This window comes from Pseudonocardia alni (genome assembly GCF_002813375.1).
Classification (GTDB): Bacteria; Actinomycetota; Actinomycetes; order Mycobacteriales; family Pseudonocardiaceae; genus Pseudonocardia; species Pseudonocardia alni.
The window spans coordinates 801,831-858,823 of the sequence record NZ_PHUJ01000003.1 but is presented as its reverse complement, the minus strand read 5'-3'; the positions used below and the strand labels follow the sequence as shown (position 1 = coordinate 858,823).

The window sequence follows — 56,993 nt, the reverse complement described above, 5'->3', positions numbered from 1 at the left end:
CCTGGCCGCCGCCCACGCCGCACACGGCGGGGACCTCGTACGGGTGCAGGTCGCCCGCGCCGTCCCCGTCGGCGGCTTCCACGGATGGCGCCCCGCCATGCCCGTGACCCTGTGGAGCTGGAGGAACGTTCTGTGAGGACCGAGCTGTGACGGTGCACTTCATCGGGGCCGGACCCGGTGCGGTCGACCTGCTGACGCTGCGGGCCCGCGACCTCATCGCGGCCGCGCCGGTCTGCCTCTACGCGGGCAGCCTGGTGCCGCCGGAGATGCTGGAGATCTGCCCGCCCGGCGCTCGCACCGTCGACACCGCGCTGATGACCCTCGACGAGATTCTCGACGAGATGGTGCGCGCGCACCGGCACGGGCTCGACGTCGCCCGCCTCGCCTCGGGGGACCCGTCGGTGTTCTCGGCGATGGCCGAGCAGATGCGCCGCCTGGAGACCGAGGGCGTGCCCTACGACGTGTGCCCCGGAGTCCCCGCCTACGCGGCGGCGGCCGCGGCGCTGGGCCGCGAGCTCACCGTCCCCACGGTCGCCCAGACCGTCACCCTCACCCGGATCGCCGCGCGCGCGACCCCGATGCCGGAGAACGAGGGACTCGACAAGCTGGGCGCCGCCGGCGGCACCGTGGTGCTGCACCTGGCCGTGCACCGGATCGCCGAGGTCGTCGACGCCCTGGCCCCCTCCTACGGCGGCGACTGCCCGGCCGCGGTGGTGGCACACGCGTCGCGTGCACACGAGATCGTGCTGCGCGGGACCCTGGAGCAGATGCCCAAGGCCGTCGACGAGGCCGGGATCCAGCGCACCGCCGTGATCATCGTCGGGGAGGCGCTGGCGGCCCGGCACTTCCCGGACTCGCACCTCTACAGCTCGGACCGCTGCCGGAGCTGAGGCCCGACCGTTCGCCCTCCGCTCGCCGCGCGAAGCCGGGATCTCGGCGCGCAAAGATCATCCGATGCGTCTGCGCATGGCCCACTTGATACGCCCGATCGGTGGATCGGATCCGTGTAGGAAGGGGAAAGCCGTGCACATCGGGAGTGTCGTCACCGTGATCGCGGCCGTGGCCGGCATCGCGCTGGCGGGCGTCGTCGCCGCCCCCACGGCGGGCGCCGCACCCGCCCCGCCGAGCGGGTGCCCACAGATCGAGACGATCGCCGTACGCGGCAGCACCGAGGCCCAGGGCGGCGGCAGCATCGCCGGTCCGCTGGCGTCGTCGATCCGGTCACGGTCGACGCAGACCGTCCGGACCCATGACCTGGTCTACCCGGCGACGCTGAGCAACTACGCGAGCAGCGTGCGCCAGGGGGTGTCCGCGCTGCGCAGCCGCCTGTCGTCGACGTCGTCGCAGTGCCCGTCCACCCGGTTCGTGCTGATCGGGTACCCGCAGGGCGCCCAGGTCGTCGGGGACACCCTGGCCGGCGGTGGCGTCCCCGGAGCCGACCGCATCCCGGCGGTGGTGCTGTTCGGCGACCCGACGTTCAACGGCCGTGAGAGCTACAACACCGGCAGCTACTCCGCGGCCCGCAACGGCGTGTTCCCGCGCTCCCGCGGCGCGCTGTCGGCCTACGCCTCGTCGATCCGCTCCTACTGCAACGCCACCGACAACTTCTGCCAGCGCGGGGCGAGCGGCGGCGGCCACTACCGCTACGCGAGCGACCGGACCGCCGCCACCACGTTCGCCCTGGGGCGGATCGGGGGCTGAACCCGGCTCAGTAGTCCTCGTGCCAGGCCCGGCCGTCGCGCTCGATCAGCGCGGTGGCCGAGGCCGGGCCGTGACTGCCCGCGGAGTAGGGGCGGGGCCGCTGGTCGGTGGCCTCCCAGGTCCGCAGGATCGGCTCGGCCCAGCGCCACGCGGCCTCGATCTCGTCGCGGCGCATGAACAGCGTCGGGTTGCCGCGCAGCACGTCCATGAGCAGCCGCTCGTAGGCGTCGGGCAGCCGGTCGCCGAAGGTGCGGGCGAAGCTCAGGTCCAGCGGCGCCGGGATCGGGCGGATGCCGCCGGGGCCGGGCTGCTTGGCCGTCATGTGCAGGCGGACGCCCTCGTCGGGCTGCAGCCGCAGGACGAGCCGGTTGGCCGGGATCTCCTCGCCGAACGCCGGGAAGATCGAGTGCGGGACCGGCTTGAACTGCACCACGATCTCCGACGCGTGCGTCGCCAGTCGCTTGCCGGTGCGCAGGTAGAACGGCACCCCGGCCCAGCGCCAGTTGGCGACCTCGGCGCGCAGCGCCACGAAGGTCTCGGTGGAGGACCGCTCCCGCTCCCGCGGGGTCCCGGCGCGGGACTCGGCCAGCTCGGTGGCGTAGCCGGGCACGGCGGTGCCGTCGACGAGGCCCTCGGCGTACTGCCCGCGCACGGTGTCGCGTACGACGTCCGGGCCGTCGAGCGGCCGCAGCGACTGCAGGACCTTGAGCTTCTCGTCGCGCACGCCCTCGCCGTCGATCTTGGCCGGCGGCTCCATCGCGACCAGGCACAGCAGCTGCAGCAGGTGGTTCTGCACCATGTCGCGCAGCGCGCCGGAGCCGTCGTAGTAGTCGGCGCGGTTCCCGACGCCGATCGACTCGGCGACGGTGATCTGCACGTGGTCGATCTGCGAGGCGTTCCACAGCGGCTCGAACAGGGAGTTGCCGAAGCGCAGGACCAGCAGGTTCTGCACCGTCTCCTTCCCGAGGTAGTGGTCGATCCGGTAGATCTGCTCCTCGGCGAAGACCGAGCCGACCTCGTCGTTGATCGCCTGCGCCGAGGCCAGGTCGGTGCCCAGCGGCTTCTCCAGCACGACGCGGGTGCGGTCGTCGACGATGCCGGCGGCCGCGCTGCCGACGCAGATCCGCCCGAACAGCTGCGGGGCGGAGGCGAGGTAGAGCACCCGGGTGCGCCTCGGGGAGGGTGCCCCGATCAGCTCCGACAGCAGCGACCAGTCGTCGTCGGCGACGTCGAGGGTCACGTGGTGCAGCCGGTCCAGGAAGCGGTGGTGCTGCGCGTCGTCGGCGCAGGCGTCGGGGCCGGCCCAGCGCGGCGCGGTGCGCCGCAGCTCGGAGTCGACCTTGTCGCGGTAGCCGGGGTCGTCGAGCCCGGATCGGGACACGGCGACGATGCGGGTGTCGTCGGCGAGCTGGCCGTCGCGGTCGCGGAGGTAGAGCGCGGGCAGCAGCTTGCGCATCGCGAGATCGCCGGTGCCGCCGAACACGACGACGTCGGCGGGGTCCATGACGGGAAGGGGGTGCGGCACGAGCCGTCTCCTCGGTAAGCGAACGGGTGCGGGTCGAGCGGTGCCAGGGCCCGCGTGACGGGCACTTCCGTACTGTACCGATTCCGTTCCGCTCGCGAAAGGCGGAAGGGCCTCGGTCAGGCCAGCCGGCCCGCCCCGTCCGACGGCGTGCCCGGGAACACGACCGGCTCGGCCCAGCCGCGCTGCGCGAAGGCCTCCCGCACCGAGGCGGTGACCGCGGCCGTCCCGTCGGCCTCGACCAGCGCGATCACGCAGCCGCCGAAGCCGCCGCCGGTCATCCGCGCCCCGGTCGCGCCGCCGTCGCGGGCCGCCTCGACGGCCACGTCGACGTGCGGGACGGTGATCTCGAAGTCGTCGCGCATCGAGGTGTGCGAGGCGTCGAGCAGCGGCCCGATCGCCCGCGGGTCCGCGCCGCCCGACAGCAGCCGCACGGTCTCGACGACCCGGGCGTTCTCGGTCACGATGTGCCGGGCCCGGCGCCGGATCCGCTCGTCGGCGATCCGGGGCAGGTCGTCCGGGCCCGCGTCCCGCAGGGCCGGGACGCCGAGGGCGGCGGCCGCGGCCTCGCAGTCGGCGCGCCGGGCGCCGTACTCGCCCGAGGCGTGCGCGTGCGGCGCCCGGGTGTCGACGACCAGCAGCTCCAGGTCGTGCGCCGGCAGGTCGAAGGGGACCAGCTCGACGGTGTCGCCGCGGGTGTCGAGGAACACCAGCCGGCCGGCGCGCCCGTGCATCGAGGCCATCTGGTCCATGCCGCCCGTGGGGGCGCCGACGAACTCGTTCTCCGCGCGCCGCGCGATCCGGGCCAGCGTGGTCGGGTCGACGTCGGCCCCGGCGAGCCCGGCGAGCGCGACGCCGACCGCGCACTCCACCGCCGCCGACGACGACAGCCCGGCCCCGACCGGCACGTCGGAGTCCAGCTCCAGCTCCACCTCGCCCACCGGGTAGCCGGCCTCGCGGAACGCCCAGCAGGTCCCGGCCACGTAGGCCGCCCAGCCGGGCACCTCGCCGGGCACCACGGAGGCCGCGGAGAACTCCACCGGGGCGCCCGGCTCCTGCACCGACCGGACCCGGCTGCGGCCCCCGGCCGCGGGCGCCGCGGCGACGACGGCCCGGTGCGGCAGCGCGAAGGGCAGCACGAAGCCGTCGTTGTAGTCGGTGTGCTCGCCGATCAGGTTGACCCGCCCGGGGGCGAACCAGACCCCGGTCGGGGCCGCCCCGTGACGGGTGGCGAAGGCGTCGGCGACGGTGGACATGGCAGCTCCGGACGTACTGGTGCGTGGTCGGTGGCATGGTCGGGACGGATCCCGCGGCAGGTGGCGGCCGGGGGCGCGGGCACGGTAGCCGACCCCTGCGCCGGGTGGCCGGGGCGCCGGGGCACGATGACGGCCGTGCCCGACGCCCCCGACCGCCTCGACACCGCCCTGACCGACCCGGTGGCCTCCGCCCTGCGCGGGCGGCTGGCCGGCTTCGGCGCGACCCGCGGTGCCGCGGCGCGCTTCGACCCGGAGGTGTCGCCCTTCGCGGCGCTCCCGCTCGACGCCGACGGGCACGGCAGCGCCGGGGACTGGGCCGACCTCGCGGCGCTCTGCGCGCCGGGCAGCGAGGTCGTGGTGGTGCGCGCCGCCGCCGGGCCGCCGCGGATCCCGGCGGGCTGGGAGCTGCTGCGCGCGTTCCCCGGGGTGCAGATGGACGGCGGCGCGGTGCCGGGTGCGGCCGCGGACGACCTCGTCGAGCTGGGACCGTCGGACCGGGCGGAGATGGCGGAGCTGACCGGCCGTACCCGGCCCGGGCCCTGGCTGGCGCGCACCGCCGAGCTGGGCCGCTACCTCGGCGTCCGCCACGACGGCCGGCTGGTCGCGATGGCGGGGGAGCGCATGCGCATCGGCGGCGACGGCGCCGCCGGGGCGACCGAGATCAGCGCTGTCTGCACCGCCCCGGAGTTCCGGGGCCGGGGGCTGGCCCGTCGCCTGGTCGACGCCGTCGCCGCCGGGATCGTCGCCCGCGGCGAGCGCCCGGTGCTGCACGCGGCCGCGGACAACCGCGGCGCGATCCGGCTCTACGAGGCGATGGGGTTCACGCTGTCGCGCACGATGCGGTTCGACCTGCTCCGCGCGCCGCACCGCTGAGCGGCTCAGGCCGACAGGGCGGTGTCGACGGAGCCGGGGGAGAGCACCTCGTCGAGCACCAGGATCGCGCAGCCCATCACGCCCGACCGCCCGCTGAGCAGTCCCGGCTCGATGCGCAGGTTCTGGGTGGCCGCGGCCATCGAGCGCCGGTAGATCGCCTCCCGCACGCCCGCGACGAGTGGGTCGAACGCCCCGACCAGGTCCCCGCCGATCGCGACCAGCGCGGGGTTGACCAGGTTCACCGCGGCGGCGAGGACCTCGCCGAGCCGGCGCCCGGCGATGCGCACCAGCCGCACCGCGTCCGGGTCGCCCTGTTTGACCAGGGCGACGACGTCGGCGATCGCGGTGACCGGTTGCCCGCACTCGGCGAGGTCGCGCACCAGGGCGCGGCCCGAGGCCAGCACCTCCAGGCAGTCGATGTTTCCGCAGCCGCAGCCGATGCCCGGCCCGTCGTGGACCGGGGTGTGCCCGATCTCGCCGGCCGCGCCCCAGGCGCCGCGCTGCAGCACCCCGCCGCAGACGAGCCCGGCGCCGACCCCGGAGCCGATCTTGACCATCAGCAGGTCGTCGACGTCGGGGTGGGCGTCGTGCTCGGCCAGGGCCATGACGTTCACGTCGTTGTCGACCAGCACCGGGGCGGGGAAGCGGGCGGTGAGCAGCGGCGGCAGCGCGATCCGCTCCCAGCCGGGCAGCGCGGGGACACCCACCGACCAGCCGCGCGCGCCGTCGACGGTGCCGGGGATCGACAACCCGATGCCGCGGATCGTGGCGTCGTCGACCCCGGCGGTGAGCAGCAGCTTCTCCAGCCGGATGACCGCCTCGGAGAGCAGGTGCTCCGGCCCGGCGGAGGCGGGGATGTCCACGACCTCCTCGGCGAGCACGGCGCCGGACAGGTCGCACACGGCGGCCTTGGACCGGCTGACGCCGACCGACAGCGCCAGCACGGTGCCGCCCGCGGCGTTGAACTCCAGGCGCGCGGCGGGCCGTCCGCCGGTCGCGGCGGCGCCGACCACCTCGGTGACCAGGCCGTCGGCGAGCAGCCGGTCGACGCGCGCGGCGACCGCGGTCCGGGACAGGCCGGTCTCGCGACCGATCTCGGTCCGGGTCCCGGCCACGCCGTCCCGGACCAGCCGGAAGATCTCGCCCGCCGTGGCGGGCGCGCTGGTCGGGGTGCGTCCTCGCATTCGTCCAGTGAACCACAGGGCTTCGACCTGGTGAAACGCTGATCGGGTCTCACTAACGTCTTGTGAGTACATAAGTCAGTCGGTAGAGTGCTTATCGAACGGTTCGCCACGCACCCCACCACCTGGAGATCGACGTACCGTGACCGCTTCCGTGCCGCTGCACCCCGTCGTCGACGCCGTCACCCGACGGGTGACCGCCCGCTCGGCCACCACCCGCGCCGCCTACCTCGAGCGCATCCGCGCGGCCGCCGCCGCGGGGCCCGCCGCCGGCCCCGGCCGCGCCGACCTCGGCTGCGCCAACCTCGCCCACGCGGTCGCCGCGTGCGGGCCGGACAAGCTGACCCTCACCGCGTCGCCCGCCCGCAACATCGGCATCGTCACCGCCTACAACGACATGCTCTCGGCCCACCAGCCGTTCGAGACCTACCCCGGGCGGATCAAGGCCGCGGCCCGTGCCGCGGGCGGGATCGCCCAGGTCGCCGGCGGGGTCCCGGCCATGTGCGACGGCATCACCCAGGGCCGCGCCGGCATGGAGCTGTCGCTGTTCTCCCGCGATGTCATCGCTTTGTCCACCGCCGTCGCGCTGAGCCACGACATGTTCGACGCCGCGGTGCTGCTCGGGGTCTGCGACAAGATCGTCCCCGGGCTGGTGATGGGCGCGCTGTCGTTCGGGCACCTGCCGGTGCTGCTCGCACCCGCCGGTCCGATGACCTCGGGCCTGCCGAACAAGGAGAAGGCCCGCGTCCGGCAGGCGTTCGCCGCGGGCGAGGCCGACCGCGCCGAGCTGCTCGAGGCGGAGTCGGCCAGCTACCACGGCCCGGGGACATGCACCTTCTTCGGCACCGCGAACTCCAACCAGCTGCTGATGGAGGTCATGGGCCTGCAGCTGCCGGGGTCGTCGTTCGTCAACCCCGGCACCGCGCTGCGCGACGCCCTGACCGACGAGGTCGCCCGCCGCGCGCTCGACGCCGCGGGTGACCCGGACAAGGCGATGGGTGCGGTCGTCGACGAGAAGGCCGTGGTCAACGGGATCGTCGCGCTGCTGGCCACCGGCGGATCCACCAACCACACGATGCACCTGGTCGCGATGGCCGCCGCCGCGGGCGTGCAGATCACCTGGGACGACTTCTCGGACCTGTCCACCGTCGTGCCGCTGCTGGCCCGGATCTACCCCAACGGCACGGCGGACGTGAACCACTTCCACGCCGCCGGCGGGATGCAGTTACTCATCCGCGAGCTGCTCGACCACGGCCTGGCCCACGACGACGTCCGCACGGTCGACGGTCCCGGCCTGTCCCGCTACACCCGCGAGCCCTTCCTCGACGGGGACACCCTCGTGTGGCGTGAGGGCACCACGGAGAGCCTGGACAAGTCGGTGCTGCGTTCGGTCGCCGACCCGTTCTCCCCGGACGGCGGGCTGCGCGTGCTGCACGGCAACCTGGGCCGCTCGGTGGTCAAGACCTCCGCCGTCGAGCCCGACCACCGCGTCGTCGAGGCACCGGCCGTGGTCTTCGACGACCAGGACGACCTGCTGGCCGCGTTCGCCGCGGGCGAGCTCGACGGGCGTGACCTGGTCGCCGTCGTCCGGTACCAGGGACCGCGCGCCAACGGTATGCCCGAGCTGCACAAGCTGACACCCGCGCTGGGGCTGCTGCAGGACCGCGGGCACCAGGTCGCGATCGTCACCGACGGCCGCATGTCCGGCGCCTCGGGCAAGGTTCCCGCCGCGCTGCACGTCACCCCGGAGGCCGCGCAGGGCGGACCGCTGCAGAACGTGCGCGACGGCGACCTGGTACGCCTGGACACCCTGAACGGCACCCTGTCCCTGCTGGTCGACGCCGACGAGGTCGACGCCCGCGAGCCCGCCCGGCCCGCCGGCCCGTCCGGCCCGACGACGGGCACCGGACGTGAGCTGTTCGCGGCGTTCCGCGCCGCGGTCGGACCCGCCGACACCGGTGCGACCGTCGTCCTGCCCCACTGAGGGACCGGTTGAGAGACCGTCCCGTCCGAGAGGAACCATGAGCGAGAAGCTGCTGGAGCTGGCCCCCGTCGTCCCCGTCGTCGTGCTGCACGACGCCGCGACGGCCGTCCCGCTCGCCCGTGCCCTGGTGGACGGCGGGCTGCCGGTCATCGAGGTGACCCTGCGGACCCCGGCCGCGCTCGAGGCCGTCCGCCGGATCGCGGCCGAGGTGCCCGACGCCGTCGTCGGCACCGGGACCGTCCGCACCCCCGACGACGTCCGCGCCTCGGTCGACGCGGGCGCCCGCTTCCTGGTCAGCCCCGGTGCGACGCCGCGGCTGCTCGACGCGATGGAGGACTCCGGGCTGGACTTCCTCCCCGGTACCGCGACGATCTCGGAGATGATGGCCGTCGCCGAGCGCGGCCACACCGCCTGCAAGTTCTTCCCCGCCGAGGCCGCGGGCGGGCGCCCGTTCCTGGCATCGGTCGCCGGGCCGCTGCCGGACCTGCGGTTCTGCCCGACCGGTGGGATCACCGTCGACTCGGCACCGGGCTACCTGGCGCTGCCCAACGTCTCCTGTGTCGGGGGCTCCTGGCTCACCCCGGCCGACGCCGTCGCCGCGGGGGAGTTCGACCGGATCCGCGGTCTCGCCGCGGCCGCCGCCGCGCTGGGCTGACGGCGCGGGCCCACGAGCACGGCCCTGGCCGCCGCCACGGCCAGCAGGAGGTAGACCAGGATCAGCACCCACCCGGCGATGTCGCTCATCGCGTCATCGTGCGCCCGCGGCGACACCGACGGGCCGGGTCCTGACGCGATCCTGATGCCCGGGGACGGCACGAGGGGGCCGCCCCCGGGCATCCGGTGCGGGGGTGGCGAGCGCCTCGAACGGGCTGACGCGGGGGCCCGGGACCGTTAAGGTCTCGTGCGGTGTGCCGGGAAGTCTGGTCGGCGAGCGCTGTCCCCTGCCCTCCCGACCTTCCCGGAGCCCCGTGAACACCACCCCCGCCTCCCGTCGCCTGTTCTCCCGCGGCTCGTGGGCGCAGGCCCGTCGCGTCGCCGACGTGCTGCGCACCGAGACCGTCGGGGGCGTCCTGCTCGTCATCGCGGCCGCGGTCGCGCTGCTGTTCGCCAACTCGCCCTGGCGCGACGCCTACACCGCGCTCGCCGGGTTCACCGTCGGGCCCGCCGCGCTGCATCTGGACCTGTCGCTCGCGACCTGGGCCGCCGACGGTCTGCTCGCGATCTTCTTCTTCGTCGTCGGGCTGGAGCTCAAACGCGAGTTCCTGGCCGGGGACCTGCGCGACCCGCGCACGGCGTTGCTGCCGGTGGCGGCGGCCGTCGGCGGCATGGCGGTGCCCGCGCTGATCTATGTCGCGATCAACCTCGCGAACCCCGACGCGCTGGTCGGCTGGGCGATCCCGACAGCCACCGACATCGCGTTCGCGCTCGCGGTGCTCGCCGTCATCGGGACGCACCTGCCGACCGCGCTGCGGACCTTCCTGCTGACCCTCGCCGTCGTCGACGACCTGCTGGCCATCACGATCATCGCGGTCTTCTACACCGACCAGCTGTCGGTGCCCGCGCTGCTCGGTGCCCTCGTACCGCTCGCGCTGTTCACCCTCGCGGTGCAGCGCGGGATCCGTTCCTGGTGGGTGCTGCTGCCGCTCGCCGCGGTCACCTGGGTACTGGTCCACGAGTCGGGGGTGCACGCCACCGTCGCCGGGGTCCTGCTCGGGTTCGCGGTGCCGGTCCTGGGGCGTCGCCGGGTGCACGGGGTGTCGCTGTCGGAGCACTTCGAGCACCGCTGGCGCCCGTTGTCGGCCGGGTTCGCGGTACCGGTGTTCGCGTTCTTCGCCGCCGGGGTCACCGTCGTCGGTGGCGAGGGCGGGGGGATCGGCGGCGCCCTGCTCGACACCGTCACCCTCGGCATCGTCGCCGGCCTGGTGCTCGGCAAGACCGTCGGTGTGCTCGGCGCGACCTGGCTCGTGCAGCGGTTCACCCGGGCCCGGCTGTCCGACGACCTGTCCTGGTGGGACCTGCTCGGCCTCGCCCAGCTCGCCGGGATCGGGTTCACCGTGTCCCTGCTGGTCGGCGAGCTGGCCTTCGGGACCGGAACCCCGCAGGACGACCACGTCAAGATCGGTGTGCTGGCCGGTTCACTGCTCGCGGCCCTGCTCGCCACCGTGGTGTTGCGCGCCCGCAACGCCCACTACCGGCGGATCGAGCAGATCGAGACGCGTGACGCCGACGGTGACGGGGTGCCGGACGTCTACCAGGAGGGCGACCCCCACCGGGACGGGTGAGCGCCGGGTCAGCGGTGGTCGGCGCGGGCCGCGGCGTGCCGCACCGCGGCCGGTGACAGGCCACGACGCCCGCGGTCCCAGTCACCGGTGTCCGGGCGCACGCACGGCAGGGCGTGCACGAAGCTGCGGGCCGGTCCGCCGTCGGCCGCGGTGCCGCCGTGGGTGCACATCCGCAGCGGCTCGCGGGTCGGGTCGATCGGGTTGAGGCAGCGCTCGCACAGCGCGTCCCGGATCACGCGGCCCACCGCCCGGCCGGGACGACGGTGCCCGCGGGGACGCACGCCGCGACATGCACGACGGCCTCGCGCCAGGTCACCTCGCCGGCCGCGTCGGCCGACTCGATGTGGGACAACCGGTAGACGCGTTCGGTCGCGGCGTCGACGGGGGCGTAGCAGCGCTCGCAGAGCTGGATCATCGGGCTCGACCTCGCGGCTCTCTCTCGGGATCGGACGCCCAGGATCCACCCACGGGCCATCGTCCGGACACCGGAACGTGACCGGCACCGCTGTGTGGTCCGCCCCACGTGACCTGCGGTGTCGTCATCGGTGAGCGGGCGGGCGGTGTCGCGGCGGGGAACGGTGGGGGCCCCGTCCTAGACTCGGCGGTTCCCCGTACCCGACCGCTCCGGGAGTTCCTCCGTGCGCTTCGTGCACGCCGCCGACCTGCACCTCGACAGCCCGCTGCGCGGCCTGTCGCGGCTCGGCGACTCCGGGCTCGCCACGACGCTGCGCGCGGCGACCCGGCGGGCCTGCGAGAACCTCGTCGATGCGGTCGTCGACTCCCGGGCCGAGGCGCTCGTGCTGCCCGGTGACGTCTACGACGGCGACTGGAAGGACTACGCGACCGGCGCGTTCTTCGTCCGGCAGCTCTCGCGGCTGCACGACGAGGGCATCCCGGTGTTCCTCATCAGCGGCAACCACGACGCCGAGTCCGAGATCACCCGGTCGCTGCGGCTGCCGCCCAATACCCACCGGCTCTCGGTGGACGCGCCCGAGACCGTCGTCGACGACGACCTCGGCCTGGCCGTGCACGGCCAGGGCTTCGCCCGCCGCGCGGTGCTGGAGAACCTCGTCCCCGCCTACCCCGACCGGATCCCCGGCCTGGTCAACGTCGGCATGCTGCACACCTCGGTGCAGGGCGACGACCGACACGACACCTACGCCCCCTGCCGCCCCGAGGACCTGTCCGGCTGCGGCTACGAGTACTTCGCCCTCGGCCACGTGCACGAGCAGCGCGCCGTCTGCGACGGCCCGCACCCGGCCTGGTTCTCCGGGAACCTGCAGGGCCGCCACCCGCAGGAGCGCGGCGCGAAGGGCGCCCTGCTCGTCGACGCGGCCCCCGAGCGGTGGGCGACGGTCACCCCGCTGGTCCTCGACGTCGCCCGCTGGGAGCTCGTCGAGGTCGACATCGCCGGACTCGGCGGCGCGGACGAGGTCTACGAGGCCGTCGAGTCCGCGCTGCGCGAGCGGTGCGCCGCCGCCGCGCCGCGCACCGTCGTCGCCCAGGTGACGCTGCACGGGGCCGGGCCGGCCGCCGCGGACCTCACCTCCGCCGAGGGGGTCCGCACCGAGCTGGAGCTGCTCGCCGAGCGCTGCGGCGCGGTGCTGGAGAAGGTCCGCAACCGCACCCGCCCGCCCGCCGGGGCGCTCGCCGTCGACCCGGAGCTGACCGCCGCGGTGTCCGCCGCCGCGGCCGGTCTGGCCGCCGAGCCGGACCGCATCCGCGAGCTCGCCGCCCCGCTGGAACGCGAGGTCGGCCGCCGGCTGCGCGAGGCGGGACTGCTGGACCTGCGCGACGACGAGCGCCTCGCCGCGCTGGCCCGCCAGGCCGAGCAGCAGCTGCTGGCCCGGATGGCCGGGTCGTGAGCACGACCGCGCGGCTGCGGACCCTGGTCCTGGAGCGCTACGGCGCCTACGAGGGCCGCGAGCTGACCCTCGGCGACGGTCTGACGATCGTGTCCGGCCCCAACGAGGCCGGCAAGACCACCCTGCTCGACGCCCTGTCCGACCTGCTGTGGGGGATGCCCCGCCCGGTGCGCCACGCCTACGCCGTCGGCCCGTCGCGGCTGGCCGTCTCGGCCCGGGTCGCCGCTGCGGGGGCTGAGACCGTGCTCCGCCGCACCACCCGCGGCCTGCACGACGACACCGGCGCCGTCGCCGACCCGCCCTGGGGTGAGTCCGGTGCCGACGCCCGGCGCCGCTGGCGGGAGGGGTTCGGGCTCGGCCACGAGGAGCTGCGCGAGGGCGGCCGGGCACTGTGCGCGGGGGAGGGGGACCTCGCCGAGCTGGTGTTCACCGCCCGCAGCGGCCGCGACGCCCGCGCCCTGATCGCCGCGCTGGACACCGAGGCCGACGCCCTGTTCAAGGACCACCGGGGTAACCGGTCGGTCGAGGTGCGCGCGGCGTTCGCCCGGTTCACCGAGACCGAGAAGGCCGTGGGGGAGCGGGTGTCGCGGGCCGGTGAGGTGACGGCGCTGGCCGAGGAGATCGCCCGTCTGGAACGCCGCGCCGCGGAGCTGACCCGCACCCGTCGCGCGGCGGCGGGGGCGGCGGACCGGGCCCGGCAGGCCGTCCGCGGCCAGGACCCGGCCCGGGAGCTGGCCGCGCTGCGCGCCGAACGCGCCGCCCTGTGCGCGACCGGCGCCGCCCTCGACGCGGCCTCGCTGGAGGAGTACACCCGCGCCACCGCCGCGCTGGCCGACGCCGAGACCGCCCGCGACGAGCACCGTGCCACCGCCGACGCACTGCGGGCCCGCCGCGCCGAGCTCGACCTCGACGAGGACCTGCTCGCCGACGCCACCCGGGTCCGCGAGCTGGAGTCCGCCGCGCAGGCCCGCCGCGGCGACGCCGAGCGGGCGGCCCGGCTGCGCGCCGACGCCGCCGAGGCCCACCGCCGCGCGGAGACCGCGTTGGCCGGGCTGGTCGCCGAGGACGGGCGCAGTCCCGCCGACCGGCTCGCCGCCGTCCACCTGCCGGCCGACCGGGCCCGCGACCTCGACGAGCACGCCCGCCGCCTCACCGAGGCGATCGCGGAGCAGACCCGTGCGGAGCGGTTGCACACCGACTCGCTCGCCGAGGTCCGCGAGGTGGCCGACGTCCCGGGCGGTCTCGACGCCGACCGGGTCGGCCGGGTCGCCGAGGTCCGCCGCGCGATCGAGGCCGAGGGCTCCGCCGCCGCGCTGTGCCGCTCCGCCGTCGCCGACCGCGACGGCGCCCGCACCCGGCGCGCCGAGGCGCTCGCCGCGGCCGGGTACCGCGGCACCCCCGACGGCCCCGCCGTCGACGGTCGCGGTGTGCTGGCCCCGCCGCGCCGCGAGGTCCGGGAGCTGCGGGCCGCGCTGCGCACCGCCGAGCAGGACCAGCGCGGCGCCGAGCGGGCCGCCGCGGACGCCGCGGACCGCGCGCACCGCGCCCGGGCCGCCCGCGACGGGGTGGCCGCCGACGGCCGCCCGGTCGGCGCGGACGCGCTCGCCGCGGCCCGCGCCGCCCGTGACACCGCGCTGGAGCAGCTGCTCGCCGCGGGGCCGGGCGGCGCCGCCGCGGCCGCGGGCAGGCTGTCCGCCGCGCTCGCCGGGGCCGACCGGGTCGCCGACGACATGATCGCCTCCGCGGACCGGGTCGCCGAACTGGCCCACCGCGACGCCGAGCTCGACACCGCCGACGCCGAGGCCGCCCGGACCGCGGCCGCCGCTGCTGCGGCCGGGGAGCGCACCGCCGCCGCCGGCACGGCCTGGGCGACGCTGTGGCGGGCGCACGGCGTCGCCGTCCCGGACCCGGACGACGCCGACGCCGTCGTCGCCGCGCTGGCCGAGGCCGCCCGCGCCGAGGACGACGCCGCCCGCGCCGACGAGCGCCTGGCCCGGCTGCGCGACCAGGCCGAGGTACAGGAACGGGCGCTGGGCTCCGCGCTCGCCGCGGCCGGGCGCCCACGCGACGGCGCCCCGCTGGACGTGCTGCTCGTCGCGGCCGCCGACCTCGCCACCGAGGCCGAGCACGCCCGCGACCGTCGGGTGCTGCTGGCCCGGCTGCGCAGCGAGGCCGAACGCGCCGGAGGAGCGGCCGACGCCGCCCGCCACGAACGGGAGCTGGCCGCCCAGCGCTGGCGGTTCGCGCTGCGCGGCGCCGGGCTGCCCACCGACCTCGAGCCCGCGGGCTGGGACACCCGCCGCGACACCGTCGCCGACGCCCGCACCGCGGGGGCGCTCGCCCGTCAGGACGACGAACAGGCCCGCCGCCTGGAGCGCGCCGTCGCCGCGCACGGGCGGGCGGTCGTCGCGCTGGTGGAGCGGCACCTGGAGCCCGCACCGACCGGTACCGCGTCCGCGGACCGGCTCGGCGAGCTCGCCGACCGCGTCCGCGAGGTCACCAAGGCCGCGGTGTCGGCCGGCCATCTCGACGACGGCATCACCGCCGCCGAGGACGACGCCGCCCGTGCCGCCCGCAGCGCGGCCGCGGCGACCGCGGTGCTGGACCGGCTCGCCGTCGAGCTGGCGCTGACCGAGGCCCCGGAGCCGGGCGGGCTGGAGGCCGCGGTGCAGCGGGGCGCGCACGTCGCCGGGCTCGACACCCGCATCGCCGAGCAGGAGCGCCTGCTGGCCGCCGCCGCGCCCGACCTCGACGCCGACGAACTGGTCGCGGCGGCCCCGGACACCGAGCCCGGTGCGCTGACCGAGGCGCTGGACCGGGCGCAGGCCCACGAGCGCGAGCTCGGGGCCGAGCAGGACGAGGTCCGTGAGCAGCTGGGCGGGCTGCGGGCCCGACGCCGCGAGCTGGAGGAGGCCGAGGGTGCCGCGGAGCTGTACGCCCGCGCCCAGTCCGAGCTGGCCGGCGTCGCCGACGCCGCGGAGCGCTACCTGGTGCTGCACCTGCAGCGCGAGATCCTGCGTCGCGAGCTGGAGGCCTACGAGCGCAGCCACGCCTCCCCGCTGCTGGTCCGCGCCGGGGTGGTGCTCGAACGCCTCACCGGCGGCCGGTTCGTCGCGCTGCGGCCCCCGGCCGAGGCGGGCGGCACCGGACGCAGCCTGGTCGCGGTGCGCGCCGACGGCGAGGAGCTCGCCCCGACCCGGCTCTCGGAGGGCACCGCCGACCAGGTGCACCTCGCGCTGCGCCTGGCCGGGATCGAGCAGCTGCAGGCCGACCGGGTCGCCGCCGGGCTGCCGACGGTGCCGGTCGTGTTCGACGACGTCCTCATGACCTTCGACGACGAGCGCGGCGCCGCCGCCGTCGCCGTGCTGGGGGAGCTGGCCGCCACCGCGCAGGTGCTGCTGTTCACCCACCACGAGCACGTCGTCGGGCTCGCCCGCGACGCGGGTGTCGAGTTCACCGTCGCCGAGCTGGGGCCGCCCGCCCCGGTCGAGGTCGTCGGCGACGCCGACACCGCCCGCGCCACCCCGCTGGCCGGCTGAGCGGAGCGATCACGGAGACTCACCGACGTGGACGCGTGCGGTGAACGGTTCGTGATCGTCAGCGGCGACTCCCGGGCCGAGGTCGACGAGGTCGGGGCGGCGCTGGCCGGTTTCTCCCAGGGCGGCCGGGTCCGGGTCGAGCCGCACCCGCCCACGGCCCGCCCGCCGAAGGGCTCCGGCGCGGTGCTCGCGCCCTGGCCGAACCGGGTCCGCGGCGGCGCCTGGACCCACCGCGGGACCCGCAGGCAGCTCGCGTTGACCGAGCCGGACGCCGGCAACGCCATCCACGGCCTGCTGCGGCACGTGACCTGGACCCCGGTGGAGCGGGCGGGGGACCGGATCACGCTGACCGCCGTCGCGCCGGTGCAGCCCGGCTGGCCGCAGCCGGTGCGGGTCACGGTGACCTACGCCGTCGGCCGCGACGGGCTCACCGTCACCACGGTCGTGGAGAACCTCGGGGACGCGCCCGTCCCGTTCGGCCTCGGCTTCCACCCGTACCTGCGGGTCGGTGACGTGCCGACCGACGAGCTGGAGCTGACCCTGTCCGCCCGGACCGAGCTGCCGCTGCGCGACCAGCTCCCGGACGGCCCGGCGCGGCCGCTGGACGGCGCGGTCTCCCGGACCCGGCTCGCCGGGCTGGTCCTGGACAGCGCGTTCGGTGGCTGCACCCCCGGCGACGGCCCGGACGGCGGCGCCGACGGCCGGGTCCGGCACCGCGTCGGGTCCCGGGACGGCGGCGGCACCGAGCTGTGGGCCGACGCGGCGTTCGGCTGGGTGCAGGTCTTCACCCCGTCGGACTTCCCGCGCCAGGGCCCGGACGGAGCGGTGACGCCGTCGCGGGCGATCGCGGTCGAGCCGATGACCTGCCCGCCGGACGCGCTGAACTCGGGCACCGACCTGATCGAGCTCGTCCCCGGCGAGTCCCAGGTGCTGCGCTGGGGCGTCCACGCCACCGGGTGATCCGGATCATCGCCGGGAGCGGAATACCGGAGAGGTCGTTGAACGCTCTACCTTCTGTGACTGCCGAGACCGCTTCCCCGGTGCTCCTGCCCCGCCTCGACGAGGCCGGCCGCGCCGCCCTGTTCACCGAGGCCCGCACCGCCAACACCTTCACCGACGAGCCCGTCACCGACGAGACGCTCCGCGCGGTGTGGGACCTGGCCCAGTGGCCGCCGACCGCGGCCAACACCCAGCCGCTGCGCGTGACCTTCGTCCGCAGCGACGAGGGGAAGCAGCGCCTGCTGCCGCTGCTCGCCGAGGGCAACCGGGCCAAGTCCGAGGCCGCCCCGGTCATCGCGATCCTGGCCGCGGACCTCGACTTCCACGAGCACTCGGACACCACGTTCCCGGTCAAGCCCGGCTTCCGCGAGGGCCTGGAGTCCCAGGGCCGTGAGGGCCGCGAGCCGATGGCGCGGTTCAACGCCTCGCTGCAGATCGGCTACGTCCTGCTCGCCGCCCGCGCGCACGGTCTCGCCACCGGCCCGATGGCCGGCTTCGACGCCGACGCCGTCACCGGGGAGTTCTTCCCCGGCGGCCGGCACCGCGCGCTGCTCGTGGTCAACCTGGGCCACCCCGGCCCGGACGCCTGGCACCCGCGGCTGCCCCGCCTCGACGCCGCGGACGTGCTCGACTTCGCCTGAGCGCGCCACGACCGCACCGACGGGCGCGTCCGCACAGCGGGCGCCCCGTCGGCGTCGGAGCTCACCCGCAGGTCTGCAGCGCCGCCAGCAGGCTCGACGCCCGGTCGTCGACGTCCTCGGCGCGCATCTCGTTGGTGAGGAAGGAGAACCCGAGCCCCCGCTCGGGCCAGGCACCGTGCCGCCCGCCGCCCGCGCCGGAGTGGCCGAACGCGACCGGCTCGGGTCCGTAGGTCCCGATCGGGTCGGCGAGCTCGAAGCCGAGGCCGAACCGCAGCGGCCGGTCGTTGACCGCGTCGGTCCCCTCCGACCAGGTCCGGGTGGCCCGGGCCAGCGCCGCGGCCGGTACCGGGGAGACCCCCGGTGCCGGGCCCGACGGGCACAGCGCCGCGTAGAACCGGGCCATCGACGGGGCGCTCGCCAGGCCGGCCCCGGCCAGACCGCCGGACCGGTGGTAGACGCTCGTGTTCGGCAGGTCCGGCTCCTCGAGCAGCATCCGGTACATCCGTTCGACGAGTCGTCGACGCCGCGGGTCGGTGAGGAACGTCGAGATCCGGTAGTCCGGGTCGCGCACGATCCGCGCCGGTCCCGGCGGGGCCGCACCCAGGAACACCCGGGCACCGGGGACCTGCGCGACCAGGTCGCGCACGACCGCACGGGGGTCCCGCCCGGTGACCCGCGCCAGCAGCTCCGCGGTCATCGCCCCGTAGGTCGTCGGGTGGTAGGCGACCGCCGTGCCCGGCTCCCACAGCGGCTCCTGCCGGGCGAGCACCGCGGCGCACGCCCGGTCGTCCCACCGGTCGGCCCCGACCGGCTCGGGGTCGGGGTACAGCAGCCCGGCGGTGTGCGAGAGCACCTGGCCGACGGTCACGCGCTCCTTGCCGCCCGCAGCGAACTCCGGCCAGTACCGGGCCACCGGAGCGTCCGGCTCCAGCCGGTCGGACACCGCCGCGCAGGCGGCCGCGGTCAGACCCTTGGTGCCGGAGAACAGCACCGCGACCGTGTCCGCCTCCCAGGGCCGTCCGGTGGCCGGGTCGGCGAGCCCGCCGTGCAGCTCGACGAGCACCTCCCCGTCGCGGACCACCGAGAACGCGACGCCGGCACGGCTCCCGGCGAGCACCGCGGCGAAGGCGTCCGCGACGGCGGAGTACCCGGGCGCGACGGTGCCCTTCATCCCTCCGCTCATCGGACCGCCGCCATCGACGGCGTGTGCGCCAGCAGCTCGCGGGTGTAGTCGTTCGCGGGGTTCGACAGGACCTCCTCGACGGTGCCCTGCTCGACGATCCGGCCGCCCTGCAGCACCGCGATCCGGTCGGCCACCTCGCGGGCCAGGGCGATGTTGTGGGTCACGAACACCATCGCCGTGCCCAGCTCGCGGCGGACCAGGGCGAGCAGGTCCAGGATCGCGGCCTGCACCGACACGTCCAGCGCCGAGGTGACCTCGTCGCACACCAGCACGTCCGGTGCGGTGACCAGGGCCCGCGCGATGGCCGCACGCTGTCGCTCGCCGCCCGAGAGCGACCCCGGGTAGCGCGCCGCGAACGACTCGTCGAGCCGTACCTGGCGCAGCATGTCCAGGACCCGGGCCCGGCGGGTGCCGGCGTCGGCGTCGGTGAGGTGGCGCAGCGGAACCTCCAGCGACCCGGCCAGGGTCCGGCGCGGGTTCAGCGACGCGAACGGGCTCTGGAACACGTACTGCACGCTGCGCAGCTGGGCGTGGGACCGCGGGGTGGCCAGCTCCTCGCCCTTGAGCGTCAGCGTCCCCGAGTCCAGCGGCAGCAGCCCGGACAGCCCGCGGGCCAGCGTGGTCTTCCCCGAGCCGGACTCGCCCAGCAGCATCAGGCACTCGCCCGGCCACAGTTCCAGGTCCACCCCGTCGAGGACGGTGGTCGCGCCGAAGCGCTTCCCGGCGCCGGACACCCGCAGCACCGGCTCGCCGGCCGCGTCGCCGCTCGGGACCGGTGCCCGCTCGACACGCCGGTCCAGGTCGGGCACCGCGGCGATCAGGCCCCGCGTGTACGGGTGCTCGGGTGCGGTGAGCACCCGGGCCACCGGCCCGGTCTCGACGACCTCCCCGGACTGCATGACCGCCACCCGGTCCGCCAGCCCGGCGACGACGGCGAGGTCGTGGGTGATGTAGAGCGCCGCCGTCGCCGAGCGGGTCACCAGCTCCCGCACGGTGTCCAGGACGAGGTCCTGGGTGGTGACGTCGAGCCCGGTCGTCGGCTCGTCGAGCACGACGACGTCGGGCCGGTTCGCGAACGCGGCCGCGATCCCGACCCGCTGTTGCTGCCCGCCCGAGAGCTGGTGCGGGTAGCGGGCCAGGAACGCGTCGTCGTCGGGCAGGCCGACCTCGGCGAGGACCTCCCGGACCCGGACGGTGACGTCACCGTCCCAGGAGTGCGCCTCCAGCACCTCGGCGACCTGGGTGCCGACCCGCAGCAACGGGTTCAGCGACAGCGCCGGGTCCTGCGGCACGTAGCTGACCAGCCGGCCGCGGACCCCGCGCAGCGTGACCTGGTCGAGGGTGAGCAGGTCGTCGTGGGTCTCGGTGTGGCCGTGGAACGCCATCGTGCCGCCGGTGTGCGCGAGCCCGGTCCGGAAGTGGCCGAGCGCGGCCAGTGCCGCCGTCGTCTTCCCGGAGCCGGACTCGCCGACCAGCGCGAGGATCTCACCCGGGGCGACCGCGTAGTCGACACCGTGCAGCACCTCCCGCCCGCCGGTGGTGGACACGCGCAGGCCCGTGCAGCCGATCGTGGGTGTCGCGGTGGCGGTCATGCGCCCTCCCCGGTGGTGTCGGCCGACTCCTTGGCGAGGGCGTCGGTGATCATGTTGGTGCCGACGGTGAGGACCGCGATGGCCAGCACCGGCAGCAGGACGCCCCAGGGGGCGACGATCAGCGCGATCCGGTTCTCATTGATCTGCAGACCCCAGTCCGCGGCCGGCGGCTGCACGCCGAGACCGAGGAACGACAGCGAGGCGATGTAGCCGATCGAGTAGGTCAACCGCAGGCCCAGCTCCACCATCAGCGGGCCGGTGATGTTCGGCAGGATCTCGGTGCCGAGGATCCGGCGGCGCGGGACGCCGTACATCCGGGCGGCCAGCACGTAGTCCTGCCCGGCGACCGACAGCGTGGCCTGCCGCGCGACCCGGGCCACCCGGGGGATGTGCGAGATCCCGATGACCAGCACCAGCAGCCAGCCGGACGAGCCGAGCACGGCCACCGCGAGCAGCGCCAGCACCAGCTGCGGGAACGACAGCAGCACGTCGCCGCCCCGCATGATCAGGGTGTCGAGCCGGCCGCCGGAGTATCCGGCCAGCATGCCGGCGACCGCACCGCCGACCAGGCCCAGCGCGGTCGCGGCGAGCGCGTAGAGCAGGACCGGCCCACCACCCGCGAGGAAGCGGGCGACCACGTCGCGCCCGAGGTCGTCGGTGCCGAGAACCCCGTCCGAGCTGAACGGGCGGCCGGCGAAGTCGTCGACGCCGAAGCCGGTCAGCAGAGGGCCGAGCGTCGGCCCGAGCAGGGCGACGGCGACGACGACCAGGGTCAGCGCTGCGCCGATCCGGGCCTGGCGGCGCCGGAAGGTGCGCCGGACGAGTCCGGCCGGTGCGGACGCGGCGCCGGAGGTGACGGGGGGACTGGTGACGCTCATCGGATACCTCCGGCGGTACGGATCCGCGGGTCGGCCAGGATCCCGGCGACGTCGGCGGCCAGGTTGACCACGACGTAGAACGCGGCGATCAGCATCGAGATCGCCTGGACCACCTGCACGTCGCGGTTGTTGACGGCGTCGATCAGCGCCTGCCCGATGCCGGGGTAGCGGAACAGGAACTCGACGACCACGACGCCGCCGGCCAGCCACGCCAGCTGCAGTGCCAGCACCTGCGCGACCGGCCCGATCGTGTGCGGGACGGCGTGGCGCAGCAGCACCGTGCGCTCGGGCAGCCCCTTGAGCCGGGCCATCTCGACGAACCCGGTGTCGAAGGTCTCCGACAGCGTCGCCCGGGTCATCCGGACGACGTAGGGGATCACGACCAGCGCCAGGGTCAGCACCGGCAGCACGAGCTGCCCGGGGCGGGCCCACACGGGCTCGCCGGGGCGGGCGATCGTGACCGACGGCAGGACCTGCAGCACCGAGGTCGCGAACAGCACGACGAGCAGCACGCCGATGACGAACTCGGGCAGGGCGGCCAGCACCAGGCTGGTGCCCGACAGCGCCGAGTCGGTGCGGGTGCCGCGGCGGACCGCGGCCCAGGCGCCCAGCGCCAGCGCGACCGGGGTGGCGACGAGCGCGGTCAGCACGAGCAGCACCCCGGACGCCGCGATCCGGCCGCCGAGCAGCTCGGTGACCGGTCCCTGGGTGGCCGCGGAGTAGCCGAGGTCGCCGGTGAGGACGCCGCCCAGCCAGCCGAGGTAGCGCTCCCAGACCGGCCGGTCCAGGCCCAGCTGCTGGGTCAGCGCCGCGACCCGTTCCGGGGTGGCCTGCTGGCCGAGGATGGCGCGCGCCGGGTCGCCGGGCAGCAGCAGCGTCGCCGCGAAGACCAGCAGCGACACCACGAACAGGACCAGGACGCTCACCAGCAGCCGCCGGAGGATCATTCTCGTCACGAGGCTCATGCGCCGACCCATGCCTTCCGGAACTCGTAGCCGGACAGCGACAGCCCGGTGCGGCTGGGCGCGAGCCCGCCGACGTAGGTCTGGTGGGCGTCCACCCGGTTCGGGAAGCCCCAGATGAGGTAGCCGCCGCGGTCGTACTCGATGCGCTGGGCCTGGCGGACCAGCTCGCCGCGCCGGGCCGTGTCCACCTCGGCGCGGGCCCGGCGGACGATCCGGATGTACTCGGCGTCGTTCCAGTGCGTCTCGTTGAACGGCGAGTCCGGGAGCGACGACGACCCGGCCTGCGGCAGGTAGTTGCGGGTGTTCCAGAAGCTCTGCGCGAACTCCCACTGCAGGTACTGGTCGGAGAAGAAGGTGGAGGTGTCCACCCGGCGCAGCCCGATGTCGATGCCGGCGGCGCGGGCCTGGGTGACCAGCACCTGCGCCGACTCCACCGAGCCCGCCTGGATCGGTGAGGTCACGAGCTCCAGGGACAGGTTCGGCTTCCCGGCGGCGGCCAGCAGGTCGCGCGCCCGCTCCAGGTCCTGCTCCCGGCGCGGGTCCAGGTAGTCGGGGTCGAAGCGGCCGTAGAGGTCGCCCGCGGCGACGCCCTGGCCGGAGAGCACCTGGGCGACCATCTCGCCGCGGCCGGTGGCCAGGCGCAGCGCCTGCCGGACCCGGACGTCGTCGAACGGTTCGACGTCGACCCGCATCGTGAACGGCAGCCAGCTGCCGGTCTCGGCGGTGAGCAGGGAGATCGAGTCGTAGGCGCCGACCACCTGGGTGAGCGACAGCGGTACCTGGTCGATCGCGTCGACCTGCCCGGACAGCAGCGCGTTGATCCGGGCGTCCTCCTCGCTGAAGTTGATCAGCTCCAGTCGGTCGACCCAGGGCTGGTCCGGACGCCAGTACCCGTCGTGGCGGACGAAGGCGCTCTGCTGCCCGGGGGAGAAGGACTCGAACCGGAACGCACCCGTACCCACCGGACGGTCGACGGAGAAGTCGGCCGGGACGATCCCGCAGCTGTACTCGGCCAGGTACTGGTCGAACACCGGCCCGGGCTCGCTGAGCACGAACCGGACCCGGTCGTCGCCGACCACGACGACGTCGGTGAGCGTCTCCAGCTGCGCGGCGCCGGACTTGGGGTCGGCCGGGTCGGTGATCCGCCGGAAGGTCGCGACGACGTCGTCGGGGGTCACCGGGCGCCCGTCGTGGAAGGTGATGCCGGGCCGGATGGTCGCGGTCCAGCTGCGGGCGCCGGGGTCGGGGCGGACGGACGCGGCGACGGCGGGCTGCAGCGTGTAGTCGTCGTCCCAGCGCACGAGGGGCTCGTAGAGGCTGACGACGCGGGCGATGTCCGGGTTGGTGGCGGGGCTGTGCGGGTCGAGGGAGTCCGACGATCCGCCGCCGGTCACCCCCACCCGCAGGACCCCGCCGCGGCGGGGGGCTCCGGCCTCACGGGCCGTGGCCGGCCCGCCGCAGCCGGCCAGGACGGCCGCCGCGGCGAGGCCGGCCGCTCCACCCAGCAGGCGGCGGCGGGAGAACCCGCCGCGCGCCGGTGTCGGGCTGATCATGAACGTGTCTCCTCGCAGAGGGCCCCGGTCGCGCCGGGGCCGCGGTCTCGGGCACATCACGTCGAGGGGCGCCGCACCTCCCCCCGGCCGACGGCGGCGATGGACCGGCCCGCGTGCTCGGGCTCGCCGGGCACGTGGAGGGCGTCGAGGGCCGCGGCGACGTCGTCGGGGAACGGCTCGGCACCGTCCGGGCCGACGTGCAGGCACATCAGCTCCTCGGTCGCCCGCAGGCGGCCGTCGACGTACAGCTCGTGCCACAGGCGCAGCCGCTTCGCGTCCCGGCCGAGGACCCGGGTCCGCACCTCCAGCGCCGCGTCCGGGCCGATCTCGCGCAGGTACCGGACGTGCGCCTCGACGGTGTACAGCGAGCGGCCGGTGGCCGCGCGGTACCCGGCGTCCATCCCGGTCCGGTCCATCAGCGCGGTCGTGGCGTCGCCGAACACGAGCACGTAGTACGGCTCGGACAAGTGGCCGTTGTAGTCGATCCACTCGGGACGGACGACGTCGTGGTGCACCGGCGGCGCGCTCACCGGGCGGTCCCCCGGGCCGCGGCGACCGCCCGGCGGACCGCGATCACGGCCCGGTCGCGCTCGGCGACCAGCTCCGCCATCGGCCGCCCACCGGCGGAGACCTCGGCGCCGGCGACCATGTCGTCGCGCAGCTGCGGAGTCAGCTCCGGGGCCTCCAGACGCGTCCACGGCGCCTTCAGCGACGGTCCGAAGTGGTCCAGCATGTGCGCCATCCCGCCCTGGCCGCCGGCCAGGTGGAAGGTCAGGCAGGGACCGTGCACCGGCCAGCGCAGCCCCGGGCCGTCGGTGATCGAGCGGTCGATCTCCTCGGGGGTGGCCTCGCCGGCGGCGACCATGTGCAGCGCCTCGCGCCAGATCGCCTCCTGCAGCCGGTTCGCGATGAAGCCCGGCAGCTCCCGCTCCATCTCGATCACCGACTTGCCGATGTGCCGGTAGAAGTCCGCGGCCCGCGACGCCGCCCAGGCCTCGGTCCTCTCGCCGCCGACGACCTCGACCAGCGGGATCAGGTACGGCGGATTGAACGGGTGCCCGACGACGAGCCGGCCCGGCTCGGCCGCGGTGGTCGCCATGTCGGTCATCGGGAACCCCGAGGTCGACGACGCCACCACCACGTCCGGCCCGGCCGCCACGGCGGCGTCGGCCAGCTCGGCCAGCAGGGCGCGCTTGAGCTCCAGGTCCTCCGGGGCGCTCTCCTGCACGAAGTCCGCTCCCGCGACGGCCTCGGCCGCGGTCGGGTGCACCGACAACGCGTCCCGGTCGGCGCCCTTCGCCAGGCCCAGTTCGGTGAGCGCGGGCCAGGCGGCGTCGACCACCCGGCGCAGCTTCTCCCCGGCGTCCGGGGCGGGGTCCCAGGCCCGGACCCGCAGCCCGCGGGCCAGGAAGTACGCCGCCCAGCCGGCGCCGATCACCCCGGCGCCGATGCAGGCGACGGTCCGGATCTCCGTGACGGGACGCGGCTCAGGCACCGGTGCGCTCCTTCAGGCCGAGGATCTCCCGGGCGCGGTCCGGCGTCGCCACCGAGGCACCGAGGTTCTGCACGATCTCCACCGCCCGCTCGGTCAGCTGCTCGTTGGTCGCCTTCACCCCGCGCGAGAGGTAGAGGTTGTCCTCCAGCCCGACGCGGGCGTGCCCGCCGGCCAGCACCGACTGGGCCACCCACGGCAGCTGGTCGCGCCCGATCGCGAACGACGCGAAGTTCGCGCCCTCGGGGAGCAGGTTCACCTCCGCGGCCAGCACGCCCGGGTCGGCCGGGGCGCCGTAGGGGATGCCCATGCACAGCTGGAACAGCGACGGGGCGTCGATGAGGCCTTCGTCGACCAGCACGGTGGCGAACCACAGCTGGCCGGTGTCGAAGATCTCCAGCTCGGGCTTCACACCGAGCTCCTGGACCCGCCTGGCGCCGGTGCGCAGCATGTCCGGGGTGGAGATGTAGAGCTGGTTGCCCTCGCCGAAGTTGAGCGAGCCGCAGTCCAGCGTGCAGATGTCGGGCAGCAGCTCCTCGACGTGCGGGAGCCGCTCCAGGGCGTTGACCAAATCGGTGCCGTCGATCGGCTTCAGCGGGTCCTCGGCGTCGATCACCAGGTCACCGCCCATACCCGCGGTCAGGTTCAGCACGACGTCGACGCCCGAGTCCCGGATCAGGGTCACGGTCTCGCGGTAGAGCTCCACCGCCCGCGACGGGCTGCCGGTCTCCGGGTCCCGCACGTGGATGTGCACCACGGCGGCGCCGGCCCGGGCCGCGGCGATCGCGTCCGAGGCGATCTGGGCCGGGGTGACGGGCACGTGCGGGCTGCGGCCCACCGTGTCCCCGGCCCCGGTCACCGCGCAGGTGATGATGACGTCACGGTTCATCCGTTCTCCGTTCGCTCCGTGCGTGCCGGTGCCGCGAGCACGGCCCGATCGATGAAGGCGGCGAGGTCCGCGCGCATCTGCGCGGCGGAGGTGCCGGGGGTACGCGCCATGACCTGGATGCCCAGGCCGTCGACCAGCGCGGTGAGCTGCCGGGCGGCGTCACCGGCGTCGGGGACGAAGACCCCGGCGGCGGCGCCCTCGGTGAGGGTCATGGCGACGGTGCGGAACCAGCGGTCGTAGGCGTCCCAGTACAGATCGCGCCGCGCCGGGTCGATCGCCGACTCCGCCCACACCTGGATCCAGATCGACCACTCGCGCTCCAGCAGCGCGCCGTCGGGGAGCTGGAGGTCGATCAGCCGCAGCAGCCGGTCGTGCGGGTCGGCGATCGTGTCGAGCTCGGCGACCTGACGGTCGAAGGCGAGGCGCACGTTGTGCCGCAGCGCGGAGTCGAGCAGCTCCGAACGGGTGGGGAAGTGGTAGTGGATCGCCGCCGGGCTGGTGCCCGCCGCCCGCGCGACGTCGGCGGTGCGGACCCGGTGGTATCCGTGGTCGGCGATCAGTTCCCAGGCCGCGTCGAGGATCCGGCCGCGGGTGCCGTGGGTCCCGCCGGGCTCGCGGCCGGGGTCGGGCTCGGCGGCCGCGGCGGCGGCCCCGGTGGGGACCGCGGTCCGGGCGCGCGCGCCGTCGCGGCCGTGCAGCAGCCGGGCCACGGTCTCGCCGGTGACGTCGGCGATGCGGACGAGTTCGTCGGCGGCGAAACGGCGGCGCCCGGCGAGCGACTTGGACAGCTTGGTCTCCTCCAGCCCGACCGCGGCGGCGAACCGGCGCTGGGTCCAGCCGTCCCGCTGCAGCAGGGCGCGCACCCGCCCGGCCACCGCGTCCTCGGCGGTCCGGGGGGTACAGGGGTCGGTCACCGGGCGACCGTAGGCCGAGACTTGCGATGAGCGCAAGCATCAAATCGGATCGTTCGAGCACACGAGGTGTTTCCCGGAGGTTTCCGGTGCGTCGACCAGTTCGCGGGAGCTGCTCTCGGAAGCGCTTGCGTCGGACGGCGTGGGCGGTAGGGTCGGCCTCTCACCCGACGGCGCGGAGGGGCGCCGGGGACGTGGCGAGGGGGACCATGCGTTCGCTGGACGAGACCGGGATCTGGACCGACGGGATCGAGGGCGTGGAGGTCCCCGGCTACGACCGGGCCGCCGTGGGCCGCGGGATCGTCCACATCGGCGTCGGCGGTTTCCACCGCGCGCACCTCGCGATGTACGTCGACGCGCTGCTCGCCTCGGGCGGGGCACCGGGGTGGGGGATCTGCGGGGTCGGTGTGCTCGCCGCCGACGACCGGATGCGCGACGTGCTCGCCGCCCAGGACGGGCTGTACACGCTCGTGCTCAAGGAGGCCGACGGGACGCTGACGCCCCGGGTCGTCGGGTCGCTCGTCGACTACCTCTACGCCCCCGACGACCCCGAGGCCGTCATCGAGCGGATCGCGCACCCCGACACCCGGATCGTCTCGCTGACCATCACCGAGGGCGGCTACGCGATCGACCAGAAGACCGGCGAGTTCGACCCGGACTTCCCCGGCATCCGCGCCGACCTCGACGCGATGGCCGCCGGCTCCGCCCCGACCGGGGCGTTCGGGCTGGTCGTCGAGGCGCTGGCGCGCCGCCGGGAGCGCGGCACCGGCCCGCTCACGGTCATGAGCTGCGACAACATGCAGGGCAACGGCGACGTCGCCCGCCGGGTGTTCACCGGCGTGGCCCAGCTCCGTGACGCCGACCTGGGCGCCTGGGTCGCGGAGTCGGTCACCTTCCCGAACTCGATGGTCGACCGGATCACCCCGGCCACCGCCGACACCGACCGCGAGGCCCTCGCCGGGCGCTTCGGGCTGCGCGACGGCTGGCCGGTCGTGTGCGAGCCGTTCACCCAGTGGGTGCTCGAGGACCACTTCGCCGCGGGCCGACCGGAGTTCGAGCGGGTCGGGGTCCAGGTCGTCGACGACGTCGTCCCCTACGAGTTCATGAAGCTGCGCCTGCTCAACGCCACCCACCAGGCGCTGGGCTACCTCGGCTACCTCGCCGGGCACCGCTACGTGCACGAGGTCGCCCAGGACCCGACGTTCGCGGCGTTCCTGCGCGGCTACATGGACGACGAGGCCACACCGACGCTGCGCCCGGTGCCCGGCATCGACCTCGACGCGTACAAGGACACCCTGCTGGAGCGCTTCGCGAACCCGGGCGTCGCCGACACCCTGATGCGGATCAACTACGGCAGCTCCGACCGGATCTCGATCTTCCTGCTGCCGGTGGTGCGCGAGCAGCTCGCCGCGGGCGGGCCGGTCGAGCGGGCCGCGGCCGTCGTCGCCGGATGGTGCCGCTACGCCGAGGGCGCCGACGAGCAGGGGCGGGAGATCCCCCAGCAGGACCGCCTGGCGGAGGAGATGACCGCGCTCGCGCGGGCCGAGCGGGACACCCCGGGGTCGTTCCTGTCCCACCGCGGGGTGTTCGGCGACCTACGCTCCGACGAGCGGTTCGCCGGAGCGTTCCGGTCGGCGCTGGAGTCGCTGTGGTCCCGCGGCGCCGCGGCGACCGTCGCCGACCTCGCATGACCGGAAGGGGAACCGATGAGTTCCCCACGCGTCTGCGGTCGTAGCCGATGACCCCTCGCCTCGACCCCGGGAGACCACAGTGGGCACGATCGACGTGCACGAGTTCATCAGCCTCGACGGGGTCGTCTCCGACCCGTCCTGGACGGCGGAGTACGGCTTCACCGACGCGATGGGGGAGGCGATCGGCCGGCTGACCGACGCGGCGATCCTGCTCGGTCGGAACACCTACGAGATGTTCCACCCGGCATGGTCGGCCCGCGGGCACGACGTCGAGTCCGGCGGCGCGTTCTTCAACGGCGCGCCCAAGCACGTCGTCACGTCCACCCTGGCCGACCCGTTGGAGTGGGAGAACTCCCGGGTGCTCGGCCCGTACGCCCCGGCGCGGATCCGGCAGCTCAAGGACGCGACCGACGGCGGCATCTACGTCTCCGGCAGCGTCACCCTGGTCCGTGCGCTGCTCGCCGACGGCCTGGTCGACACGCTCAACCTGTTCGTCTACCCGGTGTCGCTCGGGGCCGGGCTGCGGCTGTTCGCCGAGGGCGCGCGGGTGCCGCTGCGGCTGCGCGAGTCCGAGGCCTACGAGAACGGCGTGGTCCGGCTGACCTACGGTCCGCCGCTCACCTGAGTCCGGGCGCGCTCAGTCCGGCAGGGCCGCGAAGGCCTCCCGGGCGGCCGCCAGCACGTCGCCGTAGACCCGGCGGGCCGGCGGGCCCGCCGGGTCGGCCAGCCAGCCGGCGACGGCGACCTGCATCACCGCCATCGCACCGGCCGCGGCGAGCCGGTGGTTCCTCGCGGGGGTGTCGGCGCCGTCGCGCTCGGCGAGCGCCTGCGCGACGGTCTGCTCCACGGTCCGCCCGACGTGAGCGATCCGCGGGTGCAGCTCGGGGTGGGCGCGCAGCAGCTCCATCTGCCCGTGCCAGGTCGGGCTGGTCGTCAGCGCCACGGTGACCTCGGCGAGCACCGCCGTCGCCGCCCCGAGCGGGGAGACCTCGGTCCGGGCGCGGACCTCGGCGGCGAGCTCGTCGAGGGAGGCGGTGTCCCAGTCGAACAGCACCGCGTCCTTCGACGGGAAGTGGTTGAAGAACGTGCGCGGCGCGACGTCGACGTCGGCGCAGATCTCCTCGACGGTGAACGCGTCCGGGCCCTGGGTGCGCGCGCGTTCCAGGGCCGCGGCGCGCAGCGCCTGGCGGGTCCGCACCTTCTTGCGCTCCCGCAGCCCGTGGCAGTGCGCCTCCTGGTCGGTCAGCATCTCGCCGATCATGCCCGTCCCACCTCTCCCGCTGGTCCCGGCGCGGCTCGCACCCTCGGAACGTGCGGGGAGTGCAGTCGTGCAGTCACTGCAGTGTGCTCGTACATTCGTGAGCACCGCAAACTATTGCATGATGCAAGCCCGGACGGAGGACGCGTGTCACAGGAGAAGGCGCGGGAACCGGAGCGGCCGCCGCGCCGGCGCCGGGGGACCCGGTCAGCCGTGCGCCAGCAGCGCTGCCCCGATGATCCCGGCCTCGTTGAGCAGCCCGGCCGGGACGAGCTTTGTGCGGGTCCGCACGTAGGGCGACCACTTCTCGAACTTCTTGCTCACCCCGCCGCCGACCACGATCAGGTCCGGCCACAGCAGGTTCTCGACGTGGGTGAAGTAGCGCTGCAGCCGCCCGCCCCACTCCTCCCAGTCCAGGTCCTCGCGCTCGCGGGCGGAGTCCGCGGCGCGTGACTCGGCGTCGAACCCGTCGATCTCCAGGTGCCCGAACTCGGTGTTGGGCACCAGCTTCCCGTGGTTGACCAGCGCCGACCCGATGCCGGTCCCGAGGGTCACGACGAGCACGAGCCCGTGGTGACGGTCGGCGGCCGCGCCGAACTCGGCCTCGGCGACGCCGGCGGCGTCGGCGTCGTTGACCAGCAGCGCGTCCCGGCCGGTGACCCGGCGCAGGACCGCGGCGGCGTCGCAGTCGATCCAGGCCCGGTCCACGTTGGCCGCGGTGCGGGTCACTCCGTGCTGGACGACGGCCGGGAACGTGCAGCCGAAGGAGTCCCGCCAGTCGAACTCGTCGAGGATCTGCGTGACGGTCTCGGCGACCGCCTCCGGTGTGGACGGCTGCGGCGTCGGGATCCGCACCCGGTCCGCGGCCAGCCGGCCCTTGTGCAGGTCCACCGGGGCGCCCTTGATGCCGGAGCCGCCGATGTCGATACCGAACCCGAGTGCGTGCGTGCTGCTCACGCCCCCGATCCTTCCAGGGCCGCCGCGACCACGCCGCGCGCCTCGTCCTGGACGCGCGTCAGGTGCTCCGGCCCGCGGAAGCTCTCGGCGTAGACCTTGTACACGTCCTCGGTGCCCGAGGGGCGGGCGGCGAACCACCCGGCGTCGGTGACGACCTTCAGTCCGCCGATCGCGGCGTCGTTGCCCGGGGCGCGGGTGAGCTTCGCGGTGATCGCGTCCCCGGCGAGCTCGGTGGCGGTGACGGCGTCGGCGTCCAGCTTCGACAGCGCCGCCTTGTCCTCCCGGGAGCACGCGACGTCGGTGCGGGCGTAGGCGGGGGCGCCGAACCGCTCGGTGAGCCGGGCGTAGTGCTCGCTGGGGGTCGACCCGGTGACCGCGGTGATCTCCGAGGCCAGCAGGGCGAGCAGCAGGCCGTCCTTGTCGGTGCTCCAGGGCGAGCCGTCGCGGCGCAGGAACGACGCGCCCGCGCTCTCCTCGCCGCCGAAGCCGATCTCCCCCGAGCGCAGGCCGGGAACGAACCACTTGAACCCGACGGGCACCTCGACCAGCCTGCGGCCGAGGTCACCGGCGACCCGGTCGATCATCGACGAGCTGACCGCGGTCTTGCCGATCCCGGCGGCCGCCGGCCAGCCGGGGCGGTGGGCGAACAGGTAGCCGATCGCGACGGCGAGGTAGTGGTTCGGGTTCATCAGGCCGCCGTCGGCGGTGACGATGCCGTGCCGGTCGGCGTCGGCGTCGTTGCCGGTGGCGATGGTGAAGGGGGCCGGGTCGGCCTCCATCCGGGCCCGCAGCGACGCCATCGCGTACGGCGAGCTGCAGTCCATCCGGATCTTCCCGTCCCAGTCCAGGGTCATGAACCCGAAGGCCGGGTCGACGTCGGGGTTCACCACGGTCAGGTCCAGGCCCCAGCGCTGCGCGATCACGCCCCAGTAGTCGACCGAGGCACCGCCGAGCGGGTCCGCGCCGATGGTGACGCCGGCGTCGCGGACCGCGGCCATGTCGAGCACCTGGTCGAGCTGGTCGACGTAGGTGCCGAGGTAGTCGTAGCGGTGCGCGGCGGCGGCGTCGAACCGGGCGCGACGCACCTCGGACAGGCCGCTCTCGAGCAGCTGGTTGGCCCGGTCGGCGATCCAGGACGTCGCCTCGGTGCCGGCGGGGCCGCCGTCCGGCGGGTTGTACTTGAAGCCACCGTCGGCGGGCGGGTTGTGCGACGGGGTGACGACCACGCCGTCGGCGAGGTGCCGGACGTCGCGACCGGCGTTGGTCACGAGGATCGCGTGCGAGATCGCCGGGGTCGGGGTCAGCCCGTCCCGGGAGTCGACGACGACGTCGACGCCGTTGGCGGCGAACACCTCGGCCGCGGTGCGCCAGGCCGGCTCGGACAGTGCGTGGCTGTCGCGCCCGAGGAACAGCGGGCCGTCGGTGCCCTGCGCGGCCCGGTACTCGACGATCGCCTGGCTGGTGGCGGCGATGTGGTCGTCGTTGAAGGTGGCGGTGAACGCCGACCCGCGGTGCCCCGACGTGCCGAACGCGACCCGTTGCACGTCGACCGACGGGTCGGGGTGGGTCGCGGCGTACGCGGCCAGCAGCGCGTCGACGTCGACGAGGTCCTCGGGGCGGGCCGGGGTCCCGGCGCGCTCGTGCACGGTCATGCCGCGATCCTTCCTCCTCGCCGCGGCCCACGCCACCGCCTACCGTTCCGCGGTGTGCGGATCGCGTCGTTGCTCCCTGCCGGGACCGAGATCGCCGGGCGGCTCGGCCTGGCCGCCGACCTGGTCGGCGTCACCTTCGAGTGCGACGACCCGGTGGGCGTCCGGGACCGGGTGCCGGTGGTCGTCGGCTCCGCGCTGCCGCCCGCCGCGTCGCCGGGGGAGATCGACGCCGTCGTCCGCGAGCGGGCCGCGGCCGGGCTGCCGCTGTACGAGGTCCACCGCGCCCGGCTCGGCGCCGCCGACCCGGAGCTGATCCTCACCCAGGACCTGTGCGCGGTGTGCGCGCTGCCCGGCTCGACCGTCGCGCAGGTGCAGGAGGAGCTGGGGACCCGGGCCCGGGTGCTGTCGCTGGACCCGCACCGGCTGGCCGACGTGCTCGACGCGGTGACCGCGGTCGGCGCCGCGGCCGGGGTGCCGGACCGGGCCGCCGCGCTGGTCGCGGGCCTGTCGGCGCGCCTCGACGCCGTCGCCGCCGCCGTGCGGGGCCGCCCGGCGCCGCGGGTGCTGGTGCTGGAGTGGACCGACCCGCCGTTCCTGCCCGGGCACTGGGTGCCCGACCTGGTCACCGCGGCAGGTGGCGTCCCGGTGGCGGCCGCCCCGGGCGGGCGCAGCACCGCCGTCGACCCGGCCGACCTGCCCCCGTGCGACGCCGTGCTGGTCGCGCCGTGCGGCTTCGGCCTCGACGACGCGCTCGCCCAGGCCCGCGCGGCGCTGCCGTGGCTGCCCGCCGGGGTCCCGGTGCACGCGATCGACTCGGCGTCGTTCGTGGTGCGGGCCGGTCCGCGCCTGGTCGACGGGGTCGAGGCGATCGCCGCCCTGCTGCACCCCGGTGCGGTCCCGGCGCCGCCGCCGGGGAGGGTCACGCGGGTCCGCTGAGCGGGCCTCAGGCCACGCCGCCCGGGCCGAGCCGCCGGCCGACCAGCCGCGCGATCCACGGCGCGACCAGCAGCATCAGGATCACCCGCAGCACCTGCACCGCGACCACCGAGGTGACGTCCACGCCGGAGGAGATCGCCGTCGCCAGCACCGCGTACACCCCGCCCGGGGTGGTCGCGAGGTAGCCCTCCAGCGGGGTCATGCCGGTGAAGTGCGACAGCAGCAGCCCCAGTCCGGCGCAGAGCGCGACGACGCCCAGGATCAGCGCGGTCGCCAGCGGCAGCACCCGCGCGACGGTGCCGAGCGCGGCCCGGGTGAAGCGCAGCCCGGCCTGCCAGCCGATGACGGCGTAGGCGACGTCGACGAGCGGCAGCGGCACCGACGCGGCGAAGGAGAACCCGGCCAGGCTGATGACCAGCGCCACCACCATCGGTCCGAGCAGCGCACCGGCGGGGACCCGGGCGAGCTTCCCGAGCGGGACGCCGACGCCCACGCACAGCGCGGTCACCGCGAGCCCGACCCACCACGGCGCGCCGGGGCCGGTGGTCGCGGCGGCGGGTGCGCCGGGGGAGGCGCCGTAGACGACCGCGGCGACCACCGGCATCGTCGCGGTGACCAGCCCGACCCGCAGGTACTGGATGACGGCGACGGTGCGCTCGTCGCCACCCAGCTCGCGGCTGATCGCGACGAGCCCGGACGCGCCGCCCGCGGTCTGCGCGAGCATCCCGGTGAGCGGGGTGACCCCGCGCTGCAGACCCATGAGGAGTCCGGATCCCATGCTGACCAGCAGCGTCGCGAGGCTGATCAGCAGGACCGGCAGCCACTCGGCTGCCACCGCGGCCAGGGTGTCCGGGCGGGCGAGCAGGCCGATGACGACGCCGATGACCGCCTGCGCACCCGACGTCGCCGGGCGGGCGACCCGGGCGGGGCCGAGCCCGGTCAGGGCGAGGACGGTCGCGACCAGCAGCCCGGCGAACAGGGCGGGGGAGGGCACGTCGACCGCGGCGAGCCCGGCGGTCACGAGCACGGTCAGCGCGGCGAGCAGCAGCCAGCGCCACCATCCGGACAGCGACGGGCGGGGGCTCACCGTGTGATCACGACCCGAGCCTAAATGGGACAGGCGTACTGGTGCGCGGTGAGTCGGGACACGATCGTTGTCGAGAGCGAACGACCACGGCTTCCCCTCCGGACCCCGCCGGGGTAGGACGGACGGGCACGAGGAGGTGCGCCGATGCGAGACACCCCGAGAGACGACACCGCCGCGACCACCGGGCTCGGCCCGGTGATCGCCGCACTGACCGCTCCCGGCGGGGAGTTCGAGCTGGTCGACGCCGACGTGCGCGGCGCCGCGATGCGGGTCTACCGGCGTGGCCCGCACACCCTGGCCGAGCTGTGGGCGGCGACGGCGGCGTGGCCGGAGCGCACGTTCACCGTCCACCACGGCGAGCGTCGCACCTACGGCGAGCACCGGAGCCTGGTCGCCGACCTGGCCTGCGTGCTCACCGGACGGTTCGGGCTGCGCCCCGGCGACCGGGTCGCGATCGCGATGCGGAACCTGCCGGAGTGGCCGGTGGTCTTCTTCGCCGCCCAGGTCGCGGGGCTGGTCGTCGTCCCGCTGAACGCCTGGTGGAGCGCACCCGAGCTGGCGTGGGCGGTGGCCGACTCCGGTGCCGGGCTGGTCGTGGCCGACCCGGAACGGTGCGCCGCCCTGTGCGGTGGGAGCGGCACCGGGGTGCCGGTCGTCCGGGTCCGCGGGGGCGGCGCGCCCGCGCCCGGTCCGGTGACCGGGTGGGAGGACCTCGGGCTGCGCACCGACGGCCCCGGTGACCCGGTCGGGGTCGCCGCGCCCGGCCCGGACGACGACGCGACGATCCTCTACACCTCCGGCACCACCGGCCGACCGAAGGGCGCGGTCGGCACCCACCGCAACCACGTGACGAACCTGCTCAACGTCGCGCTGCAGGCCCGCGCCACCGCGCTCGACTCCGGGGTGGGACCGCCGCCGGGGCAGCAGGGGACGCTGCTGATGTACCCGATGTTCCACATCGCCGGCATCAACGGACTCGTCGGCGCCGTGCTCGGCGGGGCGAAGCTCGCGACCCTGCACCGCTGGGACCCGGCCGCGGCGCGGGCCGTCGTCCGGTCCGAGCGGCTGACCCGTTCCAACGGTGTCCCGTCGACGACGGCGGAGCTGCTCGACGGCGCCGACCCCGCCGACCTCGCGTCGTTGCGGACGGTCGGGATGGGCGGGGCACCCGTGCCGCCCGAGCTCGTCGCGCGGATCGGGCGCGACCTCGGCGCCGGGGCCGCGAACGGCTACGGCCTGACCGAGACGACCTCGGCGATCTGCGCGAACACCGGGTCCGAGTACCGGGCCCGTCCCGACTCGGTCGGCCGGCCCGCGCCGGGGGCCCGGCTGCGGGTCGCCGGCCCGGACGGGGAGGCGCTGCGCGACGGCGAGGTCGGCGAGCTGTGGTTCCGCGGCCCGAACGTGGTCCGCGGCTACTGGAACCGGCCCGACGCCGACGCCGAGGCGTTCGTCGACGGCTGGTTCCGCACCGGCGACCTGGGGCACGTGACCGACGGCTGGGTGTACGTCGTGGACCGGTTGAAGGATGTCGTGCTGCGCGGTGGGGAGAACGTGTACTCCGCGCAGGTGGAGGCGGCGATCCACACCGTCGACGGGGTGCTGGAGGTGGCGGTGCTCGGCGTGCCGCACCCGCGCCTGGGCGAGGAGGTCGCCGCACTGGTCCGGGCCCGCCCCGGAGCGGCCCGCGACGACGACGCCGTCCGCGCCGCCGTCGCCGCGCGGGTGGGGGAGTTCGCCGCGCCCGCGCACGTGCGGTGGACCGACGAGCCGCTGCCCAGGACGGCGACCGGGAAGATCCGCAAGCGGGAGCTGCGCTCGGGGTTCACCGCTCCGGCGTGAGCGTCCTGCGGGCCGCGGAGACGGCCTCCAGCCAGGGACGCGGGTCCGGGGCGCCGGCCGGCGGGACCAGGACGACGGTGTCCGGCCCGGCCGCGGCGTGGCTCCGGACGACCGCCTCCACGTCGGCCCGGTGCTCCGGCAGTGCGACGTAGCCGATGCGCCGGAACCCGTCCGCGGCGCCGCCCGGGCCGCACGCGTCGAGCGAGGACCGGACGTCGGCGGGGGACAGGCCCGAGTCGAGCAGGACCCCGTCGGCGAGGTCCCCGGCCAGCCGCAGGGTGCGCGGCCCGCGCCCGCCGACCAGCACCGGTGGGACGGTCGTCGGCGGGTGGTCGAGCCGCACCCGGTCCAGGGAGACGTAGCGCCCGGAGCGGGTGACCTCGCGACCGGCGAGCAGGTCCCGTACCGCGGTCGTGTGCTCGGCGAGCAGGGTCAGCGGCGAGGCGACCCGGTTGCCGACCTGGCCCATCCAGTCGAGCACGCCGTGCCCGAGGACCGGCAGGTAGCGGCCCGGGAACAGCCGGGCGAGCGAGGCGGTCTCCATGGCGACGACCGCCGGGTTCCGCAGCGGCACCGGGAACAGCCCGACCCCGACGGTGAGGGCGTCGGTGTGGGCCAGCGCGACGGCCGCGGTGGCGGTCCCGCCGTGCAGGAAGCAGTCCTCCCACAGCCACAGCTGGTCCAGCCCCGCGGCCTCGACGTCACGGGCCACACCCGGCAGCTCCTCGGGGGGCAGCTCGGGCCGGAAGACGATGCCGATGTCCATAGCGGTCACCGTGCCACGCGCGGCCGCCGGCGTCGTACGGCTACCGGGCCGGGTCGATGCGGAACACCGGGCAGATGCCGGTCAGTGCTCCCAGCGCCTCGGGCGTCGGCTCGGCGACGACCCCGTTCTCCACCATGATCCCGACGCCCTCCGGGGTGACCTGCGGCCACGCCTCCAGCACCGGGCGCGCCTGCTCCGGCGGCACCTCCACCAGCACGACGGGCTCCGGGTCGGCGTCGGGTCCCGTGCTCAGCGTGGCCCGCCCGCCCGCGGCCCGGACGTTGACGATCCAGTCCGCGCCCGGGAACCCGCCGACGACGAACCGCTTCCCGCCGGTCGCGTACACCGTCAGCGGCGTGTGCCGGGGTGTCCCGCTGCGCCGGCCGGGGACGGTCAGGACGGGCAGCTCGAACGGCAGCTCGCCACGGTCGCGCCGGGCGAGCAGGTCGTCGTTCAGGTGCTTGATCTGCCGCGGGGCACGGATGTGACGGCGGGGATCGTCGGACACGGGGGCTCCTCGTTCTCGGATCCGGGTCAGGATGCCACGGGCCGGCGGGCGGGTGCGGGGCGTCGCAGCGGAGGGGGCTCAGTCCGACCGCAGCCCGTCCAGCGCCTCCTCGGACCGGGCCAGGTCCTCCTCGGCCCGCTCGGCCCGCCCCGCGGCGTCCCGGGCGGCGCGGTCGGCCTCGTCGCGGGCACGGTCGGCGTCCTCGGCGGCGGCGCGGGCGCGGTCCAGTTCGGCGGTCAGCTCGTCCACCCGGCGGTGCGCGTCGTCGCGACGCCCGTCGGCCCGGTCCGCGCGGTCGCGGGCGTCGTCGCGTTCCCGGCCGGCGTCGTGGGCGGCCAGCCGGGCGGTCTCGACGGCCTTCTCCGCCTCGGCGAGCGCCCGTGCGTGCTGTTCGGCCTCGCGTCGCTCCCGCTCCTGCGCGGCGCGGTGCTCGGCCTCCCGCCGGCGGGCGTCGCGCCGTCGCCCGGCGAGCTCCCCGTCGCCGTGACGGCGCTCGCCGCCCCCGTCCGGCTGCGGGGACCGGGCGCGACGCGGAGCGTCCGCGTTCGCCGTGGAGCCCGCCGCCCCGGACCCCGCCTCCCCGAGCGGCCCGAAGCCGCTGTGCCGCTCGTAGCGCTCCAGCCGCCCCGACCGGACCCGGTCGGCCAGGTCCGGGTCGGCCAGCGCCGACTCCAGCACCCACCGCACGTCGCGCTCCACACCGGAGCCCACCCGGGCCCCCGCGGCGCGACCGAGGGCCGCCGCCCGGCGGGCCAGCGCCCCGACCAGCCGGTTGCGCTGCGCGGACACCTCCCGCAGGGCCGCGCCGTCGAGGGAACGCTGGGCGTGGGCCAGCACCGGGGCCAACGCCAGGAGCCCCTCGACCTCGTCGCGGGCGTCGTCGACCAGCAGGTTCGCCAGCCACGCGGCCCGCGTCGGCCGCCGGGCGGCGGCGATCTCCCGGGCCGCGTCGGTGTCCGCGTCGGCGCGGGCACGGGCGGCGGCGTCGTCGCGTGCGGCGACGAAGTCCTCCGGCGGGACCCGGTACAGCCGGTCCAGCTCCGCGTCCGTGTCCACGCCGGCGGCCTCAGCTCAGGTTCGCGTGCGTCCCGACCAGGACGGCGCGGCCGACGGTGTGGCCGAACAGGGTGAACGCCAGGAAGGTGGGCGTCGCGGTGGCGGGCACGTCCAGCGTGGGCACGTCGACCGCGTGCACCACGAAGTAGTACCGGTGCGGGCCGTGCCCGGGCGGCGGCGCGGCGCCCAGGTAGCGGGCCAGGCTCGCGTCGTTGGGCAGCTGGACCGCGCCCTCGGGGAGGCCGGACCCGCTGTCGTCACCGGCGCCGGACGGCAGCGAGGTCACCGAGGCCGGCACGTCGAACACCGCCCAGTGCCAGAACCCGGCGACGGTCGGGGCGTCCGGGTCGTAGCAGGTGACGGCGTAGGACTGCGTCCCCTCCGGCGCGCCGGACCAGGACAGCTGCGGCGAGACGTCCTCGCCGCCCGCGCCGAAGATACCGGACAGCTGGGGGGTGGCGAGCGCGGCGCCGTCGTTCACGTCGGTGCTGGTCAGGGTGAACGACGGGACCGGGGGCAGCTCGTCGTAGGGGTTGCGGGGCACGGGGCGGACCTCCTCGGATCGGTGGCGGTGGGTCTCGCCGTGATCCTGGCACGGCGCGTCGGCTGCCGTCCGGCCGCGGGGAGGGCAGGGTGTCGGTCCGTGGAGATGCTGCTCGTGCTCGTCGGGCTGATGGTGGCCGCGGTCGTCCTGGTCGGGGTGGGGGACCGGCTCCGGCTGCCCTGGCCCGCGCTGATGGTGGTCCTCGGCGTGGTCGTCGCGCTGCTGCCCGGACTGCCCGACGCGTTCGTCATCGACCCCGAGCTGATCCTGCCGCTGTTCCTGCCGCCGCTGCTGTTCGCCACGGCGCAGCGCACGTCGTGGGCGCTGTTCCGGGCGCGCAGGCGGACGATCGCGCTGCTCGCCGTCGGCCTGGTGCTGGTCACCGCCACCGCGGTCGCCGGGACGGTCTGGCTGCTCGTGCCGGGGCTCGCGCTCACCGCCGCCGTCGCGCTCGGGGCGATGGTCGCCCCACCGGACCCGGTCGCCGTCGAGGCCGTCGCCGGGCAGGTCCCGATCCCGCGCCGGGTGGTGGCGGTGCTGCAGAGCGAGGGCCTGTTCAACGACGCCACCGCGCTGGTCGTGTTCCAGGCCGCGGTGCTGGCGACCGTCTCCGGCGACGAACTGAGCCCGCTCGGGCTGGGCCTGCGGTTCGTGCTCGGTGCCGCCGGCGCGGTCCTCATCGGACTGGGTGTGGCCTGGCTGGCGCGCCGGGTGCTCGGCAGGCTCACCGACGCCACCGGACGCAGCGCGCTCACCCTGGTCCTGCCGTTCGCGACCTACCTGGCCGCCGACGAGCTCGGCGCGTCCGGGGTGATCGCCGTCGTCGTCCTCGCGCTGCAGCTGCGCGCCGGGGCCGACGCCGACGAGGCCGCCGAGCGGCTCACCCAGTCCTCGCTGTGGAACGTCGTCGAGCTGCTGGTCACGGGGCTCGCGTTCGGCCTGATCGGACTCGACCTGCGCCAGGTCGTGCTCGCCGCGGGCGACGAGCTGCCGACGATGCTCGCGCATGCGGCGGTCGTGTGCGTGGTCGTCGTCGCGGTGCGGGTGCTGTGGATGGTCGTCGCCTGGCGGCTGCTGTCCCGCAGCGCCGACGACGCCGCCGCGGCCGGCGCCGCTCCGCTCACCGGACGCGAGGCGGTGCTGCTGTCCTGGTGCGGCATGCGCGGCCTCGCCACGCTCGCCCTCGCGCTGTCGCTGCCGCTGCAGACCGCGTCCGGGGCGCCGTTCCCCGCCCGCGACCAGCTCGTCCTCATCGCCGTGTCGGTGCTGTTCGTGACGCTGCTCGTGCCCGGTTTCACCCTCGGCACGCTGGTCCGCGCCCTCGACATCGACGACGAGGCCGACGCCGAGGAGCGTGCCGAACGCGCGATCGTGCTGCGGGCGCGCCGGGCCGCCGTCGCGACCCTGGAGTTCGAACGCACGGTGCGGGGCCTGCCCGAGGAGGTCGGCACCGCGATGCGGGAGCGGGTCGAGCGGCTGGAGCGCGTGCTGTCGGGGGAGACGCCCTCGGAGGAGGAGCGGTCCCGGATCGCGGCGGTGAAGAAGGCCCGCACCGCCGTCGCCGAGGCCCAGGCCTCGGCGCTGGCCGCCGCCCGGACCGAGGTACTGGCCGCGCGTCGTGAGCCCGGTGTCGACCCGCACGCCGTCGACCGGGTCCTGCGCCGCCTCGACCTGCGCACGGTGCTGCTCGACTGAGGACCCGAGGTGTCCGCGTCGACGGGCACGCTCGTCCCATGACGTGCCCGTTCACCGCCCGCACCCGCCTTCTGTCCGAACCGGACGCCGTCGTGACCGGAGGGCCGGTCGTGCGCACGGCGCTGCCCGGCGGACCCGCGGTGTGGGTGGTCACCGAGGAGGCACTCGCGCGCCGGGTGCTCACCGACCCTCGGTTCGCCAAGGACCCCGCGCTCGCCCCGCCCGAGGTCACCGACCTCGAACCGTCGGCCGCAGAGCGGCTGTCGCTCACCACCGCCGACGGTCCCGGGCACGCCCGGCTGCGTCGCGCGCACGCACCGCTGCTGTCCGCCCGCGCGCTCGCCCGGCACGCCGGGCGCGCCCGCGCCCTCGCCTCCGCCCTCCTCGAGGGCCTCGGCCCCGGTGAGGTCGACCTGACCGAGGACTTCACCACCCGCTACCCGCTGGCCGTCGTGCTCGAGATCGTGGGCGCCCCACCCGGGCTCCTCGACGACGCCGTCGCCGCCTGCAGGGCGATGTGGAGTCCCGACCCGTCGGTGGCGGGAGCGGCGTTCGGACGGCTGCAGGCGATCGGCACGGCCACGGTCACCGACGGGACCGGCGACGGTGTCGCGGCCGGGCTGCGCGCGGCGCTGCCCGACCTCACCGACGCCCAGGTCGGCTACCTCGTCTTCGGGCTGGTGTTCGCCGGGCAGCTCACCACCGACGCCGCGCTCGGGTACGTCGTCGCCCACGCCCTGGACTCCGGGCTCGCCGGCCGCACCGCCGAGGAGCTCGACGCGCTGGTCGCCGAGGTGCTGCGGGTCCATCCGCCCGCTCCGTTCTCGCTGTGGCGCTTCGCCCGGGCCGCCGTCGACCTCGCGGGCGAGGCGCTGCCCGCCGGGGCGCCGGTGCTGGTCGACATCCGGGGGATCGACGCCGGCCCGGTCGGGCACCCGCTGACCTTCGGGCACGGCCCGCACTTCTGCGCCGGTGCGCACCTGGCCCGCCTCGAGCTCCGCACCGTGCTGGAGGTGCTGCGGGACAGGTTCCCCGACGCTCGTCCCGCCGGTCCGGTGTCCGGGCTCCTCGAGGTGCACCCGGGCGGGCCGGTCGGGGCGCGGCTCGCCGCGTTACCGGTACGGCTGCATCCCGCGCGGTGATCCTTCCCGCATCCCATCTCCAGCCATCACATGATGAACTGTGCAGATGTTCGAGCGACGGGCGGTGCGGTCCGCGACCGTGACCGCGGCACTCGCCGTACTGCTGGCGGTCGCGCTCGTGGGCTCGCTCGCGTTCGGCGCCGAGGTCCTCCCCGTCGCGAAGGTCGTCGACGCGGTGCTGCACGACCGGCCCGGCCCCGTCTCGACGATCGTCCGGGACCTGCGGATGCCGCGCTCGCTGCTCGCCGCGATCGTCGGCGCGGGCCTCGCGCTCGCCGGCGCCGGGGTGCAGACCCTCGTGCGCAACCCGCTCGCCGACCCCTACCTGCTCGGGGTGTCCTCCGGCGCGAGCGTGGGCGCCACGGCCGTCATCACCACCGGGGTGCTGGGTGCGCTCGGCACCTGGGCGCTGTTCACCGGCGCGCTCCTCGGGGCCCTCGCGGCCGGGGCGCTCGTCGGGGCGATCGCCGTCGCCCAGGGCGGGATCACCCCGATCCGGCTGATCCTCACCGGCACCGTGCTCGGCTCGGCGTTCTCGGCGACGGCGAGCTACCTGGTCTTCCGCTCCGGCGACCCGGCCGCCGCCCAGTCCGTGCTGTTCTGGCTGCTGGGGAGCCTGTCCGGGGCGCAGTGGGACCGGGTCGCGGTGCCCGCGGTGACCGTGGCGCTCCTGCTGGTGCTGCTCGGGGCGTTCAGCGGCTGGCTCGACGCGCTCACCGCCGGGCCCGACACCGCGGCCGCACTCGGCGTGCCGGTGACCGCCGCCCGGGCCGCGCTGTTCACCGTGTGCGCGGTCGCGGTCGGCGTGCTCGTCGCGGTGTCCGGGGCGATCGGCTTCGTCGGCCTGGTCGTGCCGCACCTGGCCCGGCTGCTCGTCGGGTCCCGGCACCGGGTGCTGCTGCCGGTGACCGCGCTGGGCGGCGCGCTGTTCCTGCTCGTCGTCGACGTCACCGCCCGGATCGCGGTGCGGCCCACCGAGATGCCGCTGAGCGTGGTCACCGGGCTGATCGGCGCCCCGGTGTTCCTGATCCTGATGGGACGCCGCCGCTACCGGACCGCCGGGAGCCCGGCGTGAGCCTGCGTGCGGAGGGGCTCACCTGCGTGCTCGGCGGCCGCACCGTCCTGACCGGGGTCGACCTCGCCGTCGAGCCGGGGGAGGTGCTCGGCGTCGTCGGGCCCAACGGCAGCGGCAAGTCCACACTGCTACGCGCCCTCGCGGGGATCCGCGGGCCCGCCGCGGGGCGCGTACTGCTCGACGGCACACCGCTGACCGCGCTGCGGGCCCGGCAGCGGGCCCGGCGGATCGCGTTCGTCGGCCAGGAGGAGGACCTGCCCCCCGACCGGTGCGCCGGGGAGGTCGTCGCGCTCGGCCTGGTGCCGCACCGGCCGCCGTGGGCGGGCGGCGACGCGGTCGAGCGGGCCGCGGTCACCGCGGCGCTGGCCGTGGTCGAGCTCGACGGTCTCGCCGACCGCCCGGTCGACCGGCTCTCCGGCGGTGAACGGCGCCGGGTGCTGCTCGCCCGCGGCCTCGCCCAGGACGCCGGTGTCCTGGTGCTCGACGAGCCCACCAACCACCTCGACGTCCGCCACGCGCTGGGCCTGCTGGAGCTGGTCCGGTCGCTGCGCCGGACCGTCGTGGTGAGCCTGCACGACCTCGACCTGGCCGACCGCTGGTGCGACCGCCTCGTCGTCCTGCACGACGGCCGGGCGCTCCCGGCCGTGTCCGACCTCGACCCCGACACCGTCTCTCGGGTCTTCGGGGTCGCCGCCGCCCGCGTCACGCATCCGGTGACCGGGCGGTCCCGCCTCGTGTTCGACTCGCTCAGGGAGAGCTCGTGACCCGTCCGCTACGCCTGTCCGCCGTCCTCGCCGCGGGGGTGGTCGTCCTCGCCGCCTGCTCGGCGCCCGCCACGGCACCCACCGCAGCCGGGGACCCCGCCGGCACGGTCACCGTGCAGAACTGCGGTGCCCCCGCGCAGTTCACGGCGCCGGCGCAGCGCCTGTTCGTCAACGACGGCAACATGATCTCGATGGTCCTGGCGCTCGGCGCCCAGGACCGGGTCACCGCGGTGTCGAACATGCAGCGCGACGCCGACACGCTGCGCCGCCACTACGGCGCCGCCGTCGACGGCCTGGCGCAGGCGGCGCCGGAGTACCCGACCCTGGAGACCGTCCTGGCCCGCGGCCCCGACGTGATGGTCGCCGGCTGGAACTACGGCTACAGCGAGGCGAAGAACCTCACCCCGGCCCGGCTGCGCGAGCAGGGCATCGCCCCGTACGTGCTGACCGAGTCCTGCCGCCAGGCCGACGGGCAGAGCGCCCGCGGCATCGTCGACCCCTGGACGGCGCTGCGCGACGACCTGCAGAACCTCGGCACCATCACCGGGCACACCGCCGACGCCGACCGCGTCGTCGCCGACCTCGACACCCGGCTCGACGCGCTCGGGAAGGCACCGAGGGCCGCGACACCGCCGACGGTGTTCCTGTTCGACAGCGGCACCGACACCCCCTTCTCCAGCGGCCGGTTCGGCGCCCCGCAGGCGATCATCGAGGCGGCCGGGGCGCGCAACGCCCTCTCCGACGTCGACGACACCTGGACCACGGTCTCGTGGGAGCGGGTCGCGACGGCACAGCCCGCCGCGTTCCTGTTCGTCGACTACCCGCCGCAGACCTTCGCCGAGAAGGTCGCGATCCTGAAGAGCCGTCCCGACACCCGCGACCTGCCGGCGGTGAGGGAGAACCGGTTCCTGAACCTGCCCTACGCCCTGTGGACCTCGGGCCCGCTGAACATCGACGCCGCCGAGCAGGTCCGGGCGGCGCTCGAGCGCTGGAACCTCGTGCCTGCCTCCGGCCTGACCCCCCGGTCCGACGACGTGCCCCGCAGCTGACCGCGCAGGCCCGGGGGCGCCGTGCGGCGCCCCCGGGCCGGTCGGTCGGTCAGGTGATCGTGATGCCGCCGTCGACGGCCCAGGTCTGGCCGGTGACGTAGCCACCGGCCTCGGAGGCGAGGAACAGCACCGCCGCCGTGAGCTCCTCCGGGTCGCCCTTGCGGCCCATCGGGATCCGCTCGGTCATCCGCTCCAGGTAGCCGTCCTGGTACTGGTCGGTCATCTCCGAGGCGAAGAACCCGGGCGCGACCGCGTTGACCCGGATGCCCCGGCGGCCGGTCCACTGCTGGGCCAGGTCCCGGGTGAGTCCGACGATGGCGGCCTTCGACGCCGAGTACGCCGCCTGCGGCAGCGACGCGGTGGTGAGCCCCAGCACCGAGGAGATGTTGACGATGCTGGACCCGGCGCCCATGTGCGCCGCGCAGGCCTGCGCCATCCAGTACGAGCCGTTGAGGTTGACGTCGACGACCCCGGTGAACTGCTCCGGGGTCTCCTTCAGGGCCGGGACGGCGGTGCCGATCCCGGCGTTGTTGACCAGCACGTCGAGCCGGCCGAACTCGTCGACGGCGGCCTGCGCCAGCGCCCGGCAGTCCTCGGGCTTCGCCACGTCGGTGGCGACGGCGACCGCGCGCCGGCCCGCCGCCTCCACCAGGGCCACCGTGTCGGCCAGCCTGTCGACCCGCCGCGCGCCCAGTACGAGGTCCGCACCGGCCTCGGCGAGGCCCTTCGCGAAGGCCACACCGAGGCCGGACGACGCACCGGTGACGACGGCGACCCGGCCGTCCAGTCGGAACCGCTCCATCAGAGTCACGCCGCGACCCTAACCCGGATCAGCCGGCGAGCTTCTCGGCGAGCTGCGGGACGAGCCGCTCCAGGGCGTACGGCGCGGACAGCACGCTGTTGTAGGTCATCGCCCCGCGGGTGTCGGCGTCGGGCACGACCATGTCGCCGCGGGCCACGACCGGGATCTGGCGCAGGACCGGGTCGGAGTCGACCTGCTGCTTCGCGGCGCCCTCGTCGGCCAGCATCACCAGCACGTCGCCGTCGAGCAGGCCGGCCTGCTCGGAGGAGACCTCGACGTAGAAGCTCTGCCGGTCGTCGCGCTCGGCGATGGCCGGTGGCTGCGCGAAACCGAGACCGGTCATGAACTGGCCGCGGGCGTCGGCGGCGGTGAAGGCGCCGTACGTGCCGTCGAAGGGCAGCACCGTCGCCCCGACCTTCCCGCGGAACTCGGGGTGGGCGGTGACGGCGTCGGCGAACGCGGCGTCGGCGGTCCGGATCAGCTCCTCGCCGCGAGCGGTCTCGCCCAGCGCGGTCGCGACGGCGCGCATCTGGTCGGTGCGGCTCACCCCGAACGCGATGGAGCCCGCGGGACGGGCGACGACCGGCGCGATCGCGGTCAGCCGGTCGTAGGCGGCCCGGTCGATGCCCGAGGACAGCGCGATGATCACGTCCGGGCGCAGCGCGGCGATCCGTTCCAGGTTCGGCTCGGGCTCGGTGAGGACCTGCGGCGCCTCACCCTGCACGAGCCCGCGGGCCCACGGACCCAGCCCGCCGGTCTCCTGGTAGAAGGTGTAGGAGGCGACGGCGACCGGGGTCACACCCAGGGCGAGGACGGGGTCGGCGTCGGTGACGCCGAGGGCGACGACCCGCTGCGGGCGGGCGGGGATCTCCGCGGCGCCGAAGGCGTGGTCTATGCGGACGGGGAACGCGCCGTCGGCGGTGGACGGGGCGTCCGTCGGGCCGGGACCGCCGGTCGTACAGGCGGTGAGCAGGCCCACGAGGGCCAGCAGGAGGATCAGTCGTCGATGCACATCGGGACAATAACCGAGGCTAACCTAACCCGAAATGTCCGGAAGATCTCGCCGCGGCGCGTTCGCACCGGCCGACGCGTCGCGGACCGGTGCGAACGCGCGGGGTCAGCCGCGCGGGCGGCGCTTACGGGCCACGACGGCCCGGTAGAGCAGCGGGTCGCGACTGGTCGCGAGCCGGTGCCGGTAGACGGTCGACCCGAGCTCCTCGAGCTCGCCGGAGGCCAGCATCGAGGAGATGAGACCGGCGAACCCGGAGGTGTCGCCGTCGCTCAGGAAGTCGTCCCGCAGGGTGATCGCGACGAAGCCGTCGACCGCGACCATGTCGAACGCGGCGCGGAACGCCGCGGGCGGGATGTCGCCGAAGCCGAGCGCGGCGACGCAGGTCAGGGCGTCGAAACCGCCCGCGGCGATGGTCTCGGTGGTCTCCTCGTCCAGGTCGGTGAGGTCCACGACGTGGTAGTCGTCGTAGACCCCCGGGCGGTCCCGTTCGGCGGCCTCGCGGGCCTCGGGGAGGATGTCGATCCCGACCACCTTGCCGACGCCGCGGGCACGCAGCTCCTCGGCGACAATGCCGTTGCCGGCGCCGACGTCGAGGACCCGCAGCCCGGACGGGTCGACGCCGACGGCGTCGAGCTGCTCGGCCAGCGCACCGGCCACCACGGCCGGGGACTGGCACTGCAGGATGTCGTAGAACAGCTTCTCGTAGAGGCCCGGGATCTTGAAGAGTTCGTCGTAGTCGTGGAAGCGGTACTCGGTCCACCCGTGTCCGAGGTCCAGCACGCAGTACTCCGCGTCCTGCTCGAACGAGGTCGTGGGTTCCGGCAGAGCAAGCCGGTAGGTCGGTTCGGAACGCTCGACGGCCATGAAAATCCTTCCTGGTCGGGAACGGACACCTCGACGCTAGTGCACCCGGCGCCTCCGAACGGGGGTGAGCGATGTCGCACGGGCCGCGATGTGACTCTGCGGTAGGTGGTGACACGATCGGCGGCGGGAGACACCCGGAGATCACCGTCGATCAGCGAGGAGAGACATGACCCAGCAGCAGAGGACCGCCGTCGTGACCGGTGGGGCGCGCGGCATCGGGGCCGCCACCGCGATCCGGCTCGCCGCCGACGGGCACAAGGTCGCGGTGCTGGACCTGGAGGAGTCGGCCGCGAAGGCCACCGTCGAGGCCATCGAGTCCGCCGGCGGGACCGCGGCCGCGTTCGGTGCGGACGTCGCCGACGAGCAGGCCGTCGCCGCGGCCGTCGATGCGGTCACCGAGCGCCTCGGCGCCCCGACGGTGCTGATCAACAACGCCGGTATCACCAAGGACAACCTGCTGTTCAAGATGACCGTCGACGACTGGGACGCGGTCATGGGCGTGCACCTGCGCGGTGCGTTCCTGATGACCCGCGCGGTGCAGAAGCACATGGTCGACGCCGCCTGGGGCCGGGTCGTGAACCTCTCCTCGACCTCGGCGCTGGGCAACCGCGGCCAGGCGAACTACTCCGCGGCGAAGGCCGGCATGCAGGGCTTCACCAAGACCCTCGCGATCGAGCTCGGCAAGTTCGGCGTCACCGCGAACTGCATCGCCCCCGGCTTCATCGCCTCGGAGATGACCAAGGCGACCGCCGAGCGGATCGGCGTGGACTGGGAGGAGTTCAAGGCCGCCCGGGCCAAGGAGATCCCGGTGCAGCGCCCCGGCGCGCCCGAGGACATCGCCCAGACCGTGTCGTTCTTCGTCGACGAGCGCTCGTCGTTCGTCAGCGGCCAGGTCATCTACGTGGCCGGTGGCCCGAAGGCCTGACCCACCCACGACGAACGGGCCGGCTCCGCTGCTGCGGTGCCGGCCCGTCGGTCGTCGCGGGGGTCAGGAACTGCTGGTCATCGGCACGATCGCCCAGCCGGGGATGTCGTCCTGGCCGGAGACCGGCACGGCGTCCGCGGAGAAGTTGACGAGCAGCACCGAGCCGTCCGCCGCGCGGAAACCACCCAGCGACGAGCCGTCGGTCGCCCGGCCCAGCTCGACGGTGCCCTCACGGAGCCTGGGCACCAGCCAGCGCCACGCCTCGGTCAGCGGGGTCGGCTGACCGCCGTTCTCCTCGGTCGCCGGGGTCCACAGCGAGGAGTACTCGAGCGAGTTGCTGCCCTCGGGGCCCCACAGCAGCGAGCCCTGGGTGCCGGAGCGGGCCATCGCCTGCAGGGCGGCGATCGTCGAGACCGCGCTGGCGGGGGAGGCGAAACCGGCCTGGGCGTCGGCGGGGACGTTGGCGTAGAACTCGGCCCACCAGATCGGGAGCTGCGTCCGTTCCTGGATCCAGCGGTCGATCACCGAGAACTTCTCGGCGCCGACGTCGACCGGTGAGATCGCGTCCTGCTGGCCGCGGTTGGTGGTGGAGCCGTCGACGACGATGAAGTCCGCCCCGACGTTGTTCTTCAGCCAGTAGTCCAGGACGTCGAGCGGCCGCTGGTCGAGCGCGCCCCAGGGGCCGCGGATGGCCGAGGCGTCGCCCGAGTCGACCGGCACGCTGCTCATCACGACGTACGGGCCCCCGACCTGGACGTCGGGCCGGACGGACTTCACCGCCTGGTACACCTGGTTGTAGAAGTTCGTGTAGCCCTCGTAGTCCCAGCGGTTCTCGGCCTGGTTGTAGAAGCCCTTGAGCTCGTTCCACACCAGGACGCGGTCGACCTGCGGGTACCGCTGCACGGCCTCACGGGCGAGGTTGGCGAAATCGGCGAAGTGCTCGGGCAGCGGTGCCTTCTCGAGCCGGTCCCAGCGGGTGGCGCCGCTGTCGCGCGGCGCGCCCTTCATCCAGTCCGGGGAGCAGCAGAGCGTCAGCATCGCCTTGCCGCCGGTCTCCTCGGTGAGCTGCATCCGGCGGTCCAGCGAGCCCCACTCGAACTCGCCGGGCCGGGGCTCGGGGTTCAGCGTGCCGAAGCCCATGAGGTGGTGGTTCTGGTACTCCTGCCCGAGGCTCGACAGGATGTCGACGCCGCGCTGGCGGGCCTGCGCGGGCTCGGTGTCGTCGAGGCTGTCCTGGGTGTGGGTCACCCCGATCTCCATCGGGCCCGGCTGCTCCTCCCAGCGCCAGCCGTTCAGGTCGACGGCCTTCGCCGATGCCTCCAGCGCCGACGACGGCACGGTGTCACCGGTGGTGGTGCCGCCGGTCCCCGAGGTGCAGGCGGCGAGGGCCAGGACCCCCGCGAGCAGCAGGGCCAGGGCCGGGGTCCGGCGCAGGCCGGGACGGAACCGGGGGGTCCGCGACGGGGACCTCGGTCCGGACGTCGTCGGGGAGGGACGGCGTGACGCTCGCACGGGCTGGTGACCTCACGTTCTGACCGGACGCGGCGCCGGGCGGATGCCGTGGCGCGCGCGGGCTCGTACTGACTCCTGCACTCCTGCGCGGGACGGTGTCCCGGCGAGGTGCTCCCAGCGTGTCAGGGGGCTCCTGTGACCCGACTGAGAGAACCTCGCGAACGCCCGGAGCCGGCCGGGGCCCGCTATCGGACGTTCGGAGCAGAGTAGGGCCGCGGTTCGTGAGGGCCGCACGCAGCCCCGCTGCGCAGGTGAACCCTCTTGTCGCGCAGCGTGTACACCCGGTCGGCCCGCGGCAGCACCGCCGGGTCGTGGGTGATGACCAGCACGGCCCGGCCCGCCGCGGCGGCGAGCAGGTCGTCGAGGACGGCGTCGCGGGTGTCCGGGTCGAGGTGCGCGGTGGGCTCGTCGAGCACCAGCACCGCGGGGTCGACGAGCAGCGCGCGGGCCAGCGCGAGCCGTCGGCGCATCCCGCCCGAGAGCCGGGCGCCGTGTGCGCCGACCTCGTCGTCGAGGGCCAGGCCGGTGAGTCCGACCCGGTGCAGGACGTCGATGAGGTGGGCGTCGTCGGCGTCGGGGGCGGCCACGCGCAGGTTCTCCCGGACCGTCGAGTCGAACACGTGCGGGTCGGCGGGTACCCCGGAGACCACCGCACGGACCTCGTCGGGCGGGCGCAGGGCCAGGTCGTGCCCGTCGAGCCGGACCGACCCCGCGCGCGGGTCGAGGAACCGGAACAGCACCGCGGCCAGCGTCGACTTGCCCGACCCGCTGGCACCGACCAGCGCCACGACCTCCCCGCGTCCGACGTCGAGGTCCGCCCCGTGCAGGACGGTGCGGCCGCGCCCGTCCGGTCCCGGCCCGGGCCAGGCGGCGGTGAGCCCGCGGACCTGCAGGTCGCCGCGGCGCGGCAGCGGCCCCGGCCCCGGGGCGCGGTGCACGACGGCGGGTGCGGCGTCGAGCACCGGCACCAGCCGGGCCAGCCCGGCGCGGACCGCGGCGAGCCGCGCCGCGGCGGCCGGCAGCGGCGCGACGATCTCGAACGCGGCCAGTGCGGTCAGCACCAGCACGGCCAGCGGGACCGCGCCCAGGGTGCCGGCGTCGACGGCGGCGACGCCCAGCAGCAGCGTCCCGGCCAGGGTGAGCCCGGCGACCAGGGCGCCGGACCCCGCGCCGAGGCCGAGCAGCGCGGCATCGCGGCGGGCGGTGCGGGTCAGCTCGGCGTCGGCGCGGGCGACCGCGTCGACGGCGTGGCCGGTCGCGCCGTGGGCCAGCAGTTCCGGGCCGCCGTCGAGCAGGTCGACCAGGGCGGTCGCGAGCCGGTCCCGTGCGACACCGGCGCGCTCGGCGGGCCGCCGCGACAGCGTCGCGGCGAGGGCGGGCACCGCGACGCCGGCGAGCAGCAGCCCGGCGGCGAGCAGCGCCCCGCCGGGGACGTACAGCGCGGTGGCGAGCAGCACCGCACCGGACCCGGCGACCCCGGCTGCGACGACCGGCAGCACCCCGCGCACCACCAGGTCCTGCACCGAGTCGGTGTCGCCGACCAGCCGGGCGACCAGCTCGCCGGACCGGAACCGGCGCACCGGCTCGGTGGCGGCGAGCCGGGCGTAGACGCGGCCGCGCATGTCCGACAGCGCGCGCAGCGCGGCGTCGTGCCCGACCAGCCGCTCGGCGTAGCGGGCCACCCCGCGTCCGACGCCGAGGGCACGGGTCAGCACGACGGCGACCGACAGCGCCGTCACCGACGGGTGCTGGGCGGCGGTGGCGAGCAGCCAGGCGGCCAGCGACAGCAGCCCGGCGCCGCAGGCGGTGGCGAGCGCGCCGAGCAGCGCCCCGCCGACGACGCCGCGCAGCCGGGGCGCCAGCACGCTGCGGGCGAGCGACCAGGGGCTCATCGCGGACGTCCGGCGGGTGTCGTCGCGACCGGGGTGATCGTGACGGTGCGGTCGGTGTGCTCGGCCCAGCCCGCGTCGTGCGCGACGACGACCGCGGTGCGCCCGCGGAGCAGCTCGGCGGCCGCGCTGCGGACCGCGTCGGCGGAGTCGGGGTCGAGGTGCGCGGTCGGCTCGTCGAGCAGGACCAGCGGGGCGTCGCGCAGGAACGCCCTGGCCAGCGCGACCCGCTGCCGCTCGCCCGACGACAGCTGCGCGCCGCCCTCGCCGAGCACGGTGTCCCAGCCGTGCGGCAGCCGGGCGACGACGGCGTCGAGCCCGGCCCGGCGTGCGGCCGCCCGCACGGCGTCGTCGGTGACGCCCGCGTGTTCCCGCCCGGCGCCGAGCCGGACGTTGGCGGCGACGGTGTCGGCGAACAGGTGCGGCTGCTGCGGCACCCAGGCCACCCCGCGGCGCCAGGCGTCGAGGTCCAGGTCCGCGAGGTCGGCGCCGGTGCCGTCGCGGCCGTGCACGGTGACGGTGCCGCCGGTCGGGGCGACCATGCCGAGCAGCACGCCGAGCAGGGTGGACTTCCCGGCCCCGGACGGGCCGCGCAGCAGCACCGTCTCCCCGGGGGCGAGGCCCAGCGACAGCCCGGCGACGGCGTCGGCGTCCGCGCCGGGGTAGCGCACCCGCAGCCCGGCGACGGTCAGGCCGCGGCCGGCCGGGTCGGCCGCCGGCACCGGTGCGGTCCCGCCGGGCGCGCCGCCGGCCGGGCGGTCCAGCTCGGCGAACACCTGCCGGGCCGCGGCGACGCCCTCCATGCTGGCGTGGAACCGGGCACCGACCTCGCGCAGCGGCAGGTAGGCCTCCGGGGCCAGGACCAGCACGAACAGCGCGGTGGCGTAGTCGAGGTTCCCGTAGAGCAGCCGCAGCCCGACCTCGACCGCGACCAGGGCGACGGCGAGCGTCGCGAGGACCTCCAGCACGAACGCGGACAGGAACGCGACCCGCAGGGTGCCGGTCATGGCGTGCCGGTGGGCGTCGGTCGTCTCCCGGACCTTGCCCGCGACGACCTGCGCACGGCGGAACAGCGCGAGCGTCGGCAGCCCCTGCACGACGTCGAGGAAGTGCCCGCCGAGACGGGACAGCAGCCGCCACTGGCGGTCGGTGCGGGCCCGGGTGTGCATCCCGACCAGGGCCATGAACAGCGGGATCAGCGGGAGCGTGACCGCGATGACGACCGCGGAGATCCAGTCCGCGTCGGCGACGACGACCAGCACCGCGACCGGGACCAGTACCGCGAGCACCAGCTGGGGCAGGTAGCGGGCGAAGTAGTCGTCGAGGGCGTCGAGGCCGCGGGTGGCCAGGGTGACGATCTCGCCGGAGGACCGCCGCGGGTCCGGCGCGGCGAGCGCGAGCCGGCGCACGAGCTGCATCCGCAGCTGGGACTTGGCGCGGGCGGCGCTGCGCAGCGCCGCGGACTCCGCGCCGTAGGACAGCAGCGCCCGCGCCACCGCGACGACGGCGACGCCCCCGACGAGCCAGGCCAGGGTGTCGAGCCCGGCGCCCGGCCCGGTGCGTGCTCCGTCGAGGCCGAACGACGGCGTCGCCCCGGCCACCACCCGCGACACCAGCCAGGCCTGGGCGAGGATCAGCCCGGTCGCGGCGACCCCGCAGACCGCGGCGACGGCCAGGTGCACCCGGACCGCGCTCGCGGTGCGCAGCAGCCGGGGGTCGACCGGCGGGCCGCCCGCGGGCGGCGCCCCGGCGGTGGCGGACGGGGTGGACATGGTCGTCATCGTGGAGCCGGTACCGCGGTGTCACCAGTGTCGGAGGTCCCGGCCGGGGCGACCCGCGCCCCGCCGAGGCGGCGGCGGAACACCCAGTAGCTCCAGGACTGGTAGCCGAGCACCAGCGGCAGGAACACGGCCGCGATCCAGGACATGACGCCGAGCGTGTACGGCGCGGACGCCGCGTTCGCGACGGTCAGGGTGTGCGCGGGGTCGGTCGTCGAGGGCAGCAGCGTCGGGTACAGCTGGCCGAACAGCACGACCGACAGCCCGCCGATCGCGAGCGCGGTGGCGGTGAACGCCCACCCCTCGCGGCCGGCCAGCAGCGCCACCCCGGCCGCGGCGAGGGCCGCGCCGGCGAGCCAGGCGACCGTGGTGGTCCAGGACGGCTCGCGCAGCGCGAGCGTCGCGGCCAGGAACGCGACGGTCACCAGCAGCACCGGGGCCACCGCGCGCAGCGCGAACCGCCGCGCCCGGTACCGCACCGGCCCGTCGGTCTTCAGTGCCAGGAACACCGCGCCGTGCAGCAGGAACAGCGCCGTGGTGACGACGCCGCCGAGCAACGCGTAGCCGTTCAGCAGGTCCCCGAGCGACGCGGTGACCACGGTGTTCTGCCCGCTGCCCGGGGCACTGAGCACGGTGGGCAGGCCACGGACCAGGTTCGCGAGGACCATGCCCCACACGAACGCCGGCACCAGCGACCCGAGACCGATCAGCAGGTCCCAGCGGGCCTTCCACGGCGCGTCGGCGCGCTTGTGCCGGTACTCCAGCCCGACCCCGCGCACGATCAGGCCCAGCAGGACCAGCAGCACCGGCAGGTAGAGGCCCGACAGCATGGCGGCGTACCAGGCGGGGAACGCGGCGAACATCGCGCCGACGGCGGCGATCAGCCACACCTCGTTGCCGTCCCACACCGGGCCGATCGCGCCGAGGGCGGCCTCGCGGTCGTCCTCCTCGTCGCGGCCCAGGACGCGGACCAGCATCCCGACGCCGAAGTCGAACCCCTCGAGCACCAGGTAGCCGGTCCAGAGCACGGCCACGGCCAGGAACCAGATCGTGGGCAGGTCCATCGTCGTCCCTCCGGGGTCAGTAGCTGAACGCCGCGGGGCGGCGCTCGGCGTCGGTGTCGGCGGGGTCGGCGTCGTCGGCGTCGCCGGGCGGGGCCGCGGGGGCGGCGGGTCCGGCGGCGACGTAGCGGAACAGCAGCCGCACCTCGACGACGGCGAGGATCCCGTAGAGCGCGGTGAACGCGGCCAGGGAGAACGCGACCTGGCCCAGGCTCACGCCGGGGGACACGCTCTGCGCGGTGAGCAGCTCGCCGTGCACCGTCCAGGGCTGGCGGCCCATCTCGGTCAGCACCCAGCCGGCGATGTTCCCCGCCAGCGCCGCGGGCAGCGCGGCGACCACACCCCGGTAGGCCCACCGCTGGAGCCGCCCGGCCGGAGCCGGTGCGCCGTCGCGGGTGAAGCCGGGCAGCCGGCCGCCGCGGGTCAGCCAGAGCCCGGCCGTCGCGACCGCGACCCCGGCCAGGCCGAGGCCCATCATCAGCCGGAACGCCCAGTAGAGGACGGCGATGTTGGGCCGGTAGTCCCCGGGCCCGTAGAGCGCCTCGTACTGCGCCTGCACGTTCTCGATGCCCTGCACCGGGCCCCACGGGCTGCCGGTGGCCAGGAAGCTCAGGACCCCGGGGATCTGCACGTTGACGTGGTTGCGGCTGCCCTGGACGTCGCCGACGGCGAACAGCGAGAACCCGGCCGACTCCTCGGTCTGCCACAGCGCCTCGGCCGAGGCGAGCTTCATCGGCTCGTAGGTGGCGGCCAGCTTGGCCTGGTGGTCACCGGAGGCGATGACCAGCACCCCGGCCACGAGGGTGACGAGGAACCCGGTGCGCAGGGTCTTCCGGAACAGCGCGTGCTCGCCCGGGTGCGGCGTCGCGTCACCGGGACGGCTCCAGCGTTCGCGCATCAGCTTCCAGGAGCTCACCGCGGCGACGAACAGCCCCGCGATCAGGAACGCCGCGGCGACGACGTGGGTGTAGGTCGACCAGGCCTGCGGGTTGGTCAGCACGGCGCCGATGTCGGTGAGCCGGGCCCGTCCGGTGGCGCGGTCGACCTCGTAGCCGACCGGGTTCCGCATCCACGCGTTCGCCGCGAGGATGAAGTACGCCGAGAGGTTGGACCCGATCGCCGCGGCCCAGATGCAGGCCAGGTGCACGCCTTTCCGCAGCCGGTCCCATCCGAAGATCCACAGCCCGATGAAGGTGGACTCCAGGAAGAAGGCGATGAGCGCCTCCATCGCCAGCGGTGCGCCGAACACGTCGCCGACGAAGGTGGAGTAGGCGCTCCAGTTCATCCCGAACTGGAACTCCTGCACGATCCCGGTGACCACGCCCATCGCGAAGTTGATCAGGAACAGCTTCCCGAAGAACGTGGTGGCGCGCAGGTACTCCTCCCGGCCCGTGCGGAACCAGGCGGTCTGCAGCGACGCGACGATCACCGACAGGCCGATGGTCAGCGGCACGAACAGGAAGTGGTAGATCGTGGTGATCCCGAACTGCCAGCGGGCCAGGTCGAGCGCGTCCATCCGGACCTCCCGAGCGAAGTTCTACGTCCAGTAGTAGTTCTACCGTAAGTAGAAGATCAGTGGGGGGCCGGGCCCGGTGGCCCTGGACACGCGGGTCGCCGCGGAGGTGCTCAGCCGCCGGTGCGCGGGTCGAAGGCGCCGTGCTCGCGCAGCACGTCGAGCACCTCCGGCAGGTCGGCGAAGGCCCGTTCGACGTCGGCCGGGGCGGCGACGCGGTGTGCGTTCGCCTCGACGTAGGCGCGGGCCGCGGCGTCGAACCGCTGCGCGCCGACGGCGTCGCGACCCGCGAACAGCGCGGCGGCACCC

At 75.4% G+C, this 56,993-nt stretch carries 52 protein-coding genes (2 of these 52 cut by a window edge); 21 read left to right on the top strand and 31 right to left on the bottom strand.

Annotation, left to right across the window (positions count from 1 at the left end; genetic code table 11):
* From cbiE to ATL51_RS05145, 3 genes are all read left to right on the top strand, one after another.
* Positions 1-136: the 3' end of a precorrin-6y C5,15-methyltransferase (decarboxylating) subunit CbiE gene (gene cbiE, locus ATL51_RS05155; protein ID WP_100877832.1), read on the top strand. The gene continues 1,076 nt to the left of window position 1, outside the view; 136 of the gene's 1,212 nt are visible here — the last part of the coding sequence; its start codon lies off the left edge, out of view; it ends in the stop codon at positions 134-136.
* Positions 137-146: 10 nt separating this feature from the next.
* The gene (gene cobM, locus ATL51_RS05150; RefSeq protein ID WP_073574968.1) at positions 147-890 is read left to right on the top strand and encodes a precorrin-4 C(11)-methyltransferase; all 744 of its coding nucleotides are present in this window, start codon (positions 147-149) and stop codon (positions 888-890) included.
* A gap of 133 nt (positions 891-1,023) precedes the next feature.
* A complete protein-coding gene (locus tag ATL51_RS05145; protein ID WP_157818227.1) occupies positions 1,024-1,701 on the top strand; it encodes a cutinase family protein in 678 nt (225 codons plus the stop codon).
* 7 nt (positions 1,702-1,708) lie between these two features.
* On the opposite strand, the gene zwf is transcribed toward ATL51_RS05145, so the two are convergent.
* Positions 1,709-3,226, bottom strand: coding sequence for a glucose-6-phosphate dehydrogenase (gene zwf / locus ATL51_RS05140; RefSeq protein WP_208622921.1), 1,518 nt, complete (start codon positions 3,224-3,226; stop codon positions 1,709-1,711).
* A 116-nt stretch (positions 3,227-3,342) separates the two neighbouring features.
* Positions 3,343-4,479: a galactokinase gene (galK, locus tag ATL51_RS05135; RefSeq protein WP_100877829.1), complete on the bottom strand. Its 1,137-nt coding sequence runs from the start codon at positions 4,477-4,479 to the stop codon at positions 3,343-3,345.
* A 135-nt stretch (positions 4,480-4,614) separates the two neighbouring features.
* On the opposite strand from galK, the gene ATL51_RS05130 reads away from it, so the two are divergent.
* Positions 4,615-5,352, top strand: coding sequence for a GNAT family N-acetyltransferase (locus tag ATL51_RS05130; protein ID WP_253067599.1), 738 nt, complete (start codon positions 4,615-4,617; stop codon positions 5,350-5,352).
* A gap of 5 nt (positions 5,353-5,357) precedes the next feature.
* Here the strand turns inward: ATL51_RS05130 and ATL51_RS05125 are convergent, their stop codons facing one another.
* Positions 5,358-6,536: an ROK family transcriptional regulator gene (locus ATL51_RS05125; RefSeq protein ID WP_100877827.1), complete on the bottom strand. Its 1,179-nt coding sequence runs from the start codon at positions 6,534-6,536 to the stop codon at positions 5,358-5,360.
* Between the two features lie 139 nt (positions 6,537-6,675).
* Between ATL51_RS05125 and edd the strand changes: the two genes are divergently transcribed.
* From edd to nhaA, 3 genes are all read left to right on the top strand, one after another.
* Entirely contained in the window at positions 6,676-8,517 is a 1,842-nt protein-coding gene (gene edd / locus ATL51_RS05120; protein ID WP_100877826.1) for a phosphogluconate dehydratase, read from the top strand.
* Between the two features lie 37 nt (positions 8,518-8,554).
* Complete coding sequence (gene eda, locus ATL51_RS05115) at positions 8,555-9,172, top strand: bifunctional 4-hydroxy-2-oxoglutarate aldolase/2-dehydro-3-deoxy-phosphogluconate aldolase (protein WP_100877825.1); 618 nt, start codon at positions 8,555-8,557, stop codon at positions 9,170-9,172.
* A gap of 313 nt (positions 9,173-9,485) precedes the next feature.
* Positions 9,486-10,799, top strand: a complete 1,314-nt coding sequence (nhaA, locus tag ATL51_RS05110; protein ID WP_073574960.1) for a Na+/H+ antiporter NhaA — start codon at positions 9,486-9,488, stop codon at positions 10,797-10,799.
* An 8-nt stretch (positions 10,800-10,807) separates the two neighbouring features.
* Here nhaA and ATL51_RS05105 read toward each other — a convergent pair whose 3' ends face one another.
* Entirely contained in the window at positions 10,808-11,035 is a 228-nt protein-coding gene (locus ATL51_RS05105) for a hypothetical protein (protein WP_139282747.1), read from the bottom strand.
* On the bottom strand, positions 11,032-11,214 hold the full coding sequence (locus ATL51_RS05100; RefSeq protein WP_062394822.1) for a hypothetical protein: 183 nt from the start codon (positions 11,212-11,214) through the stop codon (positions 11,032-11,034). Before ATL51_RS05100 ends, ATL51_RS05105 begins: the two co-directional genes overlap by 4 nt.
* 223 nt (positions 11,215-11,437) lie before the next feature.
* On the opposite strand from ATL51_RS05100, the gene ATL51_RS05095 reads away from it, so the two are divergent.
* The 4 genes from ATL51_RS05095 to ATL51_RS05080 all read left to right on the top strand — a co-directional run bounded on the left by ATL51_RS05095 (position 11,438) and on the right by ATL51_RS05080 (position 17,843).
* Positions 11,438-12,664 (top strand): metallophosphoesterase family protein, encoded by a 1,227-nt coding sequence (locus ATL51_RS05095; protein ID WP_073574958.1) that lies wholly within the window; start codon positions 11,438-11,440, stop codon positions 12,662-12,664.
* Entirely contained in the window at positions 12,661-16,203 is a 3,543-nt protein-coding gene (locus tag ATL51_RS05090; RefSeq protein ID WP_100877824.1) for an AAA family ATPase, read from the top strand. The genes ATL51_RS05095 and ATL51_RS05090 overlap by 4 nt, the downstream gene beginning before the upstream one ends.
* Before the next feature lie 27 nt (positions 16,204-16,230).
* Positions 16,231-17,163 carry an aldose 1-epimerase family protein gene (locus ATL51_RS05085; protein WP_100877823.1) on the top strand — a complete coding sequence of 311 codons (933 nt, stop codon included), beginning with the start codon at positions 16,231-16,233 and terminating at the stop codon, positions 17,161-17,163.
* An 80-nt stretch (positions 17,164-17,243) separates the two neighbouring features.
* Entirely contained in the window at positions 17,244-17,843 is a 600-nt protein-coding gene (locus ATL51_RS05080) for a malonic semialdehyde reductase (protein ID WP_073574955.1), read from the top strand.
* Between the two features lie 61 nt (positions 17,844-17,904).
* Here ATL51_RS05080 and ATL51_RS05075 read toward each other — a convergent pair whose 3' ends face one another.
* The 9 genes from ATL51_RS05075 to ATL51_RS05035 are packed head-to-tail and all read right to left on the bottom strand — an operon-like array spanning position 17,905 to position 27,309.
* Positions 17,905-19,014 (bottom strand): serine hydrolase domain-containing protein, encoded by a 1,110-nt coding sequence (locus ATL51_RS05075; protein WP_100877822.1) that lies wholly within the window; start codon positions 19,012-19,014, stop codon positions 17,905-17,907.
* Between the two features lie 8 nt (positions 19,015-19,022).
* Positions 19,023-20,618, bottom strand: coding sequence for an ATP-binding cassette domain-containing protein (locus ATL51_RS05070; protein ID WP_100877821.1), 1,596 nt, complete (start codon positions 20,616-20,618; stop codon positions 19,023-19,025).
* Positions 20,615-21,496 (bottom strand): ABC transporter permease, encoded by an 882-nt coding sequence (locus tag ATL51_RS05065; RefSeq protein WP_224402555.1) that lies wholly within the window; start codon positions 21,494-21,496, stop codon positions 20,615-20,617. Before ATL51_RS05065 ends, ATL51_RS05070 begins: the two co-directional genes overlap by 4 nt.
* Complete coding sequence (locus ATL51_RS05060; RefSeq protein ID WP_100880492.1) at positions 21,493-22,452, bottom strand: ABC transporter permease; 960 nt, start codon at positions 22,450-22,452, stop codon at positions 21,493-21,495. Before ATL51_RS05060 ends, ATL51_RS05065 begins: the two co-directional genes overlap by 4 nt.
* A 5-nt stretch (positions 22,453-22,457) precedes the next feature.
* Positions 22,458-24,014, bottom strand: coding sequence for an ABC transporter substrate-binding protein (locus tag ATL51_RS05055; protein ID WP_100877820.1), 1,557 nt, complete (start codon positions 24,012-24,014; stop codon positions 22,458-22,460).
* A gap of 56 nt (positions 24,015-24,070) precedes the next feature.
* Positions 24,071-24,544, bottom strand: coding sequence for a thioesterase family protein (locus tag ATL51_RS05050; RefSeq protein WP_073574950.1), 474 nt, complete (start codon positions 24,542-24,544; stop codon positions 24,071-24,073).
* On the bottom strand, positions 24,541-25,509 hold the full coding sequence (locus tag ATL51_RS05045) for a 3-hydroxyacyl-CoA dehydrogenase NAD-binding domain-containing protein (RefSeq protein ID WP_100877819.1): 969 nt from the start codon (positions 25,507-25,509) through the stop codon (positions 24,541-24,543). The genes ATL51_RS05050 and ATL51_RS05045 overlap by 4 nt, the downstream gene beginning before the upstream one ends.
* Complete coding sequence (locus ATL51_RS05040; protein WP_100877818.1) at positions 25,502-26,395, bottom strand: BKACE family enzyme; 894 nt, start codon at positions 26,393-26,395, stop codon at positions 25,502-25,504. Before ATL51_RS05040 ends, ATL51_RS05045 begins: the two co-directional genes overlap by 8 nt.
* Positions 26,392-27,309 carry a TetR/AcrR family transcriptional regulator gene (locus ATL51_RS05035; RefSeq protein ID WP_073574947.1) on the bottom strand — a complete coding sequence of 306 codons (918 nt, stop codon included), beginning with the start codon at positions 27,307-27,309 and terminating at the stop codon, positions 26,392-26,394. The genes ATL51_RS05040 and ATL51_RS05035 overlap by 4 nt, the downstream gene beginning before the upstream one ends.
* 206 nt (positions 27,310-27,515) lie before the next feature.
* On the opposite strand from ATL51_RS05035, the gene ATL51_RS05030 reads away from it, so the two are divergent.
* A complete protein-coding gene (locus ATL51_RS05030) occupies positions 27,516-28,997 on the top strand; it encodes a mannitol dehydrogenase family protein (protein WP_100877817.1) in 1,482 nt (493 codons plus the stop codon).
* A 79-nt stretch (positions 28,998-29,076) separates the two neighbouring features.
* Positions 29,077-29,622 carry a dihydrofolate reductase family protein gene (locus ATL51_RS05025; protein WP_100877816.1) on the top strand — a complete coding sequence of 182 codons (546 nt, stop codon included), beginning with the start codon at positions 29,077-29,079 and terminating at the stop codon, positions 29,620-29,622.
* Positions 29,623-29,634: 12 nt separating this feature from the next.
* Here the strand turns inward: ATL51_RS05025 and ATL51_RS05020 are convergent, their stop codons facing one another.
* From ATL51_RS05020 to pgm, 3 genes are all read right to left on the bottom strand, one after another.
* Positions 29,635-30,258, bottom strand: a complete 624-nt coding sequence (locus ATL51_RS05020; protein WP_100877815.1) for a TetR/AcrR family transcriptional regulator — start codon at positions 30,256-30,258, stop codon at positions 29,635-29,637.
* 204 nt (positions 30,259-30,462) lie between these two features.
* The gene (gene ppgK / locus ATL51_RS05015) at positions 30,463-31,212 is read right to left on the bottom strand and encodes a polyphosphate--glucose phosphotransferase (protein WP_100877814.1); all 750 of its coding nucleotides are present in this window, start codon (positions 31,210-31,212) and stop codon (positions 30,463-30,465) included.
* Complete coding sequence (pgm, locus tag ATL51_RS05010) at positions 31,209-32,864, bottom strand: phosphoglucomutase (alpha-D-glucose-1,6-bisphosphate-dependent) (RefSeq protein WP_100877813.1); 1,656 nt, start codon at positions 32,862-32,864, stop codon at positions 31,209-31,211. The genes ppgK and pgm overlap by 4 nt, the downstream gene beginning before the upstream one ends.
* A 54-nt stretch (positions 32,865-32,918) precedes the next feature.
* Here pgm and ATL51_RS05005 point away from each other — a divergent pair, with 54 nt between their 5' ends.
* On the top strand, positions 32,919-33,800 hold the full coding sequence (locus tag ATL51_RS05005) for an ABC transporter substrate-binding protein (protein ID WP_100877812.1): 882 nt from the start codon (positions 32,919-32,921) through the stop codon (positions 33,798-33,800).
* A 7-nt stretch (positions 33,801-33,807) separates the two neighbouring features.
* Here ATL51_RS05005 and ATL51_RS05000 read toward each other — a convergent pair whose 3' ends face one another.
* Positions 33,808-34,887, bottom strand: coding sequence for an AbrB family transcriptional regulator (locus ATL51_RS05000; protein WP_301548895.1), 1,080 nt, complete (start codon positions 34,885-34,887; stop codon positions 33,808-33,810).
* A gap of 144 nt (positions 34,888-35,031) precedes the next feature.
* On the opposite strand from ATL51_RS05000, the gene ATL51_RS04995 reads away from it, so the two are divergent.
* The gene (locus ATL51_RS04995) at positions 35,032-36,729 is read left to right on the top strand and encodes a class I adenylate-forming enzyme family protein (protein WP_100877811.1); all 1,698 of its coding nucleotides are present in this window, start codon (positions 35,032-35,034) and stop codon (positions 36,727-36,729) included.
* On the opposite strand, the gene ATL51_RS04990 is transcribed toward ATL51_RS04995, so the two are convergent.
* From ATL51_RS04990 to ATL51_RS04975, 4 genes are all read right to left on the bottom strand, one after another.
* Complete coding sequence (locus tag ATL51_RS04990; RefSeq protein WP_100877810.1) at positions 36,713-37,495, bottom strand: LLM class flavin-dependent oxidoreductase; 783 nt, start codon at positions 37,493-37,495, stop codon at positions 36,713-36,715. The two genes, ATL51_RS04995 and ATL51_RS04990, sit on opposite strands and share 17 nt — an antisense overlap.
* Before the next feature lie 40 nt (positions 37,496-37,535).
* The gene (locus tag ATL51_RS04985) at positions 37,536-38,003 is read right to left on the bottom strand and encodes a nitroreductase/quinone reductase family protein (protein WP_208622920.1); all 468 of its coding nucleotides are present in this window, start codon (positions 38,001-38,003) and stop codon (positions 37,536-37,538) included.
* Between the two features lie 78 nt (positions 38,004-38,081).
* Positions 38,082-39,059, bottom strand: coding sequence for a hypothetical protein (locus ATL51_RS04980; RefSeq protein WP_100877809.1), 978 nt, complete (start codon positions 39,057-39,059; stop codon positions 38,082-38,084).
* Between the two features lie 10 nt (positions 39,060-39,069).
* Positions 39,070-39,603 carry a YbhB/YbcL family Raf kinase inhibitor-like protein gene (locus ATL51_RS04975; RefSeq protein WP_100877808.1) on the bottom strand — a complete coding sequence of 178 codons (534 nt, stop codon included), beginning with the start codon at positions 39,601-39,603 and terminating at the stop codon, positions 39,070-39,072.
* Between the two features lie 105 nt (positions 39,604-39,708).
* Here ATL51_RS04975 and ATL51_RS04970 point away from each other — a divergent pair, with 105 nt between their 5' ends.
* From ATL51_RS04970 to ATL51_RS04950, 5 genes are read left to right on the top strand one after another with little or no spacing between them, the layout of a single operon-like run.
* Complete coding sequence (locus ATL51_RS04970) at positions 39,709-41,298, top strand: Na+/H+ antiporter (protein ID WP_202417909.1); 1,590 nt, start codon at positions 39,709-39,711, stop codon at positions 41,296-41,298.
* Between the two features lie 38 nt (positions 41,299-41,336).
* The gene (locus ATL51_RS04965) at positions 41,337-42,440 is read left to right on the top strand and encodes a cytochrome P450 family protein (protein WP_100877807.1); all 1,104 of its coding nucleotides are present in this window, start codon (positions 41,337-41,339) and stop codon (positions 42,438-42,440) included.
* A gap of 46 nt (positions 42,441-42,486) precedes the next feature.
* The gene (locus ATL51_RS04960) at positions 42,487-43,515 is read left to right on the top strand and encodes a FecCD family ABC transporter permease (protein WP_073574934.1); all 1,029 of its coding nucleotides are present in this window, start codon (positions 42,487-42,489) and stop codon (positions 43,513-43,515) included.
* The gene (locus tag ATL51_RS04955; protein WP_100877806.1) at positions 43,512-44,279 is read left to right on the top strand and encodes an ABC transporter ATP-binding protein; all 768 of its coding nucleotides are present in this window, start codon (positions 43,512-43,514) and stop codon (positions 44,277-44,279) included. Before ATL51_RS04960 ends, ATL51_RS04955 begins: the two co-directional genes overlap by 4 nt.
* Positions 44,276-45,328 (top strand): ABC transporter substrate-binding protein, encoded by a 1,053-nt coding sequence (locus ATL51_RS04950; RefSeq protein WP_100877805.1) that lies wholly within the window; start codon positions 44,276-44,278, stop codon positions 45,326-45,328. Before ATL51_RS04955 ends, ATL51_RS04950 begins: the two co-directional genes overlap by 4 nt.
* A 49-nt stretch (positions 45,329-45,377) precedes the next feature.
* On the opposite strand, the gene ATL51_RS04945 is transcribed toward ATL51_RS04950, so the two are convergent.
* From ATL51_RS04945 to ATL51_RS04935, 3 genes are all read right to left on the bottom strand, one after another.
* Positions 45,378-46,130: an SDR family NAD(P)-dependent oxidoreductase gene (locus ATL51_RS04945; protein ID WP_202417911.1), complete on the bottom strand. Its 753-nt coding sequence runs from the start codon at positions 46,128-46,130 to the stop codon at positions 45,378-45,380.
* Between the two features lie 28 nt (positions 46,131-46,158).
* Entirely contained in the window at positions 46,159-46,998 is an 840-nt protein-coding gene (locus ATL51_RS04940) for an iron-siderophore ABC transporter substrate-binding protein (RefSeq protein WP_376772712.1), read from the bottom strand.
* A gap of 249 nt (positions 46,999-47,247) precedes the next feature.
* Positions 47,248-48,006, bottom strand: a complete 759-nt coding sequence (locus ATL51_RS04935) for a class I SAM-dependent DNA methyltransferase (RefSeq protein ID WP_100877803.1) — start codon at positions 48,004-48,006, stop codon at positions 47,248-47,250.
* A 166-nt stretch (positions 48,007-48,172) separates the two neighbouring features.
* Here ATL51_RS04935 and fabG point away from each other — a divergent pair, with 166 nt between their 5' ends.
* Entirely contained in the window at positions 48,173-48,931 is a 759-nt protein-coding gene (gene fabG / locus ATL51_RS04930; RefSeq protein WP_100877802.1) for a 3-oxoacyl-ACP reductase FabG, read from the top strand.
* A gap of 63 nt (positions 48,932-48,994) precedes the next feature.
* On the opposite strand, the gene ATL51_RS04925 is transcribed toward fabG, so the two are convergent.
* From ATL51_RS04925 to ATL51_RS04900, 6 genes are all read right to left on the bottom strand, one after another.
* Entirely contained in the window at positions 48,995-50,443 is a 1,449-nt protein-coding gene (locus ATL51_RS04925) for a GH39 family glycosyl hydrolase (protein WP_100877801.1), read from the bottom strand.
* Positions 50,444-50,628: 185 nt separating this feature from the next.
* Positions 50,629-52,335 carry a thiol reductant ABC exporter subunit CydC gene (gene cydC, locus ATL51_RS04920; protein WP_100877800.1) on the bottom strand — a complete coding sequence of 569 codons (1,707 nt, stop codon included), beginning with the start codon at positions 52,333-52,335 and terminating at the stop codon, positions 50,629-50,631.
* Positions 52,332-54,104, bottom strand: a complete 1,773-nt coding sequence (cydD, locus tag ATL51_RS04915; protein WP_100877799.1) for a thiol reductant ABC exporter subunit CydD — start codon at positions 54,102-54,104, stop codon at positions 52,332-52,334. Before cydD ends, cydC begins: the two co-directional genes overlap by 4 nt.
* 5 nt (positions 54,105-54,109) lie before the next feature.
* Complete coding sequence (cydB, locus tag ATL51_RS04910; RefSeq protein ID WP_100877798.1) at positions 54,110-55,174, bottom strand: cytochrome d ubiquinol oxidase subunit II; 1,065 nt, start codon at positions 55,172-55,174, stop codon at positions 54,110-54,112.
* Between the two features lie 16 nt (positions 55,175-55,190).
* On the bottom strand, positions 55,191-56,687 hold the full coding sequence (locus tag ATL51_RS04905; RefSeq protein WP_100877797.1) for a cytochrome ubiquinol oxidase subunit I: 1,497 nt from the start codon (positions 56,685-56,687) through the stop codon (positions 55,191-55,193).
* A 110-nt stretch (positions 56,688-56,797) separates the two neighbouring features.
* Positions 56,798-56,993, bottom strand: partial view of a M1 family aminopeptidase gene (locus tag ATL51_RS04900; RefSeq protein ID WP_301548894.1) — the 3' end only. It continues 1,256 nt past the right edge of the window; the window shows 196 of its 1,452 coding nt (coding positions 1,257-1,452); the start codon falls outside the window, past its right edge; its stop codon occupies positions 56,798-56,800.

What these genes read in the sequence shown, in the direction of transcription:
- galK (WP_100877829.1), bottom strand. Translation starts at nt 4,479, where the DNA reads ATGTCCACCGTCGCCGACGCCTTCGCCACCCGTCACGGGGCGGCCCCG.
- ATL51_RS05125 (WP_100877827.1), bottom strand. Translation starts at nt 6,536, where the DNA reads ATGCGAGGACGCACCCCGACCAGCGCGCCCGCCACGGCGGGCGAGATC.
- eda (WP_100877825.1), top strand. Translation starts at nt 8,555, where the DNA reads ATGAGCGAGAAGCTGCTGGAGCTGGCCCCCGTCGTCCCCGTCGTCGTG.
- ATL51_RS05100 (WP_062394822.1), bottom strand. Translation starts at nt 11,214, where the DNA reads ATGATCCAGCTCTGCGAGCGCTGCTACGCCCCCGTCGACGCCGCGACC.
- ATL51_RS05075 (WP_100877822.1), bottom strand. Translation starts at nt 19,014, where the DNA reads ATGAAGGGCACCGTCGCGCCCGGGTACTCCGCCGTCGCGGACGCCTTC.
- ATL51_RS05070 (WP_100877821.1), bottom strand. Translation starts at nt 20,618, where the DNA reads ATGACCGCCACCGCGACACCCACGATCGGCTGCACGGGCCTGCGCGTG.
- ATL51_RS05065 (WP_224402555.1), bottom strand. Translation starts at nt 21,496, where the DNA reads ATGAGCGTCACCAGTCCCCCCGTCACCTCCGGCGCCGCGTCCGCACCG.
- ATL51_RS05055 (WP_100877820.1), bottom strand. Translation starts at nt 24,014, where the DNA reads ATGATCAGCCCGACACCGGCGCGCGGCGGGTTCTCCCGCCGCCGCCTG.
- ATL51_RS05040 (WP_100877818.1), bottom strand. Translation starts at nt 26,395, where the DNA reads ATGAACCGTGACGTCATCATCACCTGCGCGGTGACCGGGGCCGGGGAC.
- ATL51_RS05030 (WP_100877817.1), top strand. Translation starts at nt 27,516, where the DNA reads ATGCGTTCGCTGGACGAGACCGGGATCTGGACCGACGGGATCGAGGGC.
- ATL51_RS05020 (WP_100877815.1), bottom strand. Translation starts at nt 30,258, where the DNA reads ATGATCGGCGAGATGCTGACCGACCAGGAGGCGCACTGCCACGGGCTG.
- pgm (WP_100877813.1), bottom strand. Translation starts at nt 32,864, where the DNA reads ATGACCGTGCACGAGCGCGCCGGGACCCCGGCCCGCCCCGAGGACCTC.
- ATL51_RS04995 (WP_100877811.1), top strand. Translation starts at nt 35,032, where the DNA reads ATGCGAGACACCCCGAGAGACGACACCGCCGCGACCACCGGGCTCGGC.
- ATL51_RS04990 (WP_100877810.1), bottom strand. Translation starts at nt 37,495, where the DNA reads ATGGACATCGGCATCGTCTTCCGGCCCGAGCTGCCCCCCGAGGAGCTG.
- ATL51_RS04970 (WP_202417909.1), top strand. Translation starts at nt 39,709, where the DNA reads ATGCTGCTCGTGCTCGTCGGGCTGATGGTGGCCGCGGTCGTCCTGGTC.
- ATL51_RS04965 (WP_100877807.1), top strand. Translation starts at nt 41,337, where the DNA reads ATGACGTGCCCGTTCACCGCCCGCACCCGCCTTCTGTCCGAACCGGAC.
- ATL51_RS04960 (WP_073574934.1), top strand. Translation starts at nt 42,487, where the DNA reads ATGTTCGAGCGACGGGCGGTGCGGTCCGCGACCGTGACCGCGGCACTC.
- ATL51_RS04945 (WP_202417911.1), bottom strand. Translation starts at nt 46,130, where the DNA reads ATGGAGCGGTTCCGACTGGACGGCCGGGTCGCCGTCGTCACCGGTGCG.
- ATL51_RS04935 (WP_100877803.1), bottom strand. Translation starts at nt 48,006, where the DNA reads ATGGCCGTCGAGCGTTCCGAACCGACCTACCGGCTTGCTCTGCCGGAA.
- fabG (WP_100877802.1), top strand. Translation starts at nt 48,173, where the DNA reads ATGACCCAGCAGCAGAGGACCGCCGTCGTGACCGGTGGGGCGCGCGGC.
- cydC (WP_100877800.1), bottom strand. Translation starts at nt 52,335, where the DNA reads ATGAGCCCCTGGTCGCTCGCCCGCAGCGTGCTGGCGCCCCGGCTGCGC.
- cydD (WP_100877799.1), bottom strand. Translation starts at nt 54,104, where the DNA reads ATGTCCACCCCGTCCGCCACCGCCGGGGCGCCGCCCGCGGGCGGCCCG.
- cydB (WP_100877798.1), bottom strand. Translation starts at nt 55,174, where the DNA reads ATGGACCTGCCCACGATCTGGTTCCTGGCCGTGGCCGTGCTCTGGACC.
- ATL51_RS04905 (WP_100877797.1), bottom strand. Translation starts at nt 56,687, where the DNA reads ATGGACGCGCTCGACCTGGCCCGCTGGCAGTTCGGGATCACCACGATC.